Source organism: Dictyobacter halimunensis (assembly GCF_036245075.1).
In genome coordinates, this window is the sequence record NZ_BSRI01000002.1 from 4,786,739 (window position 1) to 4,844,235 (window position 57,497).

Below are 57,497 nucleotides of genomic sequence, written 5' to 3' on the forward strand. Positions count from 1 at the left end.
TGACAGTCTACCAGGAGCAGGCTGCTCTGTTCCGAGAAGGACTGAATGCTTTGAAGGATGAGGGGCAAGATCCGCGCATCGCTCTGTTAGAAGAAGCCGCCGCACTTGCTGAATTCCTGGCCGAGCAAATACCTGCCCTCCATAAAGAATGGCGTAAGCAGCGTGACGCGCTCCGGCGTAATCGCGAGCTTTGAAACGAGCAAAGATATTATTCTATAAAGGGACGATCATGCTGAAAAAGAAGTCAAAAAAAGCCATGGGCGTTGAGGAATACGTCCTGATCAATGGAATTCATCAGTATTTGCTTCATTCTGGGACCACCGATGAAAATCCAGTCCTGTTGTTTTTGCACGGTGGCCCTGGAAGTGCAGCGTCTCTGTTTGCACATGCTTTTCAAGACAACTGGGAAGAGCTGTTTACGGTGATTCATTGGGACCAGCGTGGGACGGGAAAAACGCTGATGAAGAATCCAGAGAGCTATCCAACTGTTGATGTGCTCCTCCAGGATTTGCTAGAAGTTGTTCACTACCTCAAGAGCAGATATCACAAACCGAAGATTGTGCTCCTTGGCCATTCCTGGGGAAGCGTATTGGGGAGCCTTTTTATCAAAAGCCATCCAGAAGAGGTTGCGTATTATATTGGTGTAGGACAAATGATTAATAAACGGGCAAGTGAGCGCCTCAGCTATGCAAAAGTAAAGGAGGCCATTGTCCAGGCAAACGATCAGAGCGCTCTGAAAAAGCTTGAAGCTCTCGGTGATTATCCCGGAGAGCAGTTAGATACGCAATGGCTCAAGAAATCGCTCCAACTCCGCAAGCTGCAAGGAAAATATCATCTCACGATGAAGTCGCATGTCTCCCCGTTGAAAACCCTTGTGACCAGCCCTCTTTTTCACTTCTCCGACCTCTCTGCATTGATAAAGGGGAATAAGGCCAACAAAGAACTGATGACCTTTTTAGGGCGATTTGATTTACATGCAGATCTGGCAGAATACACAGTTCCTCTCTATTACATTGTCGGCGAACAAGACTGGCAGACGCCCGTTGCTCTTACGCAAGACTATGTTCAAAGTATTAATGCCCCCGAGAAAAAGATCTACATTATCCCAAATGCTGGACATATGGCTATGATTGACCAGCCGGTCTTGTTTCTAAACGTCCTCAGAGATATTAAAAACAGACAAGAGAACGGGAAAGGAACAGAACCGGCCGGCCTTTAGCGGCCGAAGAAGCGCTGGGTGAAGGTGGCGACGAAGCTCACCTCGATAAAGAGGCCGATGATCCCTTCGTAGGCAGAGATGGCCGTTTCGGGGTTGGCCAGCGAGTAGGTGCCGGGGAGGAAGCCGCGACCGTGAAACGAGGTAATACTGAAGATGAGCGCTTCGTGATTGGAGAGCCCGCCCGTGGCATGATAGACGATGGCGAAGGCGAAGATGGTGACGAGATAGATGGCCAGGCTGCGCTCCGGCTTGTAGCCATAGCCGGCCAACAGATCGAGGAACCAGGAGAAGAGGTACGAGGCGCCCGCGTGCAGCCTACCCCACATATCAAGGAGCCGCCGCCTGATACCCGTGTGCCCCGCCTCTTCCTCGGAGAAGATGCTGGTGCCCCAGACCATGTAGCGCAGGAGGACCACGCGCTGCAAGACCAGAGCGCGATAGGCGAAGGGCATGGCTTCGTCACTCATCCCCTGTGAGCGCATGGCGTGGGCCAGCTGGCGGTTGGCGCGGGCGGCGCCCTGATAACGATCCAGGTGCCGCTGCTTCTCTTTGACGCTCTTCTTGCTGTCCGCGCGGATCAAGAAGGTCCGGGCCAGCGCTTCATCGCCCAGGCGCGGCATGCGGAGCCAGTTGACCAGCGAAAGATTACAATCGTTCCAATGGATATCCGCCAGCAGCGCGCACCCCCAGTGTGCATCATAGAGCGTAACCTTTTCGAGCAGCGTCGCGCTATCGAAATGGACATAACGTAGATCTGCCCCTGGAAGTCTGGCCTTACGTAGATAGGCTCCTTCCAGGTGGGCATACATCAGGTTGGCCTTCTCAAGATGTGCGCCGCGCAGATACGACTCCTCTAAACGGGCCTGGAAGAGTATCGCCTGCTCCAGATTGGTGAAGCGTAGCGAGGCATTTTGCAGACAGGCGCCGCGCAGCAGCGCCCCCTCAAGGTGCGCCTCGCTGAGGTTGGCATGTTCCAGGTGGATGATTGCCTGCTCCCGCTGCTCATTCGTGGTCGCGACCCACTCCGGCTGGGTCAACCCACCCCTCAGACAGGCCAGGGGCAGGCCGCGCAGATCAACGCGCCGCAGGTCGGACCCGCGCAGATCAAGTCCCTGCCGTTGACGCTGGTCCGGCTCACTCCAGACTACCGGGCCGCGCCCCTGCTCATGGTTGATAAGCAGCCATTCGACATCGGCGCGTGTAAGCCTGATATCTTTAAATGGATAGATGCCCTGCTGAACGTCGGCCACAATAGCCAGGCGCTGCCGCAGAAACTCCTGACGTGCTATGTCAATCTCCGCCTCCCGACTCCACGCGGGAGTCACAGGAGGCAACTGAGTCCTTTCAAGTGATTGTTCCTGCTGATTCATTCTGAAATCCATCCATTCTAAGCAGAAGAAACGCGCCATTGACCTGGCTTTATTGTCATACTTCTATCTATGGCTATCATAATATATACTCAGCAGCAACGTCTAGCTGTGTTTGTTATGGCGTTGCGTTTACATCGATGGTTTGTTGATTGCTTGCTGTCTTCATGAGCGAGTGTGCGGGAGTGCGGTAGCCGAGCAGATTGAGGATGGGCGAGGTGATCATGGTGGTGACCAGGGCCATCAGGACCAGGATGGCGAACATGGTGGAGGAGAGGATGCCCATCTCGTAACCGACGTTGAGCACGATCAATTCGACCAATCCGCGCGTATTCATCAAGAAACCCAGAACGAGCGAATCTCGCCACGTTTCACCCATCAGGCGCACCGAAAACGTGCCGCCGCAGATCTTGCCGAAGCAGGCGATAAAAATGGTCAGGCCGCAGATCAGCCAGATGCCAGGGGATTGCAGCAGCCCCAGCTGCGTGCGCAGTCCACTTATGACGAAGAAGATGGGTAGGAAGAGCAGGTTGTTGAGCTTATCCATATCGTGGAGCTCTTTGCTCAGCGCGCCCGTGCGCGGCATGATAACCCCGGCGATAAAGGCGCCAAAGACGGGATGGATACCGATAGCGTTGGTGATGAACGCTGCCAGCAGCAGCATTGTCAGGCTGATCGCGATCTGTAGCGGCTGCGAAGAGATGACCGTCACGAGCCAGCGCAACAGTGGACGCACGCCCAGCAGCATTGCCGCGATAAACAAAATCGTCTCCCCGACTGTGATGACCGCCGTGGAGAGCAGCTGCGCGTGAGAGGTGGAGGCGATAATCGCCAGCAGGCACCAGGCGACGACATCACCGGCGGAGGCACAGGTGAGGGCGAGCAGGCCGATTCTGGAGTGCAGCATGTCTTTTTCCGCCAGCAGCCGGGCCAGCACAGGGAATGCCGTGATCGACATCGCGGTCCCTACCAGCAGCGAGAAGGTCAGCAAGCTAGTATGCAGTCCCGCGAACGCCGGATAGAGCCACCAGCCCAGCAGGGCGCCGAGCACAAAGGGCAGCAGCATACTATTCAGCGACGCCATGGCTACCGTGCGGCTCTGGCGCAACATCTGCTCGGTATCCAGGTGCGCTCCCAGGGCGAACATATACAGGATCAGCCCGATGTCACCAAGCACCTGCAGCGTGGACAACGAACTCGCCGGAAAGAGCTGTGACTGCAGACCGGGAAAGAACAATCCTAAGAGCGACGGACCCAATGCCAGCCCGGCCAAAATTTCACCGATGACCCATTGCTGACCAATCAGACGACAGAGGAAGCCCGCGACCTGCACCGCGACCAGAATCACGATCAGCTCCATAAGAATCTGCCCTGTGAGCATGAAGCGAATCCTTTCCTTTTCAACGCATCAGACGCCATCATGTAAGATCATCTATCTGTACGTTGAACCCCGCTCTTTTTCCGCCATCGTGTTGGTTGTTCTTTCTTTAACGCCGTATGAATAGTGCCCTTCTCCCATTTTTTTTGCCATGAGCCATTCTTCCTCAGGAGTCAGTTTTCTTTATCTTGTGAGGCTCCCGGACGTGTTGGAGGACAACTAGAGCCGCTGGCTCAACTGCCTGAGCCGGATCATTGCCTACCATGGCGGCTAATCCCCTGAGGAGTTCCGGGTCCGTGAACGGCACTGCATTTACCACCACTGAAAGCTCTGTCCCATCGGCTCGATGGACGCTCTCCTGCTCGTTGAAGATTGACTTACCACCGCGCAGCGCCCGTATAGTAGTTATGTGCTCTGCGGGCACAATCTGACCCCGCCCATCGCAAATCTGAATGGCATGGCTCTCTAGAAAATCCAATAGGGGTTGTCCTATAGACGATTGGGTCCCCCATATCTGAGTTACCTCCTGATTGACCAGCACCAGGCGCGCCTCTCTCCCCTGCGCCAGGTAGACGCCACTGGGTAAGGCATCCAGCAGATGGCGCAAGAACGCCAGGCGTGCCTCGACTTGCCGCTCGGCGGTCCGGCGCTCGGTAATGTCTTCCATGGCCAGCAGGATGTGATGGTTGCCTGTAGCAGGTGGCGCTTCGAGCTGAAGGCGCCTGGCGTTGAGCAGCAGTATTTTATGACCGACCTTGGGGAAGGTATACTCGACTTCAAAATCCTGGAAGGAGCGGTTGGCGGTCACGATCTCTGCTAAGAGGGTGGAGAGCTGCGGGATATCCCACTGCCCATGGCCCAGCTGGATGAAGAAGTGTTCCTCGGTCTCGGTAGGAGCCACCTGGAAGAGTTGATAGAACGCCTGATTGGCTTGCTCCACCCGCAGATCTGCTGTGAGTACCACCAGGGGCGCGCGGGCGGTTTCCACAATAGCTTCGGCATACTCCTGGGCCGCTTTAAGTTGTTCATGACGCGCTGAGAGCTCTTGATTGGTGGTCGAGAGCTCTTCGTTTGTGGCCCGCAGCTCTTCCTGAGAGGCTTCCAGTTCTTCGTTGAGGCTACGCAGTTCCTCGTTGCTCGCCCGAATCTCCTCATTGGCGCTCTGTAACTCTTCCATCGCGGCCTCATGCTCTTCCGCGGTGGCGCGCATCTCGATGTTGAGGGTTGAGAGCTCATGTTCTAGCTCCGCAATGCGCCTGTGAGCCTTATCGCGACCGGCTTTCCGCTCGACTGGCGAGGCGGAGGAAGGCTGAGTTGTGGCCTCGGGCGGCATCGGTTCTCGGGCTTGCTCTTCGAAGAGCACCAGGCAGTATTGCCCCACCGGTGAACCTTTGAGTGGAATGGCAGTGACGCGCACGGAACGGGTGACCCCCAGGGCAGAGCAACGCAGGTCTTCACGGATGACAATGCGTTGCTCCGCGCGGGCAGCGTGTATCGCTTCGCGTAGTCCCTGAGCGAGGCCGGTGCGTGCCAGCTTGAGCAGGTGGAGATTGACACGGCCTACGGCCAGTTGTAGATAGGGGCTGGTCTCTCCACGTACCTGTATCACCTGCTGATCGGGATCAATGACCACGCTGGCAGGAGCATAGTTGGCCAGTATCAGGCGATCGGCCTCCTGTAAGATTTCGTTTACCGGCTCGGATTCTTTTGGCATCATCGGGACTCCTTCTTTCTGCGGACTCTCGTTTGCTGGCTCAGGTTCTTTTAATATTGCTATCGGGCTTCTTTCTTTCTGGATGGGGGCTGGCCTTCCACTCATGGCAAAAGGCAGCAGTGGATTGACGCCAGTGGCCTGTTTGCGATACAGAGGTATACTGCGCTCTACCCGGCGAAATAAGCGTGTGAGTGGTTCAATGCTTTCGGCGTTTCCCAACAGGAGAAAACCCTCCGGCGTGAGTGAATAATGAAAGGCCTGCAGGATCTGCCGCTGGGCGGGGGCCTGCAGGAAGATGAGCACATTGCGGCAGCTGATCAGATGCACATGGGTGAACGGCGGATCGCGCAGTAGATCGTGGGGCGCAAAGATACAGTGCTCGCGTAGTGATGGGTCGATGCGGTAGATCGAGCGCTGTTCATCTAACGGTGTAAAGTAGCGCGATCTCCACTCAGGTTCCATCTGTTCCAGGGCGCTGACCGCGTAGATGCCGGCGCGGGCCGTGTCTAACGCTCTGGCATTGATATCGGTGGCGAAAATCTGGAAAGGGTGCGCTAGCTTGTGTTGCTGCTGGAACTCGTGCAGGCTGATGGCTATGCTATAGGCTTCCTCTCCTGTTGAGCAGCCGGGCACCCAGATGCGTAGCGGCCCCTCACCCTGGTGCCGTTTCAAGAGGGCGGGCCATACCAGGCGTGGGAGGGCATCAAAGACTTCGGGATTGCGAAAGAATTCGGTGACCCCGATCCAGATCGATTGGGTGAGCCGCTCGACCTCCTCGAGATGCTCCCGCAAGTAGGTGCTATAGGCTGACAGTTGGGTAAAGTGCAACAGCGCCATGCGGTTCTCCATGCGCCTTTTGAGCGTACCGGGTTTATAGGCAAGAAAGTCGATGTGGCCGCGTTGGCTGAGCAGGTGCTGAATGCTGCTGAAGCTGGTCTCCTCCGTGATAGGGACCTCCGGCTGGCTCTGAGGAGGGTGTGTTATGAGCTCGGTCAGGGTGTGGGCGATCTCCTCGGGAGAGAGGACGTGGTCGACGTAGCCTGCCTCGATGGCGCTCTGGGGCATCTGTGAGAAGGAGGCGGTGGTGGGGTCTTGAGCGAAGGTGGCCCCACCCGCGGCGCGAATCATCCGTAGACCCGCGGTGCCGTCCGATCCCATTCCCGAGAGCAGCACGCCCGCCGCTTGCGCTCCTCGCGCATGAGAGAGTGAGGTGAACATGTGATCAATGGTCCTCAGCCAGCCGTTTGTCCGGCTATACGGGACGAGATGGAAATGGTTATCTTCCAGGGTCAGTTCGGCGTTGGAAGGGCAGACATAGACGTGGTCCGCTTCGACTGCCATCCCCTCCTCAATCTGCCGAGCGGGAAGGTGAGTCGCGTGAGCGAGCACGTCGGCTAAGAGACTGGGGACCTTGGGATCTAAGTGTTGCAGTACTATATAGGCCAGGCCCGTCGGATTTGGTAGATGCGAGAGCAGCAGGATAAGTGGTTCCAGGCCCCCGGCAGACGCTCCGATACCCACGACAGGACAGCTGTCTGTAACGGGCCGGTTGGTCTGTTCCTCGACGACTTCCATTATCCTGCTCGCTTTCTCTTCATGCCGCATACAAAGCGGGAAACTAACCCCCTTGATCATCTGTCAACTTCTGCGCTGCCAGCCTGGGTGCAACATGGCGTGCTTTGAAACTGGCACTCAAAGGTGGTTTGGGGGCCAATCTATTGCTCCCCGCTTTACGATAACATTCTCGTCAACCAGAGGAAGTGGGATCGTGTGAGGAAGGGATATTGAATGCCCCCTTCGAGGCGGCACTCAGGATTTCGTGCAGGCGGCAGGGATGCAGGGGCATCTCGCGGATGCGGATGTGCCAGGGCGAGAGCGCGTCGTCAAGGGCGGAGGCGAAGAGGGCCGCCACCGGGATGGTGCCGGCCTCGCCGACCCCTTTGATGCCCAGTGGGTTGAGTGGTGAGGGCGTCTCGATATGCTCGACGGTAATGTCGGGGATCTCGGCGGCCGTCGGGATGAGGTAGTCCATGAAGGTGGCGCTGAGCGGTTGCGCCGCCTCATCGAAGACGAGGCGTTCGAAGAAGGCGCCGCCGATGCCTTGCGCCACGCCTCCATGCACCTGTCCCTCGACGACCAGCGGATTGATCAGCCGGCCGCAGTCGTGGACGGCGACATACTTGACGAACGAGACCATGGCGGTGCGCGGATCAACCTCGATGATCGCCCCGTGCACGCCGCTGGCGAAGCTGCCATGCGGGGGACTATAGAAGCCGTCGGCCTCCAGACCGGGGCCGTCGCGCTCGGATGGCAGGGCGGGTCCCGGCCGGGCGGCGGCCAGGTTCATCGCCGCCAGCGTGCGCGCGCTCTCGCCATAGGTGTAGCGCAGGGGATTGGCCTTGATGGCCAGCTGCCCCAGCGTCAGCGCGCGCTGCGGGGTCCCTTTGACAAAGACCTTGCCGTCCGCCAGCTCGATATCTTCGGGCGAGGCCTCAAGCAGCTCGGCGGCCAGCGTCCGCACCTTTTCGCGTACCTTGAGCGCCGCCAGGTGGACCGCCAAGCCGGCGACGGTAGCGGCCCGACTGGCGAAGGTGCCGACGCCCCAGTAGAAGGCCTGCGAATCCCCCTCCGTCACCAGCACATCCCCTGGCTCGATCCCCAGTTGCTCGGCCACGATCTGCGCGAAGACCGTCTGGTGGCTCTGCCCCTGCGACGTGACGCCGGTGGAGACGAAGACGCGACCATCGCTCTCGACGCGCACGTGCGCTCCCTCATATGGCCCGATCGACGTCCCCTCAACGTAGTAGCCGACGCCGAGCCCCAGGTAGCGTCCCTGTGAACGTGCCTGTGCCTGCCGCGCCGCGAAGCCGTCGTAATCGAGCAGCTCCTTCAGCTTATCCAGCGCGGCCTGGTAGTTGCCGCTGTCGTAGCGCGTGGGTCCGCCGTCCTGGTAGACCAGGCCGACGTCCCAGGGAAACTCCTCGGGCCGGATAAAGTTGCGCGAGCGCACCTCCAGCCGGTCCAGCCCCAGTTCGCGGGCGATGCCATCCATGATGCGCTCCATCACGAAGACCGCGTGGGGACGCCCGGCGCCACGGTAAGGGCTCACCGGGACCTTGTTGGTATAGAATGCGCGGCAATCGCTGGCGTAGTGCTTGAGCCGATAAGGCCCTGGCAACGAGCAGGCGGTAATAATGGGAACCATGATGCCGTAGGGCGTGTAGGCGCCGGCGTCGTGCTGGAAGACATCGCGTACGGCGAGCAGCTCCCCCTGGTCATCGAAGGCGTACTCCACCTCGTGCAGCTGCCCGCGCTCCTGGTTGGTCGAGATAAAGTTCTCGCGCCGATCCTCGATCCACTTGACGGGCCGGCCTAGCCGCATGGTTGCCAGCGGAGCCAGCACCTCCTCGGGATAGAAGAGCATGATCTTAGGACCAAAGCCGCCACCGACATCGGGGGCGATCACGCGCACCTTGTGCTCTGGCAGGTGGAAGATGGCGGCCAGCCCGTTGCGTAGCGGGATCGGCGCCTGCGTCGAGATCCAGCACGTCAGCATCTGTTCATAGCGATCCCAGCGCGCCACGATGCCGCGACACTCCATCGGCATGGCCGCGCCGCGCTCCATCTCGAACGTCTCGCGCCTTACATGGGGCGCGCTGGCGATTACCTCATCCGGACGACCAACACACTGTACCAGGTGGGCCGCCAGATTGCCCGGAACATCCTCGTGCACGAGTGGGGCGTCGGGGGCCGAAGCCACCGCCAGGTTATGCACGGCGGGCAGCGGCTCATACTCCACATCGATCAGGCCCAGCGCGTCCTCGGCCAGGTAGCGGCTCTCCGCCACCACAAAGGCGACGGCCTCCCCCACGTAGCGCACCTCGCGCGGAGCCAGGGGGAGCTGTGTGCGCGGCTTCGTCAGCGCCTCGTGCGGGATCAGCAGCGGCGACGGCTCCAGCACCTCGCCCAGATCAGCGGCGGTCAGCACCATGTGCACGCCCGGCAGAGCGCGGGCCGCCTGCGTATTGATGCTCTCAATCTTCGCCCGCGCGTAGGGGCTGCGCAGCACCGCCGCGTGTAGCATCTCCGGCAGATCGATATCATCGACATAGGTTCCCTGCCCCCGCAGCAGGCGCGGATCTTCATTGCGCCGCACAGGAGCGCCAAACCAACGCGTCGCCATACCTTACCCCTTCCCTTTGAATAACGCATCATCGTGTGCCGGGCTTGCCCCGGCTTGGAGCCGAAGGCGACCCCGTCCCCGGGCGTTCACATTCCCCTTTACATACCCCCATCCGTAGGTGCCGGGCTTGCCCCGGCTTGGAGCCGAAGGCGACCCCGTTCCCGGGCACTCACGTTCCATCAACGCGAGAGCGTATCATCTGCCATGTACGCCGCCGCGAGTTTGACCGCCGCCACGATATTCTGATAGCCAGTGCAGCGACAGAGGTTCCCGGCCAGCCCATGCCGGATCTCTTCGTCCGTGGGCGTGGGATGTTCACTTAGCAGCGCCTGCACCGAAACGATGATGCCGGGTGTGCAGAAGCCGCACTGCAGGGCGTGCTTCTCTTGAAACGCCCGCTGAATCGGATGCAGCGGTTCCTGTGGTCCGGCGAAGCCCTCGATTGTCGTCAACTCCATCCCATCAGCCTGCACCGCCAGCATCAGGCAGGAGCGCACCGGCTCTCCCTCGAGAAGAACCGTACAACAGCCGCAGACGCCATGCTCGCAGCCGACATGTGTTCCCGTCAGATGCAGCTCATGGCGCAGAAAATCCGACAGCAGCAGTCGTGCCGGCACCCGCCGCTCGTAGCGCCGACCATTCACCCTCACCCCCACCGAAAATGTCTCTTCCTCCATACATTCGGACCTCGCGTCCGATTTTCTCTCCATGTCCGATCACCTCCCCCGTAGGTTCGACCCTTGCGGTCGATTTTCTCTCCACGTCCGATCACGCCCCCCGTAGGTTCGACCCTTGCGGTCGATTTTCTCTCCACGTCCGATCACGCCCCCGTAGGTTCGACCCTTGCGGTCGATTTCTCCTCGCTTTACGAAAACGCCCCTTATATTCCGGGGAGGGAATCGTGCGGGAAGAGGTAATCGACCGCAAGGGTCGAACCTACGGTTTGTGCCACGCGGTGCTCAAGGCGCGCCTGGTCGCCTCGGCCACCAGGGCGCGCCGATAGGTCGTTGTGGCGTGGATATCGTTAAATTCGCCATCGACCAGACTTTCAGCCATGCGGGCGGCCGCCTGTAGCGTCGCCTCGTCCAGCGTCGTGCCGGCCAGCATGCGCTCGATCTCGTGGCCGCGCACAGGGGTGGGGGCGATGCCAAAATAGCTGATGCGCGCCGACTGGCACGTTCTCTGAGGAGCCGGGATCACGACCGCGATGGCGCCCGCCAGCGCGTAGTCGCCGGCCCGGCGCGCGAACTCGACACAGGACCAGCCGGCCTGTGGTGTCAGCCAGGGGAATCTGACCTCTGTGATGATCTCTCCAGCTTCCAACGCTGTTGTGAGGTGATCAGTAAAGAGGTGCCCGGCCCCGATGACTCGCTCGCCGGATCTGCTGCGCGCCACCACCTCACCATCCAGGCAGAGCAGCAGTGCCGGCAGCTCTGCTGCCGGATCTGCATGGGCGATACTGCCAGCGATGGTGCCACGATTGCGGATCTGCATATGCCCGATCTTTTGAATGACCTCTACCAGCAGGGGATGTCGCCGCCTGACGATCTCTGATCGCTCAACGCTGCGCTGACGTGTAATGGCTCCGATTGCCAGGTAGTCCTTCCTGCCCTCAATGTAATCCAGTCCGGCGACGCGATTGATATCTACCAGGTATTGTGGAGAGGACAGGCGCATATTCAGGATTGGGATCAGGCTCTGGCCGCCCGCTAATACCTTCGCATCCGGACCGCTTTGCTCCAACAATGCCAGCGCTTCGTCCAGAACAGTGGGCGCGCGGTACTGAAAAGGCGCAGGTTTCATGTCGGGTCCTCCAGAAACTGTAGCCGACTCGCCAGTATATCCGCCATGGGCGCAACCCACGCCAGCACTTGCTCATCCGCCATAGCCGCGCCCACGCACTGCAGGCCAAGGGGCAGGTTATTGGCCGCCAGTCCCGCCGGTACCGTAATCGCGGGCAGCCCCGCATAGGTCCAGGGCAGGTTCATCAGTGGGCTACCCGTCGAGTCCAATCCCTCGGGGGCCGGACCCGGCGTGGCCGGGGTGACCCAGAGATCGATGCCTGTCTGTTTCATAAGAGTTTCTAGCACCTCACGCAGTTTCGCACGCCCCTCGCGTCCTCGCATGAGCTCTTCGTCACCCACCGTCTGCCCTTCGCGAATTGCGGCCACGGTTCGTGGTCGATAGAGTGCTTCATATCGTGCGAACCACGGGGCGTGCACGCGAGCCATCTCCGCGAACACCATACGCATATGCTGCCGATTGATCCTCTCGATATCAGGAAAAAGAGGTACACGGCGAACGCGATAGCCCGCCTCCTTTAGGAGTGTGAGTTGCTCTTCGAAAGCAGCCAGGACTTCAGCGGAGGCCTGGGTAAGATAGGGTCCATCAGAGAGGGGTACACCCAGGACAGGCAAAGACTCAATGTTATTCTTACTGCGCCAGTCGCGGCATAGCAGCGGCGCGACGTAGGAGCAATCCGCCACATTCTGCGTGAAATAGCCCACATGCTCCACGGAGTCCGCGCAGCGCACCAGCCCATCGATGGGGATACGGCCATAGGTTGGTTTGAAGCCGACGATACCACAGAAGGCTGCCGGGCGAATCGTCGAGCCGATCACCTGCGTCCCCAGAGCCAGCGAACACATTCCCGCCGCCACCGCCGCCACCGAGCCGCTGCTAGAACCGCCGGGCGTATGGTTCAGATTATGTGGATTGCGCGTCTCCCCCGGCTCAAAATAGGCGAATTCCGTAGTCACCGTCTTGCCCAGGATACAGGCCCCGGCCGCCCTGAGCGCGCGAACGCAAGATGCCTCAGTCCCCGCGAACAGTTCCGCCGGCAGACGCGATCCCGCCCGTGTCGCAAACCCATCGACCCGAAAAGTATCCTTAACCCCGACCGGGATACAATACAGTGGCGGACGGCTGGCGGGATCAGGATAACGCCGCTGTAGCGCGGCCACCTCCGCCTGTAAGCGACCACGGCGATCCTCCTCCGGCAGCAGTGCATGCACCTGTGGATCGACCGTATCGATCCAGGCGCACAGGGTATCAATATATGCCACCGCGTCCATCTGACCGCCGCCAAGCGCGGTCGCGGTCTCCATCAACGATGCCGAATGAATCACGGGCTCACCTCCTCTTCGCTCCTACATCTAGCATACAAAGAAGCAAAAATGCATATATAACCACAAGAAATAAATAAAGAGATGATATGATAATAAGGATAACACACAAATCGGCCATAAGGAACATGATCGTAGGTGCGCCCCTGGTGGGCGCTTGTCGCGAAGCGACCTCGTGCCCGGGCGCCCAAGTTCCACCAACGACGCCACGTTGCCCTATGTGCCGGGTCCGCTCCGTGCGGGAGGAGGATAGAAGATGATGCCACCGGTTGACCTGAGCAACATGCGCGTGCTCGATCTTTCGCAGAACTGGGATATGCACACACCGGGTTTCGCCACCTATGAGGGGCCCACCATCAAATGGATTAAGCGCGTCGCCTTCGACAAAGTCGGTGGGCAGCATATCTCCTCCACGCTCCACGTGGGGACGCACCTCGACGCGCCGCTCCACTTCATCACCAATGGACAGGACATCGGCAGCATTCCGCTGGACAAGCTAGTCGGTCCCGCCGTCGTCGTTGACCTGGAATCGCTCGGCATCGGCGACTACGATATCTATACCTCCGAGCATTTCGAGCAGTGGGAGCGCAAGACGGGCCAGCGCATCCAGCCCAACGACATCGTGGTCGTCCACACCGGCTACCACAAATACTATCCCAGCAACTGGTACGGCGACAGCCAGCCCGACGAGACGCGCTACTTCATCAAGCATCCCGGTCCGACGCGCGAGTTTGTCAACTGGGTCCTGGAGCGCAAGATCTCCTGGTTCGCCATCGACGCCGGCTCGATGGACCATCCCATGAACACCGTCATCCGCAAAGTGCGCCCCGACCTGGCGGCCAAATGTGCCCAAAAGCTGGGCCGACCCCTGGAAGAGATCTGGCCCGACGGCGACCTGCAACTCATGCACTACGACATGTTTCCCCACGGCGTCTTCCACGTCGAGAACGCCGGCGGCATGATCGACGAAGTCCTCGACCAGCGCGTCTGGATCGGCTGCTTCCCCTGGAAATTCAACGGTGGCGAGGCCGCCTTCTGTCGCCTCGTCGCCTTCGTCAACAATCAGCAATAAGCACATCTGCAACGCCCATCTGGTTTTTAGGAGTTGGTGTAACACAGGGAATGCACCCATTCCCTGTGTTACACCAACTCCTAAAAACAGGGCGGCCGCGTATGCGGACGCACACCTCCTCTGATAAAAGAAAGCGGATTGACAGGGAAGCACTCTTTCCATATAATACGTGCGACGTTATAACGTCGCACGTATTATATAAAGGAGGCTGAGGCGTGGCCGGGATCAACCTGGGGAGGTTTTCAGATCCTCCCATCCTTATTCTTGCCAGCCTGGCGAGCGGAGCCAGGCATGGATATGCCATCATGGAGGACATCGAGGCCTTCGCCGGCGTGAAGCTGGGGCCTGGCACTCTGTATGGCGCGATCGCCAGGTTGGAGGAGGCGAACCTGATCGAGGCGCTGCCAGCCGAGGAGCGCAGGCGTCCCTATCGGTTGACGGCCGCTGGCAACGCCTTCCTGCGCGAGCAGCTCTCACACATGGAGACGTTCGCCACCATGGGGCTGCGGAGGCTGGCGGGCATATGAATCACAACGCATTATTGCTACATCTCTATCCCCGCGTCTGGCGCGATCGTTACGCTGAGGAGATGCTGGAGGTGCTGGAGGCCCGTCCACTTTCAATGAAAGATGTGCTGAATGTGATCTTCGGGGCATGTGATGCGCACCTGCATCCTTTCTGGGGCACTAAAGGGATGCCGCCGCACGAAAAGCTTCTAACCATGCTGCGCGCGTTACGGCAATCCCTGATCATGATCTTCTCCGCCTATATCGGTTTTGTCGTCGGCGGCCTCATCTTCGCAAAGATGACGGAAGATACTGTAGACGCGACCATACGCCTCTCCGCCCTGGCGGGCGCATCCTACTGGATCGTCTTCTTTGGCTCCATAATCGCCCTGGCAGCCATCGTGATGGGAGGAGTGCCAATCGCCCTTGCCATCGTCAAAAACGCCATCACGCTCAGAAAGAAAGGTCCGCTGCTTCTGTTGCTGGTTCCCGGCCTGGCTTTCTTTGCTCTGCTCTTGATCCTGCGTTTGAACTTCGCTGCCATGCCCGGTCCCGCTTCCCTCTCTGGTTTCTCTGCATTCTTTTTGCTGGAAGCCATCATCAGTACCGCCGCCGTATGCATGGCCGTCAAACGCAGCCAGATCAAAGCGAGTACCCTGCGTTTCGCGACCATCCCCTTTCTGATCGCGATTATCACCATGCTGCTGATGTGCTGCGCCACCATCTGCTGGGGTATCAGCCTGTACAGCACCGATCCAGCGCTCTTTATCGACCAGTACAGTTTCATGCACGCCAATAGCCTGCTGCTATGGTTGGTAGTGGTCGGCGTGATGGCGATATCCACTGTCATCGCTCTTATCGCCGGGGTGCGTGGAGCCCGCGCGTTCGCCAGGCTCAATGATACCTCTGCCCTCGGCGCCATCGAATTCAGACAATAGGATATGTATCAGACCAAAATCCTGTTTGGTTGGGGATGGAGAAAGGCCATGCGCGGCCTGCCCTCTGTTGTCATCCATGACACTGGGAGAGCGGGCTACGCGCATGGCCCCCTTCCTTCGCCCGGAGGCGAAGCGGGCATGCAGGCGATCTACGGGGCCGTATAGGAATACGTACTCGTGTCGTACTGCAGTCCGTTCTGCTGGTAGGTGAAGGAGTACTGGAGGGTCTGGCCGGAGCCGAGGCCGCTGACATTGTACTCCCAGTGTGCTGTACTGTTGTTGTATGTCATATAGACATTTTGCTGCACCTGGCCGGGGACGACATAGTGCAGGATGACGTAGCCAGCCGTCCAGCCGCAGGGCTGGAACCAGGGGACCGTCGTGGAGCCTGATCTGGCGGCTCCTTGCACGAAGTTTGTGCCGGAGGTGCAGCCAGACGTCGGCGTGGATGTGGGCGTTGGCGTGGGTGTGTTCGGCGTGGGTGTGGGCGTCGGACCTCCTCCGGAGCCGCTGGTCGTATAGACATGCACATAGTCAACCAGCATTGGGACACCAGAGGCGGTCGCGCCGCTCGGATTGCCGGGCCAGCTGCCGCCCATGGCGATGTTCAAGATGATAAAGAAGCTATGGTCAACGGCGTTGGCCCAGGTGGTGGGGTCCATCCCCGGATTATTCGAGGCGACATGCCAGAACTCGACGCCGTCGAGATACCAGCGGATCTCCTCAGGGGAGGTGCTGCGATCAACCTCGACACGATAGGTGTGGAAGCCCGCCTGGCAGGTAGTGCCGGTGCAGGGGGTGTTGCCGCCCAGGCCGTTGTATTCATTACAGGGACCGCCGGGAGCGACGCCACAGTGTAGCGTGCCGTATTCTACGTTGGTACCGTTGACGTTCTCCATCCCATCGATCTCGCCAGCCATGGGCCAGTTGGTGTAGTTACCACGGAACGATGAGCCCAGCATCCAGAACGCGGGCCAGTAGCCCTGGGCCGCCGCACCCGTTACATTGGGCATCTGAAGCGAGGCCTCAACCGCCATCTTGCCTCCCACCGGAGCTGCGAAGGAGGAATTCTGTGTCTCGATACGACCGGATGTCCAGTTGCCATTGCTATCACGGATCGGCTTGATCGCCAGGTGTCCATTGCCGTCCAGATAGACGTTGTTGGTGCTGTTGGTCATCGTCTCAACCTCGCCGGTCCCCCAGTTGCCAGCTCCGCCTGGATAGCTGGTCCCCAGGTCATAGAGCCAGTTGGAAGAACTGGGAGGAGTGTTGGCTGAGCCATTGAAATCATCGCCCCAGACAAGATTCCAGGAGGCCGCCTGGGCGCTGGGCACACGATTGAAGAGTGCGTAGCTGGACAAAACCAGGATCAGCACAGCTGTAAAAAGAAGTGAGAAACGCCGAAGGGAAATCCTTCCCACTGTGGGATGAGCAGCATCTGCTCCTCTCTTCCTAGAGAACATAAGACTCATCTACTCCTTTCAATCCTTTGAAAGTATGACAGTACAAAAGGTCATCAGTAAGTGCATACCACTTACGCTACATGGTAAGTATGCAATATCTGTTTGCGCTCCCAGAACATCAAATCCATTTGATGGTAGAAAAAACGTAACACAGAAACCGGTTTCTGTCAAGGATAGAGCGAATCTTGTATCTAAAAAAGTTATTCGAGACGTACGAACAGTTTGTCAAGAAACGCTTGCTTGCTGTGGGGCGATGTGTTATATTTGATGTGGAAATAAAACATGAACATGTCTGGAGACCACGAGCAGGGGAAAAATATGCCATGCTAATTGATGGAGATAGATAGAAGGGTTCACCAGGAAACGACAAGCACAGGGAAGGAAAAGATAACGTGAGTGATTCCAATGAACTTTGGACTGGCTTTGCCGGCGACTATGATCGGGCGCGCCCGACACCGCCACCGGCCTTACTCGATCTGTTGACGCAGCTGGTTGGGATGCCGCAGCCCGCCCTGGTAGTAGATCTGGGCAGTGGAACCGGTCTGTCCACCGCGATCTGGGGTGAGCGGGCTGAGAAAGTGATTGGGATCGAACCCAATGCCGACATGCGTATCCAGGCTGTCCGTAAAGCCGAGGGCCATCCTTACGCCGCACATATCGAGTATCGAGAGGGATTGGCTAATCAGACCGGCCTGCCTTCAGGATGTGCCGATATCGTTACCGCTGCCCAGGCGTTTCATTGGATGGAACCGGCTTCGACCATGGCCGAGATCACGCGTATCCTGCGACCTGGAGGGCTGTTCGCCGCCTACGATTATGACTGGCCCCCGGCGCTCAACTGGGAGCTTGAGCAGGTGTACCAGGAAATTGATCGCCGCTTCGACGAACTTCTAGAGGAGCGTGGACTTGTCGAGGATCTCCCGAGATGGCCGAAGGAGACCCATCTTGATCGCATGCGTGACAGTGGCCACTTCCGCTTCACCCGCGAGCTCTTTCTTCATCACATCGAGCAAGGGGACGCGGCTCGCTTCCTTGAGATGATTCGGACCAATGCCTACAACTACCAGTTCAAGCTGAAAACCATCACCGAACAAGAGATCGGCTTTGATCGCCTTGAGCGGGCGGCGTTCCAGTCTCTCGGAACCAATCCCGTTCCCTGGTATTTTAGTTATCGCGTCCTTATCGGCATCAAATGAGTGCGATGATTAGAAGCCATCGTCGTGGCCGATTTTCTCCTCCCCGCATGAATATGCATCTCACATTTGTTTCCCTGACCCTCGCGTTTGGTGGACATGGCGGTGCGTGGAGGAGAAATCGGCCGCAAGGGCCGAAACTACTGGCTTATACGAGGGGTTTGCGCAGATACGTGACCATCTCTGTTTCGATCCCCTGCTGGCCATTTTTATCATGGTACTCCCACTGAATGAGGAACTCTCCACCTCCCCAATCAACATAGCCCATCTTTGTATACAGCCGCTTTGCGTCAGGGTTATCGGTACTGCCGACCTCCAACCCGATGTGAGTGCAGCCTCTCGCCTTTGCCAGCCGTTCGGCCTCCTGAATGATCGCCGTCGCCACGCCCCTTCGCTGGTACCTGCCCAACGTAGCCCCCGCCTCCAGATAGGCGCTATTGGTGATATCGATCGCGTCCATGACCGCCGCATCATGCGGACCGCTCCACAGCAACAAGAAATGCCCGACCGGCGTCTGGTCATGCCACGCGATCAAATAAATCCCATCTCCTCTCTGCTGCTTCTCGTATCTGCGATAATGATCTCTTGACAGCGAATCGGGATCAAACGTGCTCTCAAGCAGATCCAATTGCGTCGCCTCGGCCGGCCTGATCTCTATTCGGAAAGATTGCTCATCCATAATGCTGCCGATCCTCTCATAATATATCTTCAATACATTTATATCATGCGCCCAACCCGTTCCATGTAGAGGCACACATCTATTAAGAAACGCGAAACCTAAAGCACTCGACTCGATTTGCACCTCAAAGTAACTGCAGAGTGATGGGAGTTACGAGTAGCCAGGAGAGCAAACCATTCTTCTGTCACAAGAAGGCAAGCAGTTTTTCTCATCAAGAGTGAGCCAGAACTACTGTGTAGAGCATTTACCATGCACCTCTCCGTTGGACGGTTGTTGAACTACGCAAACAAGAAAGAAGGTCGATACCTATCTCTAGCCTTCATACGCATCCGTCTCAGTGGCATCTTCGCAGGAGATACATGTTGTTCTGTACGAGCTAAAGGGAAGAAATCATGGAAAACCAGGAAATTCGGGCCGCTCTGGATCGGCACTGGGCCGCCTCCGCGGCTGGTGACAGTGAAACGGAACATGAGATCTATCACGATGACGTTCTCGTTGAGTATCCTCAGTCGGGCGAGCGAATCCGCGGCCGCCACAACATTCAAGCCCTTCGTGGACACCACCCGGCGAAGCTGGGTTTCACCATCCAGCGCATCCTTGGCAGTGGTGATCTCTGGATTACCGAGTACGTGCTCAGCTACAATGAGCAGCCAACGCAAACAGTGAGCATCATGGAGTTTCGCGAAGGCAAAGTTGCCCACGAGACACAATACTTTGCTGATCCGTTTGAGCCACCTGCCTGGCGGGCTCAGTGGGTCGAGCATCAGGAGCAATAGTTCAGTTACAGATCGAAAGGTCTCTTGTGAAGAATGGAGGAATGAGTTTCCATAGGTGCCAGGGCAAGCCCCAATACGTTCAATTTAAGATCGTGCAAAACGAGAAAAAACCCCAGTACGTGCGGGGCTTGCCCCCGCTTTGTTTGCTTCCCAAAAGGAAACGCTCCTTCCGGCTGCTTGTTCGAGCGGCGAAGAAGCAAGCGGGGGCAAGCCCCGCACGTACTCTCACCATTTTTCTTGCTGCTTGCTCTAAAGTTGAACGTATTAGGGGCAAGCCCGGCACCTACGGCGATGAGGATGGCATCATGGCGACCGTCTGCATGTGTTCCGTCACCACGGCCTGGGCGGCGGCGGTAGCTTCGCGCATGAGGTCGAGCCAGTCCTGGCCGCGCTGGCGCACATCGGGTGTGGGGCCGACGCGCTGCCCCCAGGCGGCGATGGCCGTGAGAAAGGCCGTGCGCACCTCGGTGTTGACGTTGATCTTGGCGACACCCAGCGAGATGGCGCGCTGGATGCTCTCTTTGCCCAGGCCGCTGGCGCCGTGCAGGATCAAGGGCACATCAACCTGGGAGGCGATCCGTGATAGCAGTTCAAAGTCGAGTGGTGGGGGATTAGGGGTGAAGCCGTGGACGTTGCCGATCGCCACCGCCAGCATGGAGGCTCCGGTCGCTTCGACGAAGGTGCGCGCCTGTTCGGGATCGGTGAGCGAGGCCCTGACCGCCTCGATGGTGACGCCATCTTCGGTCCCCGCCAGGTAGCCCAGCTCGGCCTCGATTGTCGCGCCATACGATGAGGCCAGCGCGGCGGCCTGCCGCGTCAGGAGGATATTTTCCTCGAACGAGAGGTGCGAGCCATCAGCCAGGGCCGAGGAGCAGCCCCAGGCCAGGCACTGCTCGATCATGCCTATGTTCGCACAGTGGTCCAGGTGGACCGCGACGGGAACGCCCGCGTTTTGCGCCGCTAGCACGGTCGCCTTGACCAGCGGTTCCCTTCCGTTCTTCACGGAGGCGACCCCCAGCTGCAGGATCACCGGCTGCTTCAGCTGCTCGGCGGCCCCCAGGATGGCCTGCGTCAATTCCAGACTGTAGGTGTTGAAGGCTCCGATGGCGACGCCATGCCGGCGCGCCTCTGTGACTAGTTCCAGCGTTTTTGCTAGCATGGCTGCTTACTCTTCCTTAGATATGGATAATGCCTGCACCACTTCTTTGAGGGTTTCGGGCGTGCCAACGTTGCCGGGAAAGACGATATAGGGAACACCGGCGAAGCGCGCCTGAGGTCCCTTCTCCAGACGCCAGACCGGGATGCCGGGGACGATCTGGCCGAGCACGTGGGCGCGCTCCGCTCCCAGTCCGTGCCGGGCTACGTCGTGGCTGGTGATACCGCCTTTGGCGACGATGAAGCGCGGCCGCTGCCGCACGGCCTGCACCACCTCTATGAGTGCCCGCGAGACGCGCCGTCCCAGTGCCAGAAAATCTGCGCTGTCTGCTCCGGTCTGGAGCGCGCGGCTGGTAAAGACGACGGGCGTTACGCCGGACTGGATGAGCTCGTCGGCGCGTCGAGCGAGGGCGGCACTGATCGCGTGTGCCTCCTCTTCGCTTTGGATGACGCGCTCAACGGGAAGCTCGATTCCCTCTACCGAGGGCAGCGTGAGCAGCGTTTCTAGCTGCGCCGTGCTGGCCGGCACATAGGAGCCGACGATAACCAGACCGCCGTTGGTCGTGGGCTTCTCCCCCACGATCTCGCGTGGCTGCAAGAGTGGACGCGTGGCGACCGCGCCGCGCAGGCGCACAAAGCTGGCGGCCGTGCGATAGGCGAAGTTCTTCCCGCTGGCCTCGGCCAGCATAACTCCGGCGGCGACCACCGCCAGATCACCATAGCCAGCCGCGTTGACCACAATGGGCAGGCCGCCCGTGACGGCGCGCAGCCGCTCCGCCACCGCCTCTGGTCCGCCCTCGCGTATCAGCTTCAGGTCCAGACTGATGACCTGCTCCGCGCGCCAGTATCCCTTACTCTTCTCCTCGATCCAGGCCGGCAGATACGCCGTCCTATAGCCGAAGGCGCTATCCCGTGCGTAGGGCGTCTCATGCGCCGGCTGCAGTGTATCCGAGGTAGCCGTCGGCGTCGCCACATAATGTGTATCCCCGATCGTATAGCGCCCCCCCTCAAAAAAACCCAGCACCACGAGATGCCCATCGTAGGTTCGACCCTTGCGGTCGATTTCCCCTCCCTCTACGATTCCCTCGCCGTAGGTTCGATTCTTGCGGTCGATTTCCCCTCGGCCCATGCCACGTTCAAGCGCGAAGATCTCGGCCGGATAATGGCCGCGCAGGGTGGAGTCGCTGCGGCTGGCGACCACAAACTCTTTACCGGTACGCCGCGAGGCCGCCAGCAGTTGTCGTGCGAGCGTCTCATTTAGTTCGGCCGCCTCCTGTTCGGGCAGGCTGCGCGAGTTCGTCAGCAGATAGAAGAGCCGCTGCTCGCGTCCCAACGTCTCCGTGAGCAGCTCCTCGTCCCAGGCGGTGAGCAACTCTACATCCGAGACCGTTTGAGTCCCTGTGGGATCATCGTCGATGACGACGAGCACGCGCTGGCTCTCGGCCTTCAGGCGCTCAATGAGCGGGAAGAGCGCGGACTCATCGGGCTGCGGTGGCAGGTGGGCTGTTAATTCGGTGAGTGTTACCATAGCTGTCCGCCTTAGTGCATGTGCATGCCGCCGTTGATGTCCAGCGTCACCCCGGTTAAATACGAGCTTTCATCGGACGCCAGGAAGAGGATGCACTTCACGATATCATCGACGTTGGCGATACGCCCCATCAGCGTGCCCTGGCCCAGTTCGGCCTTGCGCTGTTCCGTCAGCAGGTCGCCGGCGATGTCGGTGTCGACCATCGAGGGAGCCACGCAGTTGACGCGAATGCCGCGCGGCGTCAGTTCGCGTGCAATGGCCTTGGTAAAGCCCATGATGCCGGCCTTGGCCGCGCTGTAGTGCGAGGAGCCGAAGACCCCGCCGCCGCGCTGACCCGAGACTGACGACATCGAGACGATCGTTCCACCGCCGCGCTGCAGCATCGCGGGCACGGCCACCTGCGTGGTCAGAAAGGTCCCCTTCAGATTCACATCCAGCACCAGGTCGTACTCGTCTTCGCTGATGTCGAGAAAGGTTGTCGGACGCGTCAGGCCCGCCACATTGACGAGAATATCCAGGCCGCCAAAGCGATTGGTGAGGGAGCGGACCACGCGCCGCATAGCGTCCTTATCGCGTACATCGGCCACCTCTCCCATCGCCGGTCCGATCGCCTGTAGCTCCTCTGTGACCCGCTGCACGTTCTCGGGGACCACGTCTGTGATCACGATGCTGGCCCCCTCTTTGGCCAGTGCCAGCGCCGTCGCACGTCCGATGCCGCGTTGCGAGCCCGCGCCCGTAATCAATGCGACCTTATTGGTAAATCTATCCTGCATGGTGTTCCCTCCCTATGATTTGCTTGTGATCTCTTCCATCAGTCTGACCAGGATGGAATCGTCCAGGTTGTCCCATCCCTTCGCGTGGGCCATTTTATACAGCTGGTGCGCGACGCCGCCGAGCAGCAGGGGATGGCCCATGTCGTTGGCGGTCTCCATCACGAAGCCGAGATCCTTGACCAGGATCTTGAGCGCGCTCTTGGGCGGCGTGAACTGCTCGCTGACCATGCGCTGCCCCCGGTCGGCAAAGATCCAGCTATTACCCGCGCTTTTGGTGATGATCTCGTGGAGCATGGCCCGGTCTAATCCGGCGCGTTCACCAAAGACCAGGGCTTCGGCGGCGATCGCATTATGCACGCAGACCATTAGCTGGTTGATCATCTTGACGGCCTGCCCATCTCCGGCCTTCTGTCCCACATGATACACATTTGATCCCAGCGTCTGCAGGACCGGCTGGCAGCGCTCCACGACCTCGCTCGGACCCCCCACCATGATGCTCAGCGCACCATTGATCGCCCCTACCTCGCCCCCGCTCACCGGCGCATCCACGTATGAGATCCCGCGCTCGCGCAAGCGTGCCGCCGCACTCTGCACCATGGCGACGCTCATAGTGCTCATGCCCATTACGATCGCGCCCTCTTTCAGCTCTTGCACGGCCTGTCCCGGCTCGAAGAGGATGGCGGAGAACTGCGCGTCATCGACCACCATCGTAATCAAAATATCGCTGGCGGCGGCCACCGTCCGCACGTCCCCCACCGAACGCGCCCCCTCGGCCACCAGCGCGGCCACCGGCGCCGGATTTACATCGTATATAGTACAGAAATAGCCTGCCTTTAACAGGTTGCGTGCCATCGGCTGCCCCATCACGCCCACGCCAATAAAGCCGATGCGCGGTTTCTCGTTCTCTCCCATCAAAGCCTCCTTACTCTGTGCTCTTGCATCCATCGCGATGCCCTGCAACAAACGGTGTCGCGCTTCTGGATGCAGGAAGTATCATGCGTAGGTGATACTGAATTCTTCACCTATCATACAATACATCTCCTTATCCGTGCAGCGTTCTGGAAGAAAACGATTTCTAAAGAGGTGATATTTGTGAGAGTAGGCCATGCTTATGCATAGCAGCTCGCCTGTCTGCGACAGCCTCAAAATCCAATTTTCTGGAACAGGGATGCGATAAAGGAAACAATAAAAGGGAAGGCGAGAGGTAAAAGAACTGGGATGACGATGGTTGCGACTACGCTACTTAGCGTACGAGTTTTCAGGGGCCAGACTGGAAATGAATTGTAGATCAGGTCATAGCGTTTTTTGAGCGTTTCCAGATGCTGCACTTCAGCCTCGATACCTTGCGTATCCTGCGTTTTCGCGGACAGAGACCGCATGAGTGCCTGCTGGTATTCAATTGCCAGGGGGTGTAACTCTTCATCACGCGCTTTTACCATCATCCGATGAGGAAAGAGCAACCAACCTATGAGGAGTGCGGGGATCAGCAAGATATAGATAGCAACGAGTAGAACTACTTCTGGGAAGGTAAGCGAGCCCACGTTACGCGCAAGTATCATTATGATTAACAGGATTACCACCCAGAGCATGATGCTGACACAGAACCAGAGAAGAGGTTCAAAGCCATGGAGCCTGTCGGAGCTATCAGGGTGTGCCGGTTTGACCTGCAGCTTGAAAAGATAAAAGAGACGATTCACAAAAATCAACGCCAGTACCAGTCGTATCACACTCATCCCGGTCGCAAACATCAAGGGGATATAGATCACAATCACGATGCCGCGTACCATTAATGGTAGCAGTTCATGTCGATTGGGTAATTCACGCAGAAATAATCTCAGGAGCGCGTACAGGATGATGATGATCATAAGTATAACCGGCCACCAGTTATTATCTATCCAGTAGACCAATCGTTGTTTGAAGCGGACATATGCATCTTTATCGGCTGCATCTTTACGATACTCGCCAATCATGCCATCCATATAGAATATATTAAAGGTTTTTGCAATAGTATTGGGAAGGCTGGTGTAGATAAAAAAGAGGGAGGGGAAAAGGAGAAAGGTCTGAATGATAATACTCGAAATTGTACCAGGATTCTGTCCTGATGGAAATTTGTTTCCCCATAACAACCACCACAGCAGATAGATGAATCCTGGCGGAAACAGCGCGCCAAAGCTTATCCAGAGATCGCTTAGATGTAGCCTATCCTTGAGCAGAAACAGTAGTGGGTCATGAAGGTAGATCTGCCGCGCAGATAGTGTTGTGGTATCTGGTATTGTCTGTGTGCTCTCTATGAGTGGTGGTACCCCGTTTGCTTCCATGCGATTACCCCAGAAATATGTATTAGCCCGACGTGCCTGTTGTATTATAACGATCGAGAATCCTTTCTGTCCATCCCATAGGAGCAACAAAGGTCAGGCTCTGTTGCTCTCACTTGCATATTCCAGCACGACCGTCTTCTTGAAGTGGAGGCCGAGCCGTTCCGCCTCGGCCTCGATCCCTTTGCGGATCGCGGCGGTGGCCGGGGAGAACATATTTACCTTGACGATGGTGTGTGAGCGTCGGACGGTAGAGCTCCAGATTCCCTGGATGGAGCCGTTGACCAGGATGACCGCGAAGGTCCAGCCCTGCAGATTGAAAACTTTGCGCTTGTGGGCTTGCGCGAGCAAGGCTTCGCAATCGCGCGGTGCCCCGATCGTGTAGGCATCGAATAAGGGGAGCAGGTGGATCTGCTCTGCGGGCTCAATGCTTTGCATGAGCGGCAGGGTCTCACGCAGGGCGAAGGCTCGCCATCCTTCGATCTCGACTTCTACTAGCTCTGCTGACAGCGACTGGAAGGTCTTTTTGGCGCTGGTTTTCCCGGCTCCCCACCAGAAGGCAAAATCGTTTGAGGTCGCCGGTCCATACGCCCGCAGGTAGCGCCGGGCAATCTCCTGCAGCGCCAGCTGTGGCTCGATGGGTTGCCACGCACCCATCCACCCCCTGGGATTCATGAAGGTGACCGTCTTCCCCTGGCCGGGTCCGAAACAGAGATCCCCACGATAGGCTGATGGCTTCAAAGGAGTTCCCCAGCTCGAAGAGAGGATCAGGTCGCGCAGGTGGGCCATCCCCGTATGCTTGACGACCGCGTCAGCCAGTTGCAGTCGCGTCAGTGGCCCCTGCTCCAAAACGTGCGGGATCGCCAGGAGAAAGGCTTCCTGCTGCGTGCTTGAGAGGCCGAACTCAGCGAAATAATTCGACCAGCTTTCAGTATGCTGCCAGTCGCGGGCCGCTATATAGAGGGGGAGTTCACTGGTGGTAAGCAGGTGGATGGTGCCACGCATGGCCCAGGTCTTTACCAGGGTATGGTTCTGCCAGAGGGCCGCCTGGACATCGCGGGGAGAGCATCTTTCCACGCGGGTACACACCGCTAGCTCGGCGGCCGACATCACCTGTGCCTGAATCCCAGCCGGGCGCGTCACAGCCTGCATGAAGTTCCGCGCGGAGAAACGCGGGGAGAGGCCGTGTTGTGCCAGGCGCCAGGCATGCACCTGGTGCCATTGCAGTGCAGTCATCTTCATTCCTTTCTATGTGGGGGTATATATGTACAGGACCCGCGAGCCTCAGCTAGCAGCTTCTTCCTTCGCCCACGGAACCCAATCGAGTGCCTCACCCGAGATGCCATGCTGACCGAGAAAAAGGCTCAGCTGGGCCGTGTGTTCCTGTACGTGGCGCAGAGTGAGGAGCTGCCATTCCAGGTAGCTCATGCTCCGTTCCTTCATCCAGGGATAGGAGATGACCTGGCGCGCCTGTTCGTCTGAAAGCTGGAGCAGTCGTGTGCGGCACTTCTGGCGCGTCTTCGTTAGATAGGCGTGCAGCTCCTCCTTGCTATAGGGCCGTTCGGGCAGCGCATCTACTGAATCTATATCCCCCTGGGCAAATGGAGCCGGGGGAGTAAAATCCTCCTCGGGGACGCCTGAGAGATACAGGTCGAAAAAGATAAGCGTATGAAAGGTGACATACCAGAACTCCGCGAACTGCGGTGGAAACCCCTCTGGTGGTGGACCGCTCCAGAGGCGCTCGCTCCACAGCGCATCGGGGCAGGCCAGCAGGGCGTTCTCCAGCATATCGACGGCCGCCCCAAACTGCCTCCACAGAGCAGTGTAGAACATTGTGTTTATTGGTTGTTCAGCCATGACGTTGCCTCCTTTTTCTCTTCTTTTCTCACAGACTACCACCAAAAGCGGTAAAACTATGCCCTAATAGCGCGCGTTGTGCCCAAAACCGCCTCTCCCCCATTTTAAATTAGCGGCGATTTAGCGCCACAGAGCGGACACGCGTGCCGCCTCGTGCCGGCTCTGCTCGCGGCCAATGTTGGCGGCGATCTCTCGCAAGGAGGGGTCGAGCGCGTTGCCACCGACAGTGGCCAGGGCTGCCTTCATCTCTTCGCCGGGCATAATCACTTCTATCTGTGCTCCCTGGCGCTTCACACGCTCGATCTGCTCATCCAGGCTTTCGATCGTCGCGAATGGAGGATTATCAGGCTGCAGCACCAGAATCTTGTCGAAGCCCGCGGCCAGGTCCAGGTTGGTCATCGAGTAGCAGCCGCCATCGATGTAGCGATGCTGATTGATCGTGGTTGGCGGCCACACATAGGGTACCGCGCTGCTCGCCATCACCGCGTCGACCAGCTCAACCCCGGAGTCGCGCCTGAAAACCGCCCGCTCGCCGCTGAAGGCGTCAACCGCCACGATCGCCAGCGGGCTCTGCGGCCAGCGCTGCACCGGCAGGCGCGAAACGACCACCTCCCGGCGCTGGGACTCAGGCGGCGTTGGCGCGGCCAGCGACAGGGTACCGATGCGCTGCATGATCTCCTCGCTGCTTCCTCCCTCCTGGAAGGCGCGTGCGCAATCCGCGATCATCTTCTGGAAGTCCGCCTGCGGCGCCAGCTCATGAGCCTGTAGCGCCGGATCAACCTGCCGCTGGAAGAGTTCCTCCATTAATAGGCCGCTGGTGATCTGCGCCGCCACATTGGCGCCTGCCGACGTTCCCACGAACAGATCAGCGTCGCGCACATCGATCCCAGCTTCCGCCAGCCCCACAATAATCCCGGTCTCCCAGGCGATGCCCGCCACACCACCGCCGCCGAGTACTACTGCATACGTTGTCATGGTTATATTCCCTCATTATGTCTGGAGCTAGAAAAAAAATAGAACAATGTGCCTTTATTGAACCATGTACGGAGCTGGCAGAACATGGTACTAGTACATTCTGGGCGCCTGCTTCGGCTTATAGACTTTCAGACTTTATTTATATACACGATTGATAAATTGGGCCAAATTGACTAATTTTAAGGTGAAATATGGGAAATCGGCGTCAATCATGGGAATCGACGATTCGTTGCCCGACAATACAGCTCCCCATCTCGTGTCCTTTGACTGAGCATTGTAAATGAAGTTTCTCTGGCTCAGGCTGACCGTGGTCGCAAACTACATACAGCGAGCCTGAGCCACTCTCGCACTCGCCAGCTTAGCCTCGTTCGATCGCGCGCTCAACTGCGCTGGGTAGGCGCGTCTCAAAGTCCAGGATGCCAACCCAATCTGGATGAATGAAGATGCGCGTCATGCGAGGATAGATGCGGGCCGATTCAGTGAGGAATGCCTGTGCGTCTTCCTCGCTCATCGTCCGGCGGGCATTGGCGACGTACTCCGGGGCAAGGCCCTCAACGGTGTCAGTATGCACCGTCCCACGAATTTGGAGGATCTTAGGAGGCGAGGCGTCATGCTCGATGCTTACCGTAACCTTTGCGCCATTCTTGAGCACTTTCGTCTTGGGGGCGTCTGTGGCTGTCGCCATCACGATTTCCTGCCCATTCCAATAGAAACCGATTGGCACAACACGGGGCGTGCCGTCGTGCCAGTTGTAGGCCAGATGGGCAAGGCTCTTCGATTGCAATAATTGCTGGGCAACCGGATCTTGAAGCAGGCCAACGTCTCCTTGCTTAGTAGACATCACTTTCTCCTTCTCTTACAGATCATATTCTTCTTGCAATTTACAAGTAGGTATACCCTCTTATTCCAACAGCGTGAGGGACAATCGGCAATGCTGGGCATCGTTCAATTTTATATCATGCACAAAGAGGAAGAGAAGCAGTGCGTGCTCGCCCGCACGCACTGCTTCTCTTCCTCTTCGTGCATTTCCTTGAGTTGAAGATGTTGAGGGCAAGCCTGGCAGCTACGGGGTTTTTACGCCGCCATATCCGTTGCCCAGCTTTTCGGAGGCGACCTGGGCGAAGTTGAGCACCGCCACCAGCGAGACGCCGCCGAGGATGTTGCCGATGAGCGTCGGAATCATAAAGCCACCCAGGTAGGTGAGCCAGGAGATGATCCCTTTGTTGACCAGGTAGAGCACATCTACGGACCCCGCGATGATGTGGGCGAAGCCGCCAAGCGCGACCACGTAGGTGATCAGGATAATCACGTGCAGCCGCGTATTACCTGAATTGGGCAGCAGCCAGACCATCAACGCGATCAGCCAGCCGGCGAAAATGCCGCGTAGCACGACCAGTCCAAAGCCACCACGCAGCGAGTGCATGGAGACCTGCGCGAAGGCGTGCTGAATCGCCGGCGTGAATATCTCCGTATGGGAGATCACCCAGGCGAAGATCAGCGCGCCACAGAGATTGGCCAGCAGCACGATCGCCCACAGGCGGGCGACGCGCAAGATCATGCGCCGATTGAAGTGCGCCAGCAAAGGCAGAATCGCCGTCAGGGTGTTTTCAGTAAAGAGTTGCTGCCGCCCCAGTACGACGATCAAGAAGCCGACGCAATATCCAAAGTTCTCCAGCAACGGAGCCCAGGGGGCGTTGGGTGGCAGACAGGCGTGAATAAGTCCCTGCGTTACCAGTGAGAAGCCCATCGATAATCCCGCTCCCAGTCCCGAGAGGGCCAGGGCGGCGGGCGAACGCCTTAGCTCGCGCTCGCCCTCCTCGCGAATCGTTTCGTGGACCACGACCGCGCTCATGCGGCTTCGCTTCACCACCTCTTTGCGCTCGCCAGTATTTAAAGATGGTACGGCAGGTGACGATACTGCCACCAGTTCTGGCTCAGATGCCGTTCTATCAACTTCAGCCGGCTCATTCGCCAGCGTAATCTGCTGTTCATCCTCCATAGAAACCTCCCTACAATCATGTATTTCATGCGCGGTGAGCAAGACCATAATGCCTTGCATTCACCCCTGAGAATAAACCTGTCTGGTGTTGTACGTATGAAAAAGTGAAAACGTGACGCTCTTTTCCATATTCCCAGACCGAGTACTATGCTACCTGGTGGCGAACCTTAAATACATGAGGTGGGGCGAAGGGAACTGCGCAGATTATAGCGATGGGCAGTCTTCCATGTCGCAGTCAATAGCTGGAACTGGCGCGCTCTTCTCTGCTACCTGACCACTGTTTGGTATGCTCATGCTCTGCGGAGCGAGGCTCTCGCCTGCTGTGCCCGATTGAGCGATCTCGCGGCGTGTTCTGATGAAGAACCATGCACAGACCAATCCGAGCACGAGAACTCCCCCGGCGACCACAAAGGCAAGGTGCATCCCTGAGAGGAACGTTTGCGGGTTCCCTACCAGCGTTCCCAGGATCGCGACGCCTATGACGCCTCCAACCTGCCGGCTTACATTGAGCATGCCCGATGCGATCCCCGATTGGGCTTTCGGCGCATGCGACATGGCGGATTCGGTCATTGTCGGTAAGACCAGGGCCAGGCCGCCTCCCAGAATGGCTGTCAGGCAGGCAAGCAGCACGTAGCTGGTTCGATTGTCGATGATCACGAATCCAAAGCAGCCCAGCGCGGCCAGGAGCAGTCCAAGGACCATCACGCGTTTTACTCCCATGCTGGCCATCAGCCGGCCGGAGAACGATGTGGCCAGGAGAGAACAGCCAAATGAGGGCAGGAGCGCCAATCCCGTAAGTGAGGGTGAATAGTGTTTCACCTGCTGCAGGAACAGACTGACGACGAACAGGAAGCCCATAAATGTAAAGGTCTGGCAAACGGCAACAATATTGGTGGCCGAGAACGTCCGCTCCTGAAACAGCTTCAATGGCAGCATAGGATGGCTGGTTGTCTTTTCTCTGACCAGCAATAAGAGGAAGGAGAGGATGCTTCCTGTATATGCCGCGATAATCAGTGGTGAGGAGCCTCCCAGGCTGCCGCCTTCAATCAAGGCAAACGTCAGCATTCCCAGGGCAAGGATGCTTGCGCATTGTCCCGGAAGATCGAGGCTTCGGCTTCCCTCTGGCTTTGACGGAGCAATAGAGCGTGAGGTGAGCAGAAAGCCGATGATGCCGATCGGCAGGTTGATCAGAAAGATGCTGCGCCACCCAAATGTGTTGACCAGCACACCTCCCAGCAAAGGACCTGCCAGGGCTCCGATGCTGGCGACCGCCGCCCAGATGCCAATCGCCTGCGCCCGTTTTTGTGGGTCGGTGTAAATCGTATTTAAGAGGGCGAGCGAATTGGGGACCAGCAGGGCGGCGCCAAGACCCTGCAGGGCACGCGCAATCTGCAAGACGAGCAGCGAGGGGGCAAGGCTACACAGCGTTGACGCCAGCGTGAAGAGGGCGAAGCCGATCAGAAAGATGGTTTTGCGCCCCCTTCTGTCGCCGAGGGCTCCTCCGGTTAGCAGCAGACTGGCGAAAACGAGGGCATAACCGTCCACAATCCATTGCAGCCCGGTCACGTTCGCATTCAAGTGCTCTTTGATATCCACCAATGCAACGTTTACGATGGTGACATCAAGAATCGTCATGAAATATCCAAGGCAGAGGGCCAGGAGTGGCATCATCGACCGGTTTTTTGTCTGTTGAGGTAATGTTGTATTCATTCGTTCCTCTTTAAAGGATAATGGGCCGCGGGTGCCGGGCTTGCCCTGGCTTGGAGCCCGCGAAGCGCGGCGACCCCGTGTCCGGGCGCTTATCTTCCCCTCAAACACGTTATTGGAAGGTGATGCCTTTGGGGAGCATAGGCGTCTGGGCACGGGGTCGCTTCGCGACAAAGCTGGGGCAAGCCCAGCACCTACTGGGCGCCGACGACCGGGTGCGGTACGTAGGGCTCTTCGAGGTAGGTGACCTCTTCCTGGGTCAGGTTGATGGATAGCGCTGCGACAGCCTCTTCCAGGTGCGTGACCTTTGTGGCTCCGACGATTGGGGCCGTTACGGGCTGTTTCTGCAGCAGCCAGGCCAGGGCGATGCGCACGCGCGGCACCCCGTGCTTTTCCGCGATCTCCGCCACCCGCTTGACGATGTGCTGATCGGTATCGGCGGTGGCGTCGTACTTGCTCTTGGCGACCTGGTCGGTTTCGGAGCGCAGCGTGCTTTCCGACGACCAGTCGCGCGTCAATCTGCCGCCTGCGAGTGGGCTGTATGGGATCACGCCGATCTTCTCTTCACGGCACAGCGGCATCATCTCGCGCTCCTCTTCACGGTAGATGAGGTTCAGGTGATTCTGCATCGAGACGAAGCGGGTCCAGCCATGCTTCTCGGCGGCGTTCAGCGCCTTCAGGAACTGCCAGGCGAACATGGCGGAGGCGCCGATATAGCGGGCCTTGCCGGACTTGACCACGTCGTGCAGCGCCTCCATCGTTTCCTCGATGGGAGTCTGATAGTCCCAGCGATGGATCTGGTAGAGGTCCACGTAGTCCGTGCCCAGCCGCTGCAGACTCTTGTCGATCTCGCTCAGGATCGCTTTGCGCGAGAGACCGGCGCCATTGGGGCCGTCGTGCATCTTGCCGTGTACCTTGGTGGCGATCACGATCTCGTCCCTGTTCGCGAAGTCCTTCAACGCGCGTCCCACGATCTCCTCGCTCCTGCCGATGGAGTAGACGTTGGCGGTATCGAAGAAGTTGATCCCCATCTCAAGGGCCTTCTTGATGACCGGGCGGCTGTTTTCCTCGTCGAGCACCCATTTGTGCGTCCAGCGCTCGGCGTCTCCGAATCCCATGCAGCCCAGGCAGATGCGCGACACGTCCATGCCTGTGTGGCCCAGTTTCGTATATTCCATGTAAGCTTCCTTTCTTCTCATTTCTCTACGCGGATGGTACCAGTTTCAGTGTGGTTGTATGCGCCTGCGGGGCGATCATCGGATCGACATACGTGGCGCTGTATCGTTTGTATTTCGATCGATAGGCGGCGTCGATCTGCTGATTGAGCGTCTTGTCTCCGCTGGCCTGCTCAAACGCCACGTTCTTTGTTACGCCGCCAGCAGAGATGCGTCCCTCGGGTCGCCGCTGCGTATGGCGGAACCAGGCGGTTTCGGGACCCCGATACGCCCGCACGTACAGGTCATCGCCGACGCGCACGACCCAGATCGTGACGGGCTTGCGCGGCGTGCCGTCCTGCTTGAGTGTCGTGAGCTGCAGTTCATCCGCGGCTCCGACCCTTTCAATTTCATTCTGTGTCCAGCCAGCCATTGTAACATCTCCTTCATGTTGTATTGATTTATGACTGATCTGCTTAAACGGTTCCCACTTTGATCAGCGACTTGATGGCGCGGCGCTCGTCCATGGCCGCGTAGGCTTCCGCGATGCCATCGAGGCCGGTCGTGAAGTCGAAGACGCGTCCGGGATTGATGCGGCCCTCTAGCACGTCGCCAAGCAGTTCGGGGATGTAGGCGCGTGCCGGTGCCGGACCACCATGGATGCCAACATTGCGATAGAAGATCGTCGGCACCGGGATCTCGACGCCGTGGGGGACGCCGACGTAGCCAACGATTGAGCCGGGGCGCGCGATGGTCAGCGCCGTCTGCATGGACTGGTTTGTCCCGACACATTCCATGGCCGCGTCGACGCCGACACCGTTGGTTAGCTGCATGACCGCCTCGTTGGCCTCTTTACCGCGCTCGGTGATGATGTCCGTGGCGCCGAATTCGCGTGCCAGCTGCTGACGCGCCGGGTTGCGGCTCAGAGCGATGATGCGCCCGGCACCCAGGCGTTTGGCCGCGATAATAGCGCTGAGGCCGACCGCCCCATCACCGACGACGGCGACGGTATTACCCGGCTTCACCTCCGCGCTGACGGCCGCGTGGTGTCCTGTGCTCATAACATCGGAGAGCGCGAGCAGCGAGGCCAGAGTGGCGTCCGAATGACCAGAACCGGGTACCTTCACCAGTGTACCGTCCGCCAGCGGCACGCGTACCGCCTCGCCCTGTCCACCATCGATGCCGTTCACACCCCAGACGCCACCGGCCACGCAGGCCGAGGTGATCCCCACCTGGCAGTGCGGGCAGGTGCCGTCGTTGTATAAGAATGGCGCGATAACCAGGTCGCCCTTCGCGATGGCGTGCACGTCCTTCCCAACCTCTTCCACCACGCCGATAAACTCATGGCCGATCGGGGTATCCCTCTTATAGTCAGTCTCCCCGCGATAGTACCAGAGGTCGGAACCGCAGACGCAGGCCAGCACGACGCGCACAACCGCGTCGGTCGGCTCTTTAATGCTCGGGTCCGGTCGTTCGGCGATCTCAATCGCGCCTTTCCCTTTGAATAGTGCAGCTTTCATACATCCTCCATGTTTTTTTTATTAGAAGCGGTCGATAAACAATATTTCAGTTACATACCCTTGCCATATCATCAGCTCATCCTGTCCTACATTCTGGCGGGTGATCTTTTGTATGTGCGTGAGGCGCCGATATCCATGTATTCGGCGCGCTCGATTGCGTGGAGCGGATACGATCAGCCCTGGTACTGTTCGTCGCTGACGTGCTCCATCCAGTCGACGGCCTTGCCGTTGAGGCGTTCCTGGAGGGCGATGTGCGTCATGGCCATGGTTGGCGAGGCGCCGTGCCAGTGTTTCTCGCCCGGCTCGAACCAGACCACGTCTCCCGGCCGAATCTCCTCGATCGGACCACCCTCGCGTTGGACGCGGCCAAAGCCATACGTCACGATCAAGGTCTGCCCCAGCGGATGAGTGTGCCACGCCGTGCGGGCGCCGGGCTCGAAGGTGACGCTGGCGCCAGCTATGCGTGCTGGATCAGGCGCCTCCATCAGGGGATCGATGCGTACCGTGCCGGTAAAATACTCGGCCGGTCCTTTGCCGGAAGGCCGCGAGCCGTTTCTTTTAATATTCATGTGCTATATCCCTCCTTATTGAAATTGCGAATCAGTTTTGCATGCTGCATTGTACTTTTTTGCATGCCGCAAACATGCCAGACACGAATGGCCTACAAAAAAGTAACCGGTGAACGTGCTCCAACACGCTCCGCAGATGTGATACTCGTATGTTTCTTACTCTCTGAGAGGTATTATAGACGCCTTTACGCGCAGGGTGATAGAATGATTGCGGAAAATGATTGTCTGATTCTGCAAATCTTCCAGATGAGCGAGAGAAAAACGAGAGCGGAGGTTGCTATGGAATTGATAATTCACCAGCCGGCGGAGCGCGAGGCACAGCGGGCCCAGGCCAATCGTGAAGAACTGGCTGAGCGCATCGGTCGGGCTATCCACGAAAATGGGACCCTCCAGCCGCTGCCGGGACAGGGGCTGTATCTATCTCGCCGCTCCTCGCCTCTGGAGCGCGTCCATAGCGTGGTCGAGCCTTCTGTGGCTGTGATCGCGCAGGGCAGCAAGGAGGTTCTGGTGGGGGAGAGCCGCTACCGCTATGATTCCTCGCGCTACCTCCTCACCACGCTCGAACTGCCCCGTGTCAGCCAGATCCTCGAAGCCTCGCCCGAGCGACCCTATCTCAGTCTGCGCCTGGAACTGCCTCCCACTCTGGTCAGCGCGGTCATGATGGAGGCCGGTCATGCCTCGCTGAGGGATCACGCCGAGGTCAGGGCCATCGACGTCAGCCCGTTGCATGGCGACCTGCTCGACGCCTTCGTGCGCCTCGTCCGTTTGCTGGATTCCCCGACCGAAGCACAGGTCTTGCTACCGCTGATCACGCGGGAGATTGTCTACCGTCTCCTGATGGGAGAGCAGGGCGCCCGACTGCGCCACCTGGCGATGGAGGGAGGCTACACGCCCCACATCGCGACGGCGGTCAGACGACTGCGCCAGGGCTTCGACCAGCCCCTGAGCATCGAACTACTGGCGCGGGAACTGGGCATGAGCGTTTCGAGCCTGCAGCACCAGTTCAAGGCCGTCACGGCCATGAGCCCCTTGCAATTCCAGAAGCGGCTACGCTTGCAGGAGGCGCGCCGCCTCATGCTGAGCGAAGACCTCGACGCGGCCAGCGCCGCCTATCGTGTAGGCTACCAGGATGCCTCCCACTTCAACCGCGAATACAAAAGCCTCTTCGGCGTCCCTCCCATGCGCGATGTGCAACGGCTGCGCGAAGCTACCGGGGCAAGCGTCGGCTGACGAGTCGAAAAGCTCATCTGATACTCACTGTCTTATTTTATTCTGATCGACGTGCTTTTTGTCTGACGAAAGGTGAAAGGCCCGATGGCACAAGACAAAACACAGCTGCGAACCACGTTTGACCAGGATGCCCTGCTGTATGACCAGGCCCGCCCAGGCTATCCTGAAGCCCTTTTTGACGATATTGTGACGCTCTCAGCCCTCCCTCCGGATGGGCGCCTGCTCGAAATTGGTTGCGGCACAGGGCAGGCAACGCTTCCACTGGCACAGCGGGGCTATCACATACTCAGCATAGAGCTTGGGGCCAATATGGCCGCCCTCGCCCGCCGTAATCTGGCGGCGTATCCTCGCGTCAGCATACACACAGAGGCGTTTGAAGATTGGCAATTGGAGGAGGAAGCGTTTGATCTCGCGTTTTCCGCTACCGCTTTTCATTGGATCGATCCCGCCATCTCCTATCAGAAAACAGCGCGGGCCCTTAAGCCATCTGGCTCTATCGCCTTGTTCTGGCATGTGCATGTCCAGAGTGAGGCTTCGCAAGGCTTTTTTGAGGAGGTACAGCAGATCTATCAGCCACTGGTCCCTGAACAGGAGGAGAAATATGGCCCGCTACTGTGGCCGCACGAGGTCCAGGAACCTGTCAAGGCAGAAATAGAGCAGACGGGTCTCTTTCGAGATGTGACAGTACGCCGCTATCACTGGGATGCCAGCTATGACGCGGCCAGCTATCTGCGCCTGCTGGACACCTATTCCAACCACAGGATATTAGAGAAGGACCGCCATGACCGCCTCTTTGACAAGATCGCTGATTTGATCAATAGCCGCTACCATGGGCGCATCACCAAGGGATACCTTGCTATCCTGTACGTGGCGCGGCGGAAATGATAAGGGAACAACCTTGCCAGAGTGGATGTTTTGCAGGTAAACTTCTAATCTAAATAATGCTATTTTCCGCATTGAGAGAAGGACGGAACAGATTTCTAACGCCGGATGCATCCAACGAAGGAGGGATTTTCGTCATATGCAACCAGACAACAACACACCTCACTACGATAAGGCTGATCTACATCGTCCACATGTGCAGGTTTCGCTCGACCTGGCAACCATTGATGAGGCTCTTCACATGGCAAAGATCGCGGTCGATGCCGGAGTAGATTGGCTGGAGGCGGGTACACCACTCATCATGTCTGAAGGTCTACATGCCATACGCGCTCTACACGAGCAGTTCCCAGATGTTCCCATCATAGCTGATCTGAAGACGATGGATGGCGGCTATGGCGCCGTCGCGAAGGTGGCGCAGGCGGGCGCTTCCTGGAGCGTAGTAATGGGAGTCGCGCATCCGGCGACCATCGCAGCGGCCGTGGCGGCGGGACGCGATTATGGTATTGGCGTCATGGGCGATGTGATGGTCGCCCCCGATAAAGCGGCGAAGGCGCGCCAGCTACAGGATCTCGGTATCGATGTGATTAGCCTGCATACCGGCTATGACGAGCGGCACGCCATTACGCAGGCCAGCCCATGGGACGACCTGGCGGCGGTCGTGGCGGCGGTCGATATACCGGTCCAGGCCGTCGGAGGGCTACAGATAGCCGACTTCCCCAGGTTAGTGGCGGCCGGAGCCCCCCTGCTGGTCGTTGGCGCGCCGCTGGTCATCGGCAATGAAATCGCTCATCCCGGTGAAACCCGCGATGAACACCTGGCGCGCATCCTCTCCGATGTGGTTCGCGCCGTCAAACAGAACCACCCGTCATCGTAGGTTCGGCCCTTGCGGCCGATTTCCTCTCCACGCACACCCATGTTCACCAAACGCGAGGACCACGGGAACGCATGTGAGATGCATGTTCATGCGGCGAGGAGAAATCGGCCGGAAGGGCCGAACCTACGCTTCACGATAAATTTTCCCCCTTTGTGCTCTTAAATTGAAGGTATTGCCCCTTGCAGGCGCTTGCCGCGAAGCGGCCCCGTACCCGAGTGCATACGATGATCTTTAAGGAATGCATTCCTTAAAGATACACAATCACCCGGCCGGTCTCTACCGTTACGGGATATGTTTCGATCTGCGGATCCTCTTCTTCTTCTTCGACCTCTACTTTGTAGGCTTTGACGCGGTATCTATGCGGGTTGAAGATAGATTTGCCGTTCGTGAGATCAAACTCCCAGCCGTGCCATGGGCAGCGCACGATCTCCCCTTCACGGCCATACTGGTACTCTCCGGGTGGCGCGGGCAAGGTCATGCCGGTTACCTTGCCCGCGCAAAGCGGGGCCCCCTGATGGGGGCAGCTATTTCTGAGGGCGTAATATGTGCCATCCACGTTGAAAACGCCGATGGAGCGCCCCTCTAATGTCACTATGATGCGCTTGCCGGGCGGCAGATCAGCCACCGCACCGACCACATGCTTTCCCATTACGCTACCTCTCGTTTACAGCTTGTAGAACTCGCGTGCATTCTCGTGGAAGATACGGCGGTGCAGAGACTCGGGCAGCCTGGGAAAGGCGCGCCGGGGAGAGTCAAAATCCCAATGTGGATAGTCGCTGGCAAACATGAGAATATGCTCGGCGTCCATCATCTCAAGCATCTGCAACAAATGCTGATCGTTATCTGGTCGCTCCAATGGCTGTGACGAAAGGCGCACATGCTCCCTGAGATAGTCGCTGGGTCGCTGTTTTAACCAGGGAACCTCATAGCGCAGCGCCTTATACTCCTGGTCCAGCCGCCACATGAGACCGGGCAACCAGGAGACGCCGCCCTCCACCAGCACGATCTTGAAATCCGGAAATCGCTCAAAGACGCCTTCCGTGATGAAGCTTACCAGGTGGGCCTGAAAGCCAAGCGATAGACAGGTGTGCCATTCAATGTAGTGCGTTGGATAGCCCGGCGAAGGCTGAACGTTGATGCCCATGCCATCGGTACCAGGATGAATGGCGAAGGGCAGACCATGTTTCGCGCATGCTTCGTAGATGGGATAGTATTGGCGCTGGCCAAATGGAGCGCGGGCGCCGGAATCGGTCATCACCTGCACGAAATGAGGATGCCCGGCCCAGCGTTCGATTTCTCGCGCCGCCGCCTGCGGATCCTGGTGGGCCACAGTGATCGAGCCTTTGAATGTCCCCTGCTGGTTGTACTTATCCAGCCACGTCTCCGCCAGCCAGTCGTTATAGGCGGCCGCGATGGCGGTGCCGAAGTCCGGGTCGGGATGCAGATTGCAGAAGGCCCTCGGCAGCAGGACCGCATACTCAATGCCAAATTCATGTATAAGCTGCTCGCGCAAAAACTCTGGATCTGATCCCGTTGGCCCTCCACCGGGCGGGACCGCATCCAGGCGCGCTCCATGGACCGGATTATCATAGAATCCCCGGCCACCTCCTCGATACCTATCTCGCCAGGGCTGCTTCATATGGGCGCGAATCTCGTCTATCGATTTCGGATAGGGATGCACATCGCAATCGATAATGCCTAATCTGCTCTTCTTACTACTGATGTCCTGTTCGACTTGCACATTCATGCTACTGACCCCTCATTTCAGAAAATAAGCAGTACCACCTCATCAACTGGAAGACAGCATTGAGGTTTTCAAAACGAGAAAATGAAGCCTTTTGACGCTCCATAGACATATTGACATTTTAACACATGGGGCTTGCGTATGACGTAACGTCATGGGTTAAACTCGTATGTGCCGGGCTCGCCCCGGCCTGCATCGGCGCCGGTCTTGCCCCGGCTTGCATCTGGAAAGGAATATCCATTGAAACTACATATGATTGATGTCGAGTCTATCTATCGACGTTTGCTCAACTGTGCCAGCGCGCAGGAGCGCGAGGCCATTTACCAGCAGGAACTGCTGGCCCCGTTTGCAGGTATGGCGCGCATTTATGGTGGCGGTGACGATCTCCTGGCCTGGGCGAAGATGTGGACCTTCTATACACCGGAAGATTTCGATGGCGAGCAGCGTCCCATCATAGAAGAGATGGTCAGGCGCCTGACCGATGAGGGAGCCTGGCAACGGTCTGTGGCCGCGCTTGAACGCGGTATAGCCTCCTTCGCCCCTTACGCTGATCGTATTGCGCTGGACACCATCAACTGTGCCGTGGTGCTCACGAAGCACAATAGTGCTATGCCTGGTCGAGGCTATGCCGGATTTGGCGGTATCCCTGGCTATATTATGGTCTCGCTCAGCCTCGTCGACGACTATACCTTGCCGCGTGTCGGGCCAGCATCGGTTCACGAGCTCAACCACAACGTCCGTTTCAAGATCGTGCCCTTCCTGCCCATGCAGGTCACGGTCGCCGATTACATCATCGCCGAAGGTCTGGCGGAAGCGTTCGCTGCCGAGCTCTTCGGCGAGGAACTGGTCGGCTATTATGTCACCGATTTCAACGAGGAGGAACTGACCACAGCCAGACGCGTCATCGGCGGCGCGCTTGACATGAGCGGCTTCGATGCGGTGCGTGGCTACATCTTTGGCGATAGCATTACCTCAGCCTGGGGAGGACCCAAAGCTGGCGTGCCCGATTTCGCCGGTTACGCCATCGGCTATCGTGTTGTCCGGCAATATCTCCAGCGCACAGGGGGATCCGTCGCCGAAGCCACTTTCCTTCCCTCACGCGAGATTATCGCCGAGTCCGGCTTTTTCGAATAGGAAGCGAAAAGAACAGAGAAGAACCCTGGGTGGGCGACATTTGATCGCCCACCCAGGGTTCTTCTAATTGTTGAGTATTCCAGGAGAAAGTGTATAAGAGGTTTATTGTGTTGTATGTAGCCACAAGCGTAAATGTATACTAGTTATATAGTCCTGTATTTTGGTGAATCATTTGACTCACCATGAAACTTTTGATAAGGTTTATAAGTACAAATATAGCAATTGATGTATGTAGCACTTCCTTGCATTCAGCGTGCTGAGAAGTGCAAACAGGGTGCTGAGAAGTGCAAATTCATAGGCACCTGCATACGGATAAGTACCATGTAACAGTGTTAAGATGGAAGGGTAATTCTTATCGTGTTTCGTGATCGTAATCACAAAGTCACTACCGTAGTTCAAAATAGTGCGGCTCAAGTAGGGAAGCTATATATTTCCATCGGTGCTCTTAGAAATGGAAAAAAGAGTTCGGGTTCGACGCGCCTTCTACAAAGGCGAAGCATGGCCTATGCTGGCATCGCACTGATGCTCGTCGCGGTTATCTTTGGGGCCGCCATGGCTGTATTCCCATCCGGAATAAGCCAGGCATTTCAAGCGAGCAAGTCATCTGAGCCACCAAAGAGTAAGGTTCCCCCAAAGCAGAGTCATGCAATTCCGCATGCTGCGATTGCCGCGATTACAACTCAAGCTAAATTAGGTCGGGACCATGTGTCCTCTGCCGCCAATGTGAAGAAAGCTCAAGCGGCGGTTCCAAAGCGAGTGCCGGCCCCGGCCCCAACGCAGGCACCAGTTCCAACGCAGGCGCCGGTTCAAGCGCAGGCACCAGTTCCAACGCCGATGCCGGTCCCAACGCAAGCGCCGGTTCAGGCGCAGGCACCAGTTCCAACGCAGGCGCAGGCACCGGTTCCAACGCAGGCGCCGGTTGCGTACACAAATGTTGCCGGGAATGCTGATACTTCGGGTCGCTTCTCTGCCGGCCAGTGTACCTTCTGGGCGAACGTCCACTATCATGCATTGAGCGGATGGTGGGTTGAGTGGCTGGGTAATGGGTCTGAATGGGTTGGTGGAGCGGCATCCAATGGCTGGATTACCTCGTCTGAGCCGAATCCAAATGGGCCTTCGATCATTGTGCTGCAGCCTTATACCCAGGGTGCCAGCGCCTATGGGCACGTTGGCGTGGTCGAGTCGGGGGTGAGTGCGGCCAGCGCGAATGCGAATGGCGTAAGTGCCAGCAATATGAACTGGAATGGTGGTGTAGGCGTGGTGAGCTACTGGACATTCCATCCCGGTGCTGGCGTTACTTTTATCTGGCATGCATAGATGTCTGTTGATGTAGCGTTTAAAGATCGACGAGCTCTCTTTATCTGAGTGTTCTGCTTTCCAAAGGATATGTGGATTGCTCTTGCTCGTCTGAGACAAACACGCGACCGGGCGGCTTCAAACGAAGCCGCCCGGTCGCGTGTTTGTCTTCCATGAGAAACCAAAGAAGCTCATGCGGAGAGGAGATCCAGGCCCGGGCAAGGCTGAGGTTCTGCTTCTTTTCATTTCTTCTTGTTTTTGAAGATGTAGAAGAGGTTTGTTGTGCTATATATAAACACAAGCGTAAAAGTGTACTAGTTATATAGTACTGTATTTTGGTGAGTCATTTGACTCACCATGGAGCTATTGATTAAAGTTTGTAAATGTAGGTATGACTATTGTTATGCTTCGTATATGGTTCTTCTTGCATTTAGAGTACTGTGAATACACACTCGTAGTTATCTGAATGCGGATAAGTATCATTTGTGTAAGATGGAAGGGTAATTTGTACCATGTTTGAAGATTGTAATCGTAAAGTCACTACCGAAGTTCAAAATAGTGCTGTTCATCCTGAAAATGGAAAAAAGAGTTCAGGTTCGATGCGCCTTCTACAAGGGCGAAGCATGGTCTATGCTGGCATCGTGCTGATGCTCATTGTTGTTGCCGCTGGAGTTTTGGCCGTTATTCCATCAGGAATGAGCCTGGCATTTCAAGCGAGCAATTCCTCTGTGTCGCCAAAGAGTAAGGATGCTCCAAAGCAGAGTTATGCGCCCCTGATTGACGGGCATGCCGCGATTGCAGCTCAGACTAAATCAGGTCGGAACCATGTGTCCTCGGCCGCCAGTATAACAGGGGCTCAAGCGACGGCCCCGGGAGAGGTACCCTCCTCTACGCAGGAGGCAGTTTCCACGCAGGCACCGATTGCACCCGCGCAGGCGTCAATGTCAACGCAGGCACCGGTTGTGTACACGACTGTCGCCGGGAATGCTGATACTTCGTGGCGTTTCTCTTACGGCCAGTGCACCTCCTGGGCGAACAACTATTATCATTGGTTGACCGGATGGTGGGTTCCGTGGTTGGGTAATGCAAATGAGTGGGTTGGTGGAGCGGTGTACAATGGTTGGGTCACCTCGTCTGAGCCGAATCCATACGGTCCTTCGATTATCGTGCTGCAGCCTTATACCCAGGGTGCCAGTGCCTATGGGCACGTTGGCGTGGTCGGGTACGGTGTGAGCGCGGCCAGCGCGAATGCGTATGGCGTGAGTGTCAGCAATATGAACTGGAATGGTGGTGTAGGCGTGGTAAGCTACTGGACATTCCATCCCGGTGCTGGCGTTACTTTTATCTGGCATAGATAGATATATGTCGATGCAAATTTTAAAGAGTTAGAGTGTTAGAGAGCTTTTCCAAAAGCCAGACACGCTCCCGGGCGGCTTCCAATCAAAGCCGCCCGGGAGCGTGTCTGTGTGTATCAGCCTGTCTCAAGGTAAACCCCTTCGCAAAACAATGCTTACACGCGCCGAGATCGCCGCCCGAGGCGCCTATGAGGGCATCAATAGCGCGATTGCCCCTGATGCTCTTGCCCATACACTGGCCAGCTTCAGACAGGTGACGGCCGACGAGCCCGTGTAATGGCTCGCGTAGAAGATGTGTGCAGCGTCTTTCAGACCCTCTATATAGATCAGCAGCCTCAGGCCGGGCGCGATTGGCGCAGTCCGGCGATGAGCAGCCCGACCATGCGGCGGGCATCGTAGCGCGGATCGTTGCCGGCGCCCACGCAGAGGTTGCCGATGCCATACATCAGTTCAAGGGCATCGATGTCAGCGCGAATTTCGCCTGCATCAATAGCGGCGGAGAGCAGCCGGGCACAAACGGGAACGAGTCGATCAAGGAAGTAACTATGCAGCGCATCGAAGCCGCCGCCGGGCTGCAGGACCGCAGCGAGTCCATGCTTGGTAACCAGGAAATCAACGAAGAGGTTGATCCACTGACCGAGTGCGGCGTGCGGTGAGTCAGCCTGCGCCAGCAGGACCGGACCAGCCTCGGCGCAGGCCTCAACCTGGTGGCGGTACACAGCGACAACGAGATCCGCTCGCGTCGGGAAGTGACGATAGATTGTTCCCATCCCAACTCCTGCCTCGGCCGCGATGTCGCGCACCGGCGCCTCAACACCGGACCTGACGAACACGGCGGCGGCGGCATCGAGCAACGCTTGCTCGTTGCGCTGCGCATCGGCCCGCTTCGGCCGCGCTGCTTTCTGCCGGGCCGCTTGCTCCACTCCCTCATCTCTGATGGTCATCTCTTCATTTCCTTCCTCACATACATGGCACCTTGACAAACGGAACGCCGTTCCGTATAATATGAATCGGAGCAACGCTCCATTTTACTAGGATGCTATATCATCATATCACAAAGGAAAATCTTTCTATGAACAACAAATCAGACATGGCGCTTACAGATCCAGACGTGACCATGGGCGCGCCTGCCCCGGTTGTCTCGGTGAAGCCGGTAGTGCTATCGGCTCCAGACCGTGGTGAGGATCTGCAGGTGCGCGTGTCCATGCCCGTGACCGGTCGCCAATTGCCTGTTATTCTCTTCTCGCACGGCTTTGGCGGGTCATTGGATAGCTACGCACCGTTGGTTGATTTCTGGGCCGCTCACGGCTTTGTAGTGATTCAGCCCACCCATCTCGACTCAAGGACGCTGAACATTCCCTCCGATGATCCCCGCACGCCCCGCATCTGGCGCTTCCGCGTCGAGGATTTGCAGCGCATCCTCAATCAGCTTGACCATATCGAGGCTGCCGTTCCCGGTCTCAGCGGGCGCCTCGATCGAAGCCGCATCGCGGTGGCCGGACACTCCTGGGGCGCCCAGACAGTGGGCATGCTGATGGGCGCGCGTGTCCTTGATGCCGAGGGTGGAAAGGGAGAGGACATGTCCGACGCGCGCGTCAAAGCCGGTGTGCTGCTGGCTGCGGCTGGCCAGGGAGGATCTGACCTGACTCCGTTCGCGGCCGAGCACTTCCCGTTTATGAACCCGAGCTTCGCGGAGATGACCACGTCGGCCCTGGTAGTCGCGGGAGATCACGACCAGTCCCTGCTGTCTGTGCGCGGACCGGACTGGTTTACCGATCCCTACTTTTTGAGCCCAGGTGGCAAGAGCCTGCTCACCCTGTTTGGGGCGGAACACTCGCTTGGCGGAATCACCGGATACAACGTCACGGAAACGACGGACGAGAATCCCGCACGAGTTGCCCTGATTCAGCGGCTCACCTGGGCCTACCTGCGCAGCGCGCTCTATCCCGAAGATCCTGCCTGGTCCGCAGCATGTGCCGCCTTGATGGAAACCCCCAATCCACTGGGCCGCATCGAATCCCAGTAATGTCCTAAGAGAGTGTCTGATGCTCATGATCATCGCCTGCAGCACGCCTGAGCTTTCGCACCTATGGTGCTCACAAATCCATGGGGTGTGTTGGCGTAACAGGGGCGCATTCGCGCCCCTGTTGCGCCAACACACAAAACCAGTGCGGCCGCGTAGCGGACGCGCGTGCGGGGGCGCTCACGGGCCCCCAGGGTGACGAGAGTCAGACACACTCCCATTGGGGAGACTTAATAGAATGCAATAGTTAAACTTGCTTATGTAATTGAATTATGCTAGGTTGGTTATATCTATAGTTACAAGTATTGTGCTTTTTTTGTATGGGACGGTAGTTAGTGCGGGAGCACGGCGAAGCTTGCTCCTGGAAACGAGCGACTCCTGGAAACAAGTGAAAGGAGAACATGAAATGGCCCAATATGCAATGCCTCAAGATCAGAACGTCGGTACGACTGGCACTGATGTTGTCACACGTGACGCGAGGCTGGCTATCCCCAATATGCAAGCATTTGCATTTACGACCATCATCTGGGGCGCTGTTTTCGCTGGTTTTCTCATTCGTCCTTTAGCTACTGGCCTTGGATTACTCGCGGTTGTGTCCTTTTTCGGAGGCATCGCTCTGTTTCTGGGTGGCATGCACCAGTCGACCCGGGAGAATCCTGAAATGGGAACGTTTTTTGAATCCTATGGGGTGTTTCTCATTTCATTGGGCGCGCTGGTTGCTCCAACGTTTGGTATTTCCTCCGCTCTTGGGAGTCATCTGAACGTTGCGGTGGGCTTCCTGTTCCTCACATGGACGGTGTTTACCATTCTCTACATGCTGACGGCAATGGGCACAAACCCAGTCTGGCTTGGCGCTCTAGGTCTGCTGGCTCTCGCATCCCTTGGAGTTACCCTTGGACTCCTGATCAACGTCCCCATACTCACATTGATTGGAGGATGGATCGCCATCGCCTCGGGCCTGGTAGCCTGGTACGGGATGCTGTCTCGCTTACTGGAGGCGGGTCACTCCAGGCTTGAACTGCCACGCGGTGGTTTCCATCACGCGCCGAATATCCGCTGACAAAGATTCCCTACCACGTGTAGCGCAAGAGCAGAAGGTGCACGTAAGAATACGCACCTTCTGCTCTTGCGCTATTATGGTCTCTACCTGACGGAGATGTAAGCAAACGCATGCGCGCTGCCGGGGATGGGTGCTCTCGCCTACCCGTGAACGTATCACACCCGCTTTTTATATGCCCTCATCGCAAAGATATAGGCCACCAGCAGAATACCGATGCACCAGGCAAGAGCGATCCATATATTCTGAGACACCGGCTGATTAGCCAGTAAGGCACGGATGGCATCCACGATCGCGGTCACCGGCTGGTTTTCGGCAAAGACCCTGACCACAAAAGGCATCGACCGGGTTGGCACAAACGCGGAGCTGATAAAAGGCAGGAAGATGATCGGATAAGAAAATGCGGTTGCGCCGTCTGTCGATTTCGCGGTCAGCCCTGGAATGACCGCGATCCAGGTTAATGCCAGCGTAAACAACGCCAGGATGCCGATGACGGTCAGCCATGATAGGATGCCCGCCGATGAACGAAAGCCCATAATCAATGCAACGAGAATAATAACGACCACCGAGATCGCGTTGGAGACCAGCGAGGTCAGGACGTGGCCCCACAGCATGGTGGAAGGAGCTATCGGCATGGAGCGAAAGCGCTCAATGATCCCTTTTTGCACATCGTTAAACAAACGGTACGCCGTATAGGATATCCCACTCGCGATGGCGATCAGCAAGATTCCAGGCAACAGGTAATTGACATAGTTAGCTGTCCCGCTTTGGATGGCGCCCCCGAACACATACACGAACAGCAGCATAAAGGCGATAGGCATGATAGTGACCGTGATGATGGTATCCATGCTGCGGAAGATATGGCGCATGGAACGACCAAGCATCACACTCATATCGATGAAAAAGTGCTTCCTTACCGTTTCCATCTATTTTTCCTTCTCTTTACCAACGATGGCCAGGAATATCTCCTCTAATGTTGGTTGTTTTTCAACATACTCCACCTCAGCAGGTGGAAACAGCTTTTTGAGATCCGCCAGCGTGCCGCTGGCGATAATCCTCCCCTCATGGAGAATGGCAATGTGGTCCGCGAGCTGTTCCGCCTCTTCCAGGTACTGCGTGGTCAAGAAGACGGTAATGCCGCTATCAGCCAGCTCCTTTACAATCTTCCACACCTCAAGGCGCGCCTCGGGATCAAGGCCGGTGGTTGGCTCGTCAAGGAAGATGATCTTTGGTGTTCCCACCAGGCTCATGGCGAGATCGAGCCTGCGGCGCATGCCGCCTGAATACGTCGACACCTTGCGGTTCGCGGCAGCGGTTAAACCGAAGCGTGTCAGCAAATCGTCGGCCACCTGGCGCGCATCTTTGAGGTGTCGGAGCCGGGCAATCATAATCAGATTTTCGCGCCCGGTCAAAATCTCATCCACGGCGGCGAACTGTCCGGTCAGGCTGATGGATTGCCGCACATTGTCTGGCTTTGACGCCACATCAAATCCGTTCACGCTGGCGGCGCCGCCGTCCTGTTTGAGCAGCGTGGTGAGGATTTTGATAATCGTTGTCTTGCCGGCGCCGTTGGAGCCGAGCAGGGCGAAGATACTGCCCTGCTCCACGGTGAAATTCACACCCTTTAAGACATTCAAATTCTTGTATGATTTCTTGATATCTGTGACCTGAATGGCAGTATTTGGCATACGCACCTCCTTATGCGAGAACCGTCACCTTGGAGACATCTGCTCCCAGGCCCTTGAGCGCGGCATACGTGAGCTTATCCATACTTGCGCCGTCAAAGTGAATGGATTGCATGGCACGTTTTCCGCTCGACCAGAGAGACACCAGGCGGAACGACACCTGTTTGAGGGTCGCGCCCTGAAACGACACATCTTTAAGTGCCGTCTGGTCAAACTTGACGCCGATAAAGGTCTGTCCATCAAAGCGCAGACCACGCAGGTCTGAATATTTGAAGTCCACGCCGAGAAAAGTACAGCGTTCAAAGGTAGTTTTTCTCAGGTCGGTCATCGTCAATTTAACATCGGTCAGCGTGCTTCCGATGAATTGTGTTCCCTTCAGCCCCGACGCGCTGAAGTTGGTGCGCACCAGGATGGCCTCACGGAAGTTCGCATTCACCAGATCAAGGGCGGAGAAGTCGCAATCGGTCAGATTGGCGCCCGTAAAATTGGCGTCACGCACGTCACTGCCCCGAAACGAGCTCCCGGTCAGGTCCGAACCCGTAAAGTCAGAACCGCGCAACGCGCTCGCTTGAAAATTTCCTTTCTGGGCGGTCACGCCCGCGAAGTCGCTCCCCGGCAGGTTGCTCGCGCTCAAGTTGATGGCTACCTGCCGTTCCAGCTCGTGGGAGAGGTTGGCGACCTCCTGGACGGTCTGCTCAATATCGCCGATGCTCTCAATGGTCATGCGCAGGGCTGTTTCATCATCCTTGCCCTCCGCCTTAAGTTCACGGAAGCGTTCCTGCAGATCGGAGAGCAGGTCCGCCTTTAATTCGCTCGCGCTTTTGACCCCATCGTAGGGGGCAAAGACGCCGTTGACATAGTTGGTCAATTGCTCATTCATATCATCACATTTCCTTTACAAGAGGTTCTCTAGCACGCGCTTGGCGTACTCCCAGTTGCTTTTATTGCGCTCGTACGTCGCTTTCCCTTTTTCCGTAATCCGGAAGTATTTCCTCCTACCGCCTTGCGATTCATCGCCCCAATACCACTCGATATCGCCGTCGACCTCAAGCCGCCGGACGCTCGAGTACATGGTGGCTTCCTTTAATTCATATTCACCACCCGAGCGCTCAGCAATCAGCTTGACAATCTCGTAGCCGTAGCGGTCAGCCTCCGATAAGAGCCGTAAAATCATCGTATCGGTATGTCCGCGTAGCAGGTCGGAGGTAAGTTTGTTCTCACTCATATTCATCACCTCGTAGTTAGAGTATACGTTATATTACTGTGTCTGTCAAGGTACTATTTCGATTTTAATACTTTGTTTGGTGAACCACATTTTCACAAAAATCTACATGCACCCGCATGTAGATCAATTATTGACTTTTGGAGAAATATACGGTTATACTAAATTGTGATCGGTCACATTTATCCAAAGGCGCAGCTATATAGAAATCAGGTAATTCGCAAGGGGGATAAGGCGAGTTGTAAGCCGGTAGACATGTTGTCCATTTGTCGTGTTTATATATGCGTACCTTTCTATGTTGGTGGAGCCGTGTGGGCGCACGCACGGCCCGCCTCAGGAGCACGAGGATGTGCTGAGTTAAAGGGCAGCACCAGCTCCTCCTTCTTAGTGTCGTCAAAAGGATTTGTCCGAGCAAACCATGGAGGGCTATGTATGAGATGTCCATTTATAAGTCGTCCAACGCGTCTATGGATTCAGATCGGGGTTGTGCTCATTGCTCTGCTCATCGGGGGCGCTAGTTATGGAAGCGCCCAGGCTGCGGGAGCACATGAGCGCGCCACTCCCGCCAATGCTGGCGCGAACAATCCAACTGCTACGCTTCCACATGGGCTGGATCTGGGTCGCCAGGCTCTGCCTGCTAATGATGGTTGGGCATCCGCCGATGGGGGGACTAGCGGCGGTTCAACCGCGACCCTTGATCATGTCTATACCGTGACCAATCGCGAACAACTGGTGCAGGCGCTGAGCAATGGCGGTACCGCGCCAAAGATTATCTATATCAAAGGTGTGATCAACGGGAACGAGGATGATCAGGGGAAGCCGCTAACTTGCAATGACTACATCACCGGTGGGTATTCCCTTGATGCGTATCTGAAAGCCTACGATCCCGCTGTATGGGGGCGTACAAGCGTGCCGAGTGGTCCCCTTGAGGATGCGCGCAAAGCGTCTCAGGCCAATCAGGCCAAACGTGTCGTGATCTCCATTCCGTCGAACACAACGATCGTAGGGGATGCCAGTGGCGCTCAGGTGATCGGCGCGAACTTTATGGTCAGTGGCGTGGACAATGTCATTGTGCGCAATATCCAGTTCCAGAATGCCTTCGATTGCTTCCCACAGTGGGACCCCACCGATGGCGCGACCGGGAACTGGAATTCCGCGTACGACAATCTATCTATCCTTGGCGCAACGCATGTCTGGGTCGATCATGACTCCTTTACCGATGGATCCTATCCCGATAGTCAGGCACCCTATTACTATGGACGCATCTATGAGCAGCATGATGGCGAGTGCGACATCACGAAAGGGGCCGACCTTGTCACCGTCTCCTGGAATCGTCTGACGAACCACGATAAGACCATGCTCATCGGTTCTACCGATAGCCCGAAGTATGATGTGGGAAAACTTCGTGTGACCGTTCACCATAACGCATTCGAGAATACCATTCAGCGTTTGCCGCGTGTCCGTTATGGTCAGGTGCATGTCTATGACAACTACTACAATGAGGCGGCCAATCCCGAATTCCTCTACGCGCTAGGCGTGGGGTTCTCATCCCATATCTATGCGCAGAACAACTATTATGTACTCCCGTCTGGCTATCCGGTTGGCAATGTGATTGGCGTGTATAAAGGGACGACCATTCATACCGCCGGGGATCTTGTCAATGGGAAGCCGGTAGATCTGCTGGCGGCCTATAACGCGGCCAACGACCCTGATCTCACCAATGATACCAGTTGGACGCCGATGTACCATCTCGCCATCGATCCGACTGCCGCGGTGCCCGGTCTTGTCCAGAGCTTTGCCGGGTCCGGTCGCCTGATCACCGTGGACGCCAGAGGGAAAGGGGATTTCACCACCGTGCAGGCGGCCATTGATTCAGTTCCCCTGAACAATGCGCAGAACGTGATCATTGCCATCAAAGCCGGTACCTATCGTGAAGTCATTAATATTCCCTCCACCAAACCGTATATCACGCTCCTTGGGGGCACTACGCGACCCGAAGATACCGTGATCGCCTTTGATAACTGGTCCGGGAGCCCCGCACCAAATGGTGGAACGCTGGGCACCTCCGGGAGTGCGACCGCTACGTTGAGTGGCCACGATTTTGTGGCGCGTAACATTACCTTCGCCAACACCTTTAATCCCGCGTCACATCCAGAGACCAATCAGCATCAGGCGGTGGCTGTGAAGACGGCGGCTGATCGGATGATCTTTGATCATGATCGCTTCCTGGGCAATCAGGACACGCTGTATGTGAACTCACCCAGCACGACGAGTATCGCTCGTCAACTGTTCACCAACAGCTACGTCGAGGGGACCATAGATTTTATCTTTGGCCGGGCAACCGCTGTCTTTGATCGGGATACGATCTTTATCAAGAACACGTCGGGCACCGGACCGAAGATGACCGCAGCCGCAACGCCGTCGGCGCAGCAGTATGGTTTCCTGGTGGATCGCAGCACCGTCAGGTCGGATGCCCCTGCGGGAAGTTCCTTTCTCGGGCGACCGTGGCCCGCGACGCCGGATGCCCGAGCGCAGGTAACGGTGCGTAATACCTGGTTGGCTGCCGCAATTTCATCGTCCCCCTGGCAAAGTTGGACGAGTCCACCGGTCTATTGGCGTACAGTACGCTATGCCGAATATGACAACCGGGGTCCCGGCGCAAAAGTCAATGCCAATCGTCCCCAGTTGACGCCCGCTCAGGCCGCGCAACAGACGCCGCTCACCTACTTGCTGGGTCAGGATAACTGGACGCCGGACGGCTGGCACTGACCTGATCCTCGTCTCTTGCGGGTTGACGCTTCCGACGTAGGCGCACCCCGGCCGCCGGGCATAGCAGACCCGGCGGCCCTGGCGGATCATGCCCGCGTTCCGAACCTACATTATTGCCTTTCTTGATACATGATCGAATGGGGCGCTATGAAGATGTACGAGACCCTATCATACGGCGCTCTCCCCAGTTGAGGCGCGGGCCGAAATCCGATGCTGCACCGGTCGCGCGTATGATCCTCGCGTAGCTGAAGCCTTTCTCACTTTTTGCTCATGCCATGATCAGGATGCATCCGTTCATCCAATACGCCCTGTATGTTCCCCAATCACAAAATGGTGATGTTACCTATAGCGGTGGCTGTTGACTTAGTGCTTGCTTTAGCCCCTATATCTCTGTAGTACATCTGCACTGGTTGACAGGATCACCCCATCCGTGGTTGCATTCTCTTGTACTACACAACTGTAGCGTAGTACAAGAGAATGCAACCACGGATGGGAAATGTATGCGGATAAAGAATATTGATATAGTAGCCATAGCTTATGTTATCGCAATAGAGGGCCTGCTAGAGCTGACAACGCCTCTCATCGTTTTTTCATTATTAGGAAATCGTGGACCATTCATGGAGCACGTGCGGACGTTTAGTAAACGGACTGTCAATCCAGTGGTGATGAGGTTCGCGGGGTCCGCTCATAGTTCCTTTGCGGTCGTGCGTCATGTTGGGCGGCGCAGTGGGCGAGCGTATGCGACTCCACTGCTGCTCGTGCCGGTCGCGGATGGTTTTGTGATCGAGCTGACGTATGGATTCGCCGTGGATTGGTATCGCAATGTCGTGGCGGCGGGACACTGTACTATCCTCTGGCATGGGCGCGAATACGAATGCGATGCGTTTGAGGTGAGTGAGGCCGACATGGGACTGCAAGCCTTTCCCGCTATCTTAAGACTTCCACTGCGCATGCTGGGTGCGCGCGATTTTGTGAAGATGAAGGTTCTGCCAGAGCATTAAGATCAGACCTGGCCGCTTGCAACGCGTGAGCAGCCAGGAGGCCACCGCCACCAGGCATTTCAATGTCCAGCAGCGCTACGTCCGGCGGGAGATCTGTTCAATCTCAGAGAGTTCCTGAGCACAGCGGGTGGGATCTTCGGCCAGCAAACTCCTGGCAAGTTCGCTTTTGAGGGTGATAACCGAGAGGGATTGCCCAGGCAGATCATGCAAATCTCGTGCCAGACGGAGACGTTCTTCTTCCACTTTCAGGCGTGAACATAGTACTCTTTTGCCAATATCCATCTTTAAAAGGCTGAAATATATAGAAAGGTCTATATAATTAAACTGCACATTTTCAACTGTGAATATGCAGTCGACGATAAGAGTTATGAGGAAATTGTATGCGGATAGCGTTCAGTCAGGGAGAACAATTCATCGGCCAGACCCTTGGTCCTTATAAATTAGAGAGTCTTGTCGGGCAAGGACAATGGAACGCTGTCTACCAGGCTCAACAGCAAACGCATAGCCGTAGCGTCCTTTTGACCCTTTTTTTCCTTCCGGAGACGTACTCAGCAAGTGCACGCAAACGCTTTATAGATCGGCTTTATCGAGAAGGGGCGATACTGGTCAAGTTAGACCATCCATATATTTTTCCGTTGCTTGATGTAGGCGATCACGATGGCTATACATATGCAGTTACACCCTTGATTACAGGTACTTCACTTGCCCACGTATTAAATCATCAAGGCTATTTCTCTCCCGAACAGGTCCTAGAGGTGGTGAAACCGCTGACGGAAGCCTTGAACTATGCCCATGGAACAGGTGTGACTCATGGCGCGATAAGCGCTGCCAATGTGATTTTCGATGCAGACAAACAGGTACGCCTGGCGCGCTTTGGATTCAACCGGCTCGGTAGAATACAGGGTATTGAAATGGCGCTCTCTCCTTATCCACATCTCTTAAGTATCACGAGTACGCCACTGCCTGGAATCGAATATTTTGCGCCAGAGGTTATCCAGGGCGCTCTGGCTAATCCACTCGCCGATATCTATGCTACCGGCTTGCTTCTTTTTGAGCTTTTAACCGGCGAGCTTCCTTTTAAAAAGGTCAATTCACTGGATGATGTACAGCAACGGGTACAGTTTGATGTACCTGCTCCCTCCAGTCTGCGACCAGGAATATCGCCGCATATCGATCTTGTAATACAACAAGCAACAAAGCGTGATCCCGCTCAACGCATCCAAACAGCTGATCAGTTGGCCAGAGCATTTGAGAAGGCCCTTTATACCCCTATCACTCATCCTACACTACAGTCAGACCAACAAACCGTGGCTCAAAATAATGATGGTACGCTTGACTGGGTAAATCAGGAACTATCTATGCAGACGGATGCCGCGGCGTCCGCAGCATTCGCCGAGGGGATCACTGCCAGTTCGATTAAGACGCCACGAATTCAACAAACTGCTAAGCCTGTTAAGAGCCGCCGTCAGGTACTAGCGCTACTGGCGACCGGTGGCGTAGCTACCGCGGCAGTATTGGGACTTGGGAGCGTCGGAATGGCCTATATGTTTCGCCCTCAACCATCACCATCTTCACCGACAGTACATGTAAAGCATCCCACCGCTACCACACCTGCAATCAGCAATACTCCGGAACCAACAAAAGTAGTCAAAAAAGACGTTATGCCTACTCCGCAAACCATTCCTCAGGCACAACCAACGACTGCTCCACTCCAGGTAACGCAACCAACGGTGCCTACCGCTCCTCCCACGCCAGCCCCTACCGCTCCTCCCACGCCAGTCCCTACTGGTACAGTGATTGGATCAACCAGCATGGCCATCAATACAGCCGCGCAATTTGCCAACCCTGCAAATGGAGATGCTAGCACCTTGATTCATCTACCAGGCGGCAATTTTGTGGCCTATGAAACTGCATGTACGCATAAAAGAGTGCCAGTGTATTATGATAGCGGCTCGCATACCCTGGTATGCCCTGCCCATGGTGCCATATTCGATCCTGCCCAGGGAGGTGAAGCCATCCGCGGCCCTGCTACAAGGGCTTTAAGTACTGTCACTATTCACATCAATGCAGATGGCACGATCGCAACGGGCTAACATTTTCACAAAGAAGTGAATTATTCTCTGTTACTTCCTCGTTTTAAGATATCTCTGTCTCCTGTGGATTGACACTGCCGACGTGGGCACACTGCGCGTAGAGCGGGCACTGGCCGCACTTTGGCTTTTGGGCGTGACAGATCTGGCGCCCGTGGCGGATCATACCGACGTGCAGGCCGTAGACCCAGTCGGGCGGCGCGATCTTCGCAAACACGGTGTGGGCCTTGTCCGCACTCACTTTGGGACCAATTAAGCCTAGCCGCTTGCTGACACGATGGACATGGGTGTCTACGCATACCTCCAGTCGGGGGGTCTTCACATCGCCCCCAGGATATCGTCAACGCCCTCCAGAGGCTGCTTTAGCATGATGTGGTTTTTCCTGGGCAAAAGAGGGAAGGAACATCGGATGAGAACGATCGACAGGTAAGGGGCAGCTGAGAGTGTCTTTGCAAAGTCTTCCTGCCATTATGACTTGTTCAGTTCACGGGTGAGACACGGCCAGCAAAAGCTGTCACAGTTTATACGAGAGTCACTTGACGAACTCAAAGCTGTGCTCTGATTGTAAATCATTTGATTGAATGGGCGAAACGTGGTGGGTTGCGGCACAGCCTTCTTCTAAGATCGTGCCTGAATCGCCTGTTCTGCTCAGTTAGATGCCATTTTGACGAGAAAGAAAAACATATTTTTCAAGGCTTCTACCTACTAAGAACAGATTGAAGCATAAGAGACTGAAGTACTTTATTTATTTAGGTGTGATGATAGGCGAGATGAGCAGTTTCTGCTAATTATATACTAATGCAAGGTGAAAGACGTTCTAGCAAATGACATGTTTTGTTATCTCATTTTAAAAGGCCAGATGTCGACCGCAGCATAATAGCTTGTACGTTCTGCTGGTCATTGGTAAGCCGATTATTGAGCGCACCGCAGCTTGCGTGGCTCCCATAATCATGAGAAATGAGCACATGTGCAGTGACCAGGAGTTTTCCTGAATTTCGTCTTAAGCGTAGCTACTATGCGGTTAAGGAGCATGTCCATGCCATTTTCTTGCCGACCTTCAAAGAAAAACGTTGTGCTATCGTCGTCTCACCCTTTTATGAGCCGGAGAACACTCTTCAGGCACCTTGGCGGAGCGGCTGCTGCGACAGCTCTTGCTTCTAGTTTAGAGTCCTTCACTTCGGTGAGAAGTGCGTTGGCGTCAGGAGGACAGCCACAAAATACCTCTACAAACACTGAGAGCGCTTCCGGGAGATCATCGGGAATCAATGTGGTTCTCGTGCATGGTGCGTTTGTCGATGCCTCCAGTTGGAGCGGTGTCACGCCCATATTACAGCAGGCAGGACATCACGCCCTGGCGGTACAGATACCGCTTACGTCGCTAGCGGATGATATCGACGTGACACGCCAGGCTCTCGCTTCCGTCTCCGGTCCCGTGGTCCTTGTTGGACATTCCTATGGAGGTGCAGTGATTACCGGAGCTGGAAACGCCTCGAACGTTGTCAGCCTCGTATATATAGCGGCCCATGCACCTGCAGAAGGTGAATCGCCCGCTGAGCTCAGTGGGCGCTATCCTACAACGCCCGGAGCGCAACACTTTGTCTCATCCTATCGTCAGGGTTTTATATGGCTTGATCCACCATACTTTCCGCCAACGTTTGTTGCAGACATTGATCTTGCTAAGGCACATGTCCTTGCGGTTTCTCAGAAACCGATCAAGCCGTCTTGCTTCACAGGCAAATCGGGTCCAGCTGCCTGGCAACGTCTGCCTTCGTGGTATGCTGTATCGCTCTATGATCAGACGATCGACCCCAATCTTGAACGATGGTTGGCCAGGCGTATGCATGCAACGACCATAGAAATTCCATCAAGCCATGCCTCACCTGTGTCACATCCAGTTGATGTTGCCCAACTGATCTTACAGGCCGTCCAGGTTGGGAAGAAGAGATAAAGACCTTTGACGTTGCGTAAAG

At 56.9% G+C, this 57,497-nt stretch carries 54 protein-coding genes and 1 pseudogene (1 of these 55 cut by a window edge); 22 read left to right on the top strand and 33 right to left on the bottom strand.

The window, feature by feature from the left end; genetic code table 11:
• Together AABA21_RS33685 and AABA21_RS33690 are read left to right on the top strand one after the other, a co-directional pair.
• On the top strand, positions 1–194 hold the 3' end of the coding sequence (locus AABA21_RS33685; RefSeq protein ID WP_338257039.1) for a hypothetical protein. 292 nt of this gene lie to the left of the window's left edge; 194 of the gene's 486 nt are visible here — the last part of the coding sequence; its start codon lies beyond the left edge, outside the window; it ends in the stop codon at positions 192–194.
• A gap of 35 nt (positions 195–229) precedes the next feature.
• A complete protein-coding gene (locus AABA21_RS33690) occupies positions 230–1,219 on the top strand; it encodes an alpha/beta fold hydrolase (protein ID WP_338257041.1) in 990 nt (329 codons plus the stop codon).
• Here the strand turns inward: AABA21_RS33690 and AABA21_RS33695 are convergent.
• The 7 genes from AABA21_RS33695 to AABA21_RS33725 all read right to left on the bottom strand — a co-directional run bounded on the left by AABA21_RS33695 (position 1,216) and on the right by AABA21_RS33725 (position 12,989).
• The gene (locus AABA21_RS33695; protein WP_338257043.1) at positions 1,216–2,589 is read right to left on the bottom strand and encodes a pentapeptide repeat-containing protein; all 1,374 of its coding nucleotides are present in this window, start codon (positions 2,587–2,589) and stop codon (positions 1,216–1,218) included. The two genes, AABA21_RS33690 and AABA21_RS33695, sit on opposite strands and share 4 nt — an antisense overlap.
• A gap of 115 nt (positions 2,590–2,704) precedes the next feature.
• Positions 2,705–3,967 carry a cation:proton antiporter domain-containing protein gene (locus AABA21_RS33700; RefSeq protein WP_338257044.1) on the bottom strand — a complete coding sequence of 421 codons (1,263 nt, stop codon included), beginning with the start codon at positions 3,965–3,967 and terminating at the stop codon, positions 2,705–2,707.
• Between the two features lie 163 nt (positions 3,968–4,130).
• The gene (locus AABA21_RS33705; protein ID WP_338257045.1) at positions 4,131–7,253 is read right to left on the bottom strand and encodes a chemotaxis protein CheB; all 3,123 of its coding nucleotides are present in this window, start codon (positions 7,251–7,253) and stop codon (positions 4,131–4,133) included.
• A gap of 172 nt (positions 7,254–7,425) precedes the next feature.
• Positions 7,426–9,861, bottom strand: coding sequence for an aerobic carbon-monoxide dehydrogenase large subunit (gene cutA, locus AABA21_RS33710; protein ID WP_338257047.1), 2,436 nt, complete (start codon positions 9,859–9,861; stop codon positions 7,426–7,428).
• Positions 9,862–10,040: 179 nt separating this feature from the next.
• Positions 10,041–10,571 carry a (2Fe-2S)-binding protein gene (locus AABA21_RS33715; protein WP_338257049.1) on the bottom strand — a complete coding sequence of 177 codons (531 nt, stop codon included), beginning with the start codon at positions 10,569–10,571 and terminating at the stop codon, positions 10,041–10,043.
• A gap of 226 nt (positions 10,572–10,797) precedes the next feature.
• Positions 10,798–11,664, bottom strand: a complete 867-nt coding sequence (locus AABA21_RS33720; protein ID WP_338257050.1) for an FAD binding domain-containing protein — start codon at positions 11,662–11,664, stop codon at positions 10,798–10,800.
• Positions 11,661–12,989 carry an amidase gene (locus tag AABA21_RS33725; protein WP_338257052.1) on the bottom strand — a complete coding sequence of 443 codons (1,329 nt, stop codon included), beginning with the start codon at positions 12,987–12,989 and terminating at the stop codon, positions 11,661–11,663. Before AABA21_RS33725 ends, AABA21_RS33720 begins: the two co-directional genes overlap by 4 nt.
• A gap of 280 nt (positions 12,990–13,269) precedes the next feature.
• Between AABA21_RS33725 and AABA21_RS33730 the strand changes: the two genes are divergently transcribed.
• From AABA21_RS33730 to AABA21_RS33745, 4 genes are all read left to right on the top strand, one after another.
• On the top strand, positions 13,270–14,058 hold the full coding sequence (locus AABA21_RS33730) for a cyclase family protein (protein WP_338258517.1): 789 nt from the start codon (positions 13,270–13,272) through the stop codon (positions 14,056–14,058).
• Between the two features lie 215 nt (positions 14,059–14,273).
• Complete coding sequence (locus AABA21_RS33735) at positions 14,274–14,585, top strand: PadR family transcriptional regulator (RefSeq protein ID WP_338257054.1); 312 nt, start codon at positions 14,274–14,276, stop codon at positions 14,583–14,585.
• Entirely contained in the window at positions 14,582–15,502 is a 921-nt protein-coding gene (locus tag AABA21_RS33740) for a hypothetical protein (RefSeq protein ID WP_338257055.1), read from the top strand. The genes AABA21_RS33735 and AABA21_RS33740 overlap by 4 nt, the downstream gene beginning before the upstream one ends.
• Before the next feature lie 3 nt (positions 15,503–15,505).
• Positions 15,506–15,667: a hypothetical protein gene (locus AABA21_RS33745; protein ID WP_338257057.1), complete on the top strand. Its 162-nt coding sequence runs from the start codon at positions 15,506–15,508 to the stop codon at positions 15,665–15,667.
• Here the strand turns inward: AABA21_RS33745 and AABA21_RS33750 are convergent.
• Positions 15,652–16,965: a glycoside hydrolase family 16 protein gene (locus AABA21_RS33750; RefSeq protein WP_338257059.1), complete on the bottom strand. Its 1,314-nt coding sequence runs from the start codon at positions 16,963–16,965 to the stop codon at positions 15,652–15,654. The genes AABA21_RS33745 and AABA21_RS33750 overlap by 16 nt on opposite strands.
• 392 nt (positions 16,966–17,357) lie before the next feature.
• On the opposite strand from AABA21_RS33750, the gene AABA21_RS33755 reads away from it, so the two are divergent.
• On the top strand, positions 17,358–18,161 hold the full coding sequence (locus AABA21_RS33755; protein ID WP_338257061.1) for a class I SAM-dependent methyltransferase: 804 nt from the start codon (positions 17,358–17,360) through the stop codon (positions 18,159–18,161).
• A gap of 145 nt (positions 18,162–18,306) precedes the next feature.
• Here the strand turns inward: AABA21_RS33755 and AABA21_RS33760 are convergent, their stop codons facing one another.
• Positions 18,307–18,837 carry a GNAT family N-acetyltransferase gene (locus AABA21_RS33760; protein ID WP_338257063.1) on the bottom strand — a complete coding sequence of 177 codons (531 nt, stop codon included), beginning with the start codon at positions 18,835–18,837 and terminating at the stop codon, positions 18,307–18,309.
• A gap of 392 nt (positions 18,838–19,229) precedes the next feature.
• On the opposite strand from AABA21_RS33760, the gene AABA21_RS33765 reads away from it, so the two are divergent.
• On the top strand, positions 19,230–19,613 hold the full coding sequence (locus AABA21_RS33765) for a nuclear transport factor 2 family protein (protein WP_338257065.1): 384 nt from the start codon (positions 19,230–19,232) through the stop codon (positions 19,611–19,613).
• A gap of 283 nt (positions 19,614–19,896) precedes the next feature.
• Here the strand turns inward: AABA21_RS33765 and AABA21_RS33770 are convergent, their stop codons facing one another.
• The 15 genes from AABA21_RS33770 to AABA21_RS33840 form a co-directional block, all read right to left on the bottom strand.
• Positions 19,897–20,772: a class II fructose-bisphosphate aldolase gene (locus AABA21_RS33770; RefSeq protein WP_338257066.1), complete on the bottom strand. Its 876-nt coding sequence runs from the start codon at positions 20,770–20,772 to the stop codon at positions 19,897–19,899.
• A 6-nt stretch (positions 20,773–20,778) separates the two neighbouring features.
• Positions 20,779–22,296 (bottom strand): four-carbon acid sugar kinase family protein, encoded by a 1,518-nt coding sequence (locus AABA21_RS33775; protein WP_338257067.1) that lies wholly within the window; start codon positions 22,294–22,296, stop codon positions 20,779–20,781.
• Positions 22,297–22,307: 11 nt separating this feature from the next.
• Positions 22,308–23,069, bottom strand: a complete 762-nt coding sequence (locus AABA21_RS33780) for an SDR family NAD(P)-dependent oxidoreductase (protein WP_338257068.1) — start codon at positions 23,067–23,069, stop codon at positions 22,308–22,310.
• Positions 23,070–23,081: 12 nt separating this feature from the next.
• Positions 23,082–23,981, bottom strand: coding sequence for an NAD(P)-dependent oxidoreductase (locus tag AABA21_RS33785; RefSeq protein WP_338257069.1), 900 nt, complete (start codon positions 23,979–23,981; stop codon positions 23,082–23,084).
• 230 nt (positions 23,982–24,211) lie between these two features.
• Positions 24,212–25,387, bottom strand: coding sequence for a hypothetical protein (locus AABA21_RS33790; protein WP_338257071.1), 1,176 nt, complete (start codon positions 25,385–25,387; stop codon positions 24,212–24,214).
• A 93-nt stretch (positions 25,388–25,480) separates the two neighbouring features.
• Entirely contained in the window at positions 25,481–26,620 is a 1,140-nt protein-coding gene (locus AABA21_RS33795; RefSeq protein ID WP_338257073.1) for a winged helix DNA-binding domain-containing protein, read from the bottom strand.
• Positions 26,621–26,668: 48 nt separating this feature from the next.
• Complete coding sequence (locus AABA21_RS33800) at positions 26,669–27,241, bottom strand: DinB family protein (RefSeq protein ID WP_338257075.1); 573 nt, start codon at positions 27,239–27,241, stop codon at positions 26,669–26,671.
• A 120-nt stretch (positions 27,242–27,361) separates the two neighbouring features.
• Complete coding sequence (locus tag AABA21_RS33805; protein ID WP_338257077.1) at positions 27,362–28,216, bottom strand: patatin-like phospholipase family protein; 855 nt, start codon at positions 28,214–28,216, stop codon at positions 27,362–27,364.
• Between the two features lie 358 nt (positions 28,217–28,574).
• On the bottom strand, positions 28,575–29,057 hold the full coding sequence (locus tag AABA21_RS33810) for a pyridoxamine 5'-phosphate oxidase family protein (protein WP_338257078.1): 483 nt from the start codon (positions 29,055–29,057) through the stop codon (positions 28,575–28,577).
• A gap of 222 nt (positions 29,058–29,279) precedes the next feature.
• A complete protein-coding gene (locus tag AABA21_RS33815; RefSeq protein ID WP_338257079.1) occupies positions 29,280–30,215 on the bottom strand; it encodes a formate/nitrite transporter family protein in 936 nt (311 codons plus the stop codon).
• A 204-nt stretch (positions 30,216–30,419) separates the two neighbouring features.
• Positions 30,420–31,925, bottom strand: coding sequence for an MFS transporter (locus AABA21_RS33820; RefSeq protein WP_338257080.1), 1,506 nt, complete (start codon positions 31,923–31,925; stop codon positions 30,420–30,422).
• A 191-nt stretch (positions 31,926–32,116) separates the two neighbouring features.
• Complete coding sequence (locus tag AABA21_RS33825) at positions 32,117–33,100, bottom strand: aldo/keto reductase (RefSeq protein WP_338257081.1); 984 nt, start codon at positions 33,098–33,100, stop codon at positions 32,117–32,119.
• 25 nt (positions 33,101–33,125) lie between these two features.
• A complete protein-coding gene (locus tag AABA21_RS33830; RefSeq protein ID WP_338257083.1) occupies positions 33,126–33,509 on the bottom strand; it encodes a DUF2255 family protein in 384 nt (127 codons plus the stop codon).
• A 43-nt stretch (positions 33,510–33,552) separates the two neighbouring features.
• Positions 33,553–34,596, bottom strand: coding sequence for a zinc-dependent alcohol dehydrogenase family protein (locus AABA21_RS33835; RefSeq protein ID WP_338257084.1), 1,044 nt, complete (start codon positions 34,594–34,596; stop codon positions 33,553–33,555).
• 173 nt (positions 34,597–34,769) lie between these two features.
• Complete coding sequence (locus AABA21_RS33840) at positions 34,770–35,165, bottom strand: (R)-mandelonitrile lyase (RefSeq protein WP_338257086.1); 396 nt, start codon at positions 35,163–35,165, stop codon at positions 34,770–34,772.
• Positions 35,166–35,444: 279 nt separating this feature from the next.
• Between AABA21_RS33840 and AABA21_RS33845 the strand changes: the two genes are divergently transcribed.
• From AABA21_RS33845 to AABA21_RS33855, 3 genes are all read left to right on the top strand, one after another.
• Positions 35,445–36,395: an AraC family transcriptional regulator gene (locus AABA21_RS33845; protein WP_338257087.1), complete on the top strand. Its 951-nt coding sequence runs from the start codon at positions 35,445–35,447 to the stop codon at positions 36,393–36,395.
• Positions 36,396–36,479: 84 nt separating this feature from the next.
• Positions 36,480–37,280 (top strand): class I SAM-dependent methyltransferase, encoded by an 801-nt coding sequence (locus AABA21_RS33850; RefSeq protein ID WP_338257089.1) that lies wholly within the window; start codon positions 36,480–36,482, stop codon positions 37,278–37,280.
• Between the two features lie 136 nt (positions 37,281–37,416).
• Positions 37,417–38,151, top strand: a complete 735-nt coding sequence (locus tag AABA21_RS33855; RefSeq protein ID WP_338257090.1) for an orotidine 5'-phosphate decarboxylase / HUMPS family protein — start codon at positions 37,417–37,419, stop codon at positions 38,149–38,151.
• A gap of 247 nt (positions 38,152–38,398) precedes the next feature.
• On the opposite strand, the gene AABA21_RS33860 is transcribed toward AABA21_RS33855, so the two are convergent.
• Both AABA21_RS33860 and AABA21_RS33865 read right to left on the bottom strand, forming a co-directional pair.
• Positions 38,399–38,800 (bottom strand): Rieske (2Fe-2S) protein, encoded by a 402-nt coding sequence (locus AABA21_RS33860; protein ID WP_338257091.1) that lies wholly within the window; start codon positions 38,798–38,800, stop codon positions 38,399–38,401.
• A gap of 15 nt (positions 38,801–38,815) precedes the next feature.
• The gene (locus tag AABA21_RS33865) at positions 38,816–39,898 is read right to left on the bottom strand and encodes an amidohydrolase family protein (RefSeq protein WP_338257092.1); all 1,083 of its coding nucleotides are present in this window, start codon (positions 39,896–39,898) and stop codon (positions 38,816–38,818) included.
• A gap of 237 nt (positions 39,899–40,135) precedes the next feature.
• Between AABA21_RS33865 and AABA21_RS33870 the strand changes: the two genes are divergently transcribed.
• The 4 genes from AABA21_RS33870 (at position 40,136) to AABA21_RS33885 (ending at position 43,957) form a co-directional block, all read left to right on the top strand.
• Complete coding sequence (locus AABA21_RS33870; RefSeq protein WP_338257093.1) at positions 40,136–41,029, top strand: DUF2268 domain-containing putative Zn-dependent protease; 894 nt, start codon at positions 40,136–40,138, stop codon at positions 41,027–41,029.
• Positions 41,030–41,527: 498 nt separating this feature from the next.
• Positions 41,528–42,346: a CHAP domain-containing protein gene (locus AABA21_RS33875; RefSeq protein WP_338257094.1), complete on the top strand. Its 819-nt coding sequence runs from the start codon at positions 41,528–41,530 to the stop codon at positions 42,344–42,346.
• Between the two features lie 578 nt (positions 42,347–42,924).
• Positions 42,925–43,683 (top strand): CHAP domain-containing protein, encoded by a 759-nt coding sequence (locus AABA21_RS33880; RefSeq protein WP_338257095.1) that lies wholly within the window; start codon positions 42,925–42,927, stop codon positions 43,681–43,683.
• Between the two features lie 106 nt (positions 43,684–43,789).
• A complete protein-coding gene (locus tag AABA21_RS33885; protein ID WP_338257097.1) occupies positions 43,790–43,957 on the top strand; it encodes a hypothetical protein in 168 nt (55 codons plus the stop codon).
• 58 nt (positions 43,958–44,015) lie between these two features.
• On the opposite strand, the gene AABA21_RS33890 is transcribed toward AABA21_RS33885, so the two are convergent.
• Complete coding sequence (locus tag AABA21_RS33890; protein WP_338257098.1) at positions 44,016–44,624, bottom strand: TetR/AcrR family transcriptional regulator; 609 nt, start codon at positions 44,622–44,624, stop codon at positions 44,016–44,018.
• Between the two features lie 128 nt (positions 44,625–44,752).
• Between AABA21_RS33890 and AABA21_RS33895 the strand changes: the two genes are divergently transcribed.
• Entirely contained in the window at positions 44,753–45,706 is a 954-nt protein-coding gene (locus AABA21_RS33895) for an alpha/beta hydrolase family protein (protein WP_338257100.1), read from the top strand.
• A 403-nt stretch (positions 45,707–46,109) separates the two neighbouring features.
• A complete protein-coding gene (locus tag AABA21_RS33900; RefSeq protein WP_338257101.1) occupies positions 46,110–46,763 on the top strand; it encodes a GPR1/FUN34/YaaH family transporter in 654 nt (217 codons plus the stop codon).
• Between the two features lie 155 nt (positions 46,764–46,918).
• Here AABA21_RS33900 and AABA21_RS33905 read toward each other — a convergent pair whose 3' ends face one another.
• The 4 genes from AABA21_RS33905 to AABA21_RS33920 are packed head-to-tail and all read right to left on the bottom strand — an operon-like array spanning position 46,919 to position 49,670.
• A complete protein-coding gene (locus AABA21_RS33905) occupies positions 46,919–47,686 on the bottom strand; it encodes an ABC transporter permease (protein WP_338257103.1) in 768 nt (255 codons plus the stop codon).
• Positions 47,687–48,448 carry an ABC transporter ATP-binding protein gene (locus AABA21_RS33910; RefSeq protein WP_338257105.1) on the bottom strand — a complete coding sequence of 254 codons (762 nt, stop codon included), beginning with the start codon at positions 48,446–48,448 and terminating at the stop codon, positions 47,687–47,689.
• A gap of 10 nt (positions 48,449–48,458) precedes the next feature.
• Positions 48,459–49,325, bottom strand: a complete 867-nt coding sequence (locus AABA21_RS33915) for a pentapeptide repeat-containing protein (protein ID WP_338257106.1) — start codon at positions 49,323–49,325, stop codon at positions 48,459–48,461.
• 15 nt (positions 49,326–49,340) lie between these two features.
• The gene (locus AABA21_RS33920) at positions 49,341–49,670 is read right to left on the bottom strand and encodes a PadR family transcriptional regulator (RefSeq protein WP_338257107.1); all 330 of its coding nucleotides are present in this window, start codon (positions 49,668–49,670) and stop codon (positions 49,341–49,343) included.
• A gap of 429 nt (positions 49,671–50,099) precedes the next feature.
• Between AABA21_RS33920 and AABA21_RS39605 the strand changes: the two are divergent.
• The 3 genes and pseudogenes from AABA21_RS39605 to AABA21_RS33930 form a co-directional block, all read left to right on the top strand.
• Positions 50,100–51,476, top strand: a pseudogene (locus AABA21_RS39605) (pectate lyase family protein); the annotation flags it as partial.
• 12 nt (positions 51,477–51,488) lie between these two features.
• Positions 51,489–52,436 carry a pectinesterase family protein gene (locus tag AABA21_RS39610; protein ID WP_479430365.1) on the top strand — a complete coding sequence of 316 codons (948 nt, stop codon included), beginning with the start codon at positions 51,489–51,491 and terminating at the stop codon, positions 52,434–52,436.
• Between the two features lie 500 nt (positions 52,437–52,936).
• Positions 52,937–53,437 carry a PNPOx family protein gene (locus AABA21_RS33930; RefSeq protein ID WP_338257111.1) on the top strand — a complete coding sequence of 167 codons (501 nt, stop codon included), beginning with the start codon at positions 52,937–52,939 and terminating at the stop codon, positions 53,435–53,437.
• A 75-nt stretch (positions 53,438–53,512) separates the two neighbouring features.
• Here AABA21_RS33930 and AABA21_RS33935 read toward each other — a convergent pair whose 3' ends face one another.
• Positions 53,513–53,719, bottom strand: a complete 207-nt coding sequence (locus AABA21_RS33935; protein WP_338257112.1) for a histidine kinase — start codon at positions 53,717–53,719, stop codon at positions 53,513–53,515.
• Between the two features lie 98 nt (positions 53,720–53,817).
• Here AABA21_RS33935 and AABA21_RS33940 point away from each other — a divergent pair, with 98 nt between their 5' ends.
• The gene (locus tag AABA21_RS33940; RefSeq protein WP_338257113.1) at positions 53,818–55,530 is read left to right on the top strand and encodes a protein kinase domain-containing protein; all 1,713 of its coding nucleotides are present in this window, start codon (positions 53,818–53,820) and stop codon (positions 55,528–55,530) included.
• Positions 55,531–55,573: 43 nt separating this feature from the next.
• On the opposite strand, the gene AABA21_RS33945 is transcribed toward AABA21_RS33940, so the two are convergent.
• Positions 55,574–55,849, bottom strand: coding sequence for an endonuclease III domain-containing protein (locus AABA21_RS33945; protein ID WP_338257114.1), 276 nt, complete (start codon positions 55,847–55,849; stop codon positions 55,574–55,576).
• 945 nt (positions 55,850–56,794) lie between these two features.
• Between AABA21_RS33945 and AABA21_RS33950 the strand changes: the two genes are divergently transcribed.
• Positions 56,795–57,475: an alpha/beta hydrolase gene (locus tag AABA21_RS33950; RefSeq protein WP_338257115.1), complete on the top strand. Its 681-nt coding sequence runs from the start codon at positions 56,795–56,797 to the stop codon at positions 57,473–57,475.
• The last annotated feature ends 22 nt before the right edge of the window (positions 57,476–57,497 follow it).

Excerpts from the sequence above, each read along its gene's own strand:
- AABA21_RS33690 (WP_338257041.1), top strand. The coding sequence starts at position 230 with ATGCTGAAAAAGAAGTCAAAAAAAGCCATGGGCGTTGAGGAATACGTC.
- AABA21_RS33695 (WP_338257043.1), bottom strand. The coding sequence starts at position 2,589 with ATGAATCAGCAGGAACAATCACTTGAAAGGACTCAGTTGCCTCCTGTG.
- AABA21_RS33700 (WP_338257044.1), bottom strand. The coding sequence starts at position 3,967 with ATGCTCACAGGGCAGATTCTTATGGAGCTGATCGTGATTCTGGTCGCG.
- AABA21_RS33705 (WP_338257045.1), bottom strand. The coding sequence starts at position 7,253 with ATGGAAGTCGTCGAGGAACAGACCAACCGGCCCGTTACAGACAGCTGT.
- cutA (WP_338257047.1), bottom strand. The coding sequence starts at position 9,861 with ATGGCGACGCGTTGGTTTGGCGCTCCTGTGCGGCGCAATGAAGATCCG.
- AABA21_RS33715 (WP_338257049.1), bottom strand. The coding sequence starts at position 10,571 with ATGGAGAGAAAATCGGACGCGAGGTCCGAATGTATGGAGGAAGAGACA.
- AABA21_RS33720 (WP_338257050.1), bottom strand. The coding sequence starts at position 11,664 with ATGAAACCTGCGCCTTTTCAGTACCGCGCGCCCACTGTTCTGGACGAA.
- AABA21_RS33730 (WP_338258517.1), top strand. The coding sequence starts at position 13,270 with ATGCGCGTGCTCGATCTTTCGCAGAACTGGGATATGCACACACCGGGT.
- AABA21_RS33740 (WP_338257055.1), top strand. The coding sequence starts at position 14,582 with ATGAATCACAACGCATTATTGCTACATCTCTATCCCCGCGTCTGGCGC.
- AABA21_RS33745 (WP_338257057.1), top strand. The coding sequence starts at position 15,506 with ATGTATCAGACCAAAATCCTGTTTGGTTGGGGATGGAGAAAGGCCATG.
- AABA21_RS33750 (WP_338257059.1), bottom strand. The coding sequence starts at position 16,965 with ATGTTCTCTAGGAAGAGAGGAGCAGATGCTGCTCATCCCACAGTGGGA.
- AABA21_RS33760 (WP_338257063.1), bottom strand. The coding sequence starts at position 18,837 with ATGGATGAGCAATCTTTCCGAATAGAGATCAGGCCGGCCGAGGCGACG.
- AABA21_RS33765 (WP_338257065.1), top strand. The coding sequence starts at position 19,230 with ATGGAAAACCAGGAAATTCGGGCCGCTCTGGATCGGCACTGGGCCGCC.
- AABA21_RS33770 (WP_338257066.1), bottom strand. The coding sequence starts at position 20,772 with ATGCTAGCAAAAACGCTGGAACTAGTCACAGAGGCGCGCCGGCATGGC.
- AABA21_RS33775 (WP_338257067.1), bottom strand. The coding sequence starts at position 22,296 with ATGGTAACACTCACCGAATTAACAGCCCACCTGCCACCGCAGCCCGAT.
- AABA21_RS33780 (WP_338257068.1), bottom strand. The coding sequence starts at position 23,069 with ATGCAGGATAGATTTACCAATAAGGTCGCATTGATTACGGGCGCGGGC.
- AABA21_RS33785 (WP_338257069.1), bottom strand. The coding sequence starts at position 23,981 with ATGGGAGAGAACGAGAAACCGCGCATCGGCTTTATTGGCGTGGGCGTG.
- AABA21_RS33790 (WP_338257071.1), bottom strand. The coding sequence starts at position 25,387 with ATGGAAGCAAACGGGGTACCACCACTCATAGAGAGCACACAGACAATA.
- AABA21_RS33795 (WP_338257073.1), bottom strand. The coding sequence starts at position 26,620 with ATGACTGCACTGCAATGGCACCAGGTGCATGCCTGGCGCCTGGCACAA.
- AABA21_RS33800 (WP_338257075.1), bottom strand. The coding sequence starts at position 27,241 with ATGGCTGAACAACCAATAAACACAATGTTCTACACTGCTCTGTGGAGG.
- AABA21_RS33805 (WP_338257077.1), bottom strand. The coding sequence starts at position 28,216 with ATGACAACGTATGCAGTAGTACTCGGCGGCGGTGGTGTGGCGGGCATC.
- AABA21_RS33810 (WP_338257078.1), bottom strand. The coding sequence starts at position 29,057 with ATGTCTACTAAGCAAGGAGACGTTGGCCTGCTTCAAGATCCGGTTGCC.
- AABA21_RS33815 (WP_338257079.1), bottom strand. The coding sequence starts at position 30,215 with ATGGAGGATGAACAGCAGATTACGCTGGCGAATGAGCCGGCTGAAGTT.
- AABA21_RS33820 (WP_338257080.1), bottom strand. The coding sequence starts at position 31,925 with ATGAATACAACATTACCTCAACAGACAAAAAACCGGTCGATGATGCCA.
- AABA21_RS33825 (WP_338257081.1), bottom strand. The coding sequence starts at position 33,100 with ATGGAATATACGAAACTGGGCCACACAGGCATGGACGTGTCGCGCATC.
- AABA21_RS33830 (WP_338257083.1), bottom strand. The coding sequence starts at position 33,509 with ATGGCTGGCTGGACACAGAATGAAATTGAAAGGGTCGGAGCCGCGGAT.
- AABA21_RS33835 (WP_338257084.1), bottom strand. The coding sequence starts at position 34,596 with ATGAAAGCTGCACTATTCAAAGGGAAAGGCGCGATTGAGATCGCCGAA.
- AABA21_RS33840 (WP_338257086.1), bottom strand. The coding sequence starts at position 35,165 with ATGAATATTAAAAGAAACGGCTCGCGGCCTTCCGGCAAAGGACCGGCC.
- AABA21_RS33845 (WP_338257087.1), top strand. The coding sequence starts at position 35,445 with ATGGAATTGATAATTCACCAGCCGGCGGAGCGCGAGGCACAGCGGGCC.
- AABA21_RS33850 (WP_338257089.1), top strand. The coding sequence starts at position 36,480 with ATGGCACAAGACAAAACACAGCTGCGAACCACGTTTGACCAGGATGCC.
- AABA21_RS33855 (WP_338257090.1), top strand. The coding sequence starts at position 37,417 with ATGCAACCAGACAACAACACACCTCACTACGATAAGGCTGATCTACAT.
- AABA21_RS33860 (WP_338257091.1), bottom strand. The coding sequence starts at position 38,800 with ATGGGAAAGCATGTGGTCGGTGCGGTGGCTGATCTGCCGCCCGGCAAG.
- AABA21_RS33865 (WP_338257092.1), bottom strand. The coding sequence starts at position 39,898 with ATGAATGTGCAAGTCGAACAGGACATCAGTAGTAAGAAGAGCAGATTA.
- AABA21_RS33875 (WP_338257094.1), top strand. The coding sequence starts at position 41,528 with ATGGCCTATGCTGGCATCGCACTGATGCTCGTCGCGGTTATCTTTGGG.
- AABA21_RS33880 (WP_338257095.1), top strand. The coding sequence starts at position 42,925 with ATGCGCCTTCTACAAGGGCGAAGCATGGTCTATGCTGGCATCGTGCTG.
- AABA21_RS33890 (WP_338257098.1), bottom strand. The coding sequence starts at position 44,624 with ATGACCATCAGAGATGAGGGAGTGGAGCAAGCGGCCCGGCAGAAAGCA.
- AABA21_RS33895 (WP_338257100.1), top strand. The coding sequence starts at position 44,753 with ATGAACAACAAATCAGACATGGCGCTTACAGATCCAGACGTGACCATG.
- AABA21_RS33900 (WP_338257101.1), top strand. The coding sequence starts at position 46,110 with ATGGCCCAATATGCAATGCCTCAAGATCAGAACGTCGGTACGACTGGC.
- AABA21_RS33905 (WP_338257103.1), bottom strand. The coding sequence starts at position 47,686 with ATGGAAACGGTAAGGAAGCACTTTTTCATCGATATGAGTGTGATGCTT.
- AABA21_RS33910 (WP_338257105.1), bottom strand. The coding sequence starts at position 48,448 with ATGCCAAATACTGCCATTCAGGTCACAGATATCAAGAAATCATACAAG.
- AABA21_RS33915 (WP_338257106.1), bottom strand. The coding sequence starts at position 49,325 with ATGAATGAGCAATTGACCAACTATGTCAACGGCGTCTTTGCCCCCTAC.
- AABA21_RS33920 (WP_338257107.1), bottom strand. The coding sequence starts at position 49,670 with ATGAGTGAGAACAAACTTACCTCCGACCTGCTACGCGGACATACCGAT.
- AABA21_RS33930 (WP_338257111.1), top strand. The coding sequence starts at position 52,937 with ATGCGGATAAAGAATATTGATATAGTAGCCATAGCTTATGTTATCGCA.
- AABA21_RS33935 (WP_338257112.1), bottom strand. The coding sequence starts at position 53,719 with ATGGATATTGGCAAAAGAGTACTATGTTCACGCCTGAAAGTGGAAGAA.
- AABA21_RS33940 (WP_338257113.1), top strand. The coding sequence starts at position 53,818 with ATGCGGATAGCGTTCAGTCAGGGAGAACAATTCATCGGCCAGACCCTT.